The sequence below is a fragment of the Shewanella sp. c952 genome, from assembly GCF_019654975.1.
Classification (GTDB): Bacteria; Pseudomonadota; Gammaproteobacteria; order Enterobacterales; family Shewanellaceae; genus Shewanella.
Window position 1 is genome coordinate 57,672 of sequence record NZ_BPEW01000016.1, and the last position, 43,104, is coordinate 100,775.

Annotated in this window: 34 protein-coding genes and 6 tRNA genes (1 of these 40 cut by a window edge); 18 read left to right on the plus strand and 22 right to left on the minus strand. The window is 42.1% G+C overall.

Annotation, left to right across the window (positions count from 1 at the left end):
• Positions 1-541, plus strand: partial view of a RecX family transcriptional regulator gene (locus K5R16_RS12215; RefSeq protein ID WP_220737843.1) — the 3' portion only. 269 nt of this gene lie to the left of the window's left edge; 541 of the gene's 810 nt are visible here — the last part of the coding sequence; the start codon falls outside the window, past its left edge; its stop codon occupies positions 539-541.
• Between the two features lie 79 nt (positions 542-620).
• Positions 621-1,181: a dihydrofolate reductase family protein gene (locus K5R16_RS12220; RefSeq protein WP_220737844.1), complete on the plus strand. Its 561-nt coding sequence runs from the start codon at positions 621-623 to the stop codon at positions 1,179-1,181.
• Between the two features lie 125 nt (positions 1,182-1,306).
• Here the strand turns inward: K5R16_RS12220 and K5R16_RS12225 are convergent, their stop codons facing one another.
• The 6 genes from K5R16_RS12225 to K5R16_RS12250 are packed head-to-tail and all read right to left on the minus strand — an operon-like array spanning position 1,307 to position 8,207.
• Positions 1,307-2,728 carry a hypothetical protein gene (locus K5R16_RS12225; RefSeq protein WP_220737845.1) on the minus strand — a complete coding sequence of 474 codons (1,422 nt, stop codon included), beginning with the start codon at positions 2,726-2,728 and terminating at the stop codon, positions 1,307-1,309.
• Positions 2,729-2,744: 16 nt separating this feature from the next.
• Positions 2,745-4,481 carry a VWA domain-containing protein gene (locus tag K5R16_RS12230; RefSeq protein WP_220737846.1) on the minus strand — a complete coding sequence of 579 codons (1,737 nt, stop codon included), beginning with the start codon at positions 4,479-4,481 and terminating at the stop codon, positions 2,745-2,747.
• On the minus strand, positions 4,481-5,563 hold the full coding sequence (locus K5R16_RS12235; protein ID WP_259649862.1) for a VWA domain-containing protein: 1,083 nt from the start codon (positions 5,561-5,563) through the stop codon (positions 4,481-4,483). Before K5R16_RS12235 ends, K5R16_RS12230 begins: the two co-directional genes overlap by 1 nt.
• Positions 5,556-6,206 (minus strand): DUF4381 family protein, encoded by a 651-nt coding sequence (locus K5R16_RS12240; RefSeq protein ID WP_220737848.1) that lies wholly within the window; start codon positions 6,204-6,206, stop codon positions 5,556-5,558. Before K5R16_RS12240 ends, K5R16_RS12235 begins: the two co-directional genes overlap by 8 nt.
• Before the next feature lie 3 nt (positions 6,207-6,209).
• Positions 6,210-7,205, minus strand: a complete 996-nt coding sequence (locus K5R16_RS12245) for a DUF58 domain-containing protein (RefSeq protein WP_220737849.1) — start codon at positions 7,203-7,205, stop codon at positions 6,210-6,212.
• Positions 7,206-7,208: 3 nt separating this feature from the next.
• Positions 7,209-8,207, minus strand: coding sequence for a MoxR family ATPase (locus K5R16_RS12250; protein WP_220737879.1), 999 nt, complete (start codon positions 8,205-8,207; stop codon positions 7,209-7,211).
• 281 nt (positions 8,208-8,488) lie between these two features.
• Between K5R16_RS12250 and K5R16_RS12255 the strand changes: the two genes are divergently transcribed.
• Positions 8,489-11,182, plus strand: coding sequence for an acetate--CoA ligase family protein (locus K5R16_RS12255; protein ID WP_220737850.1), 2,694 nt, complete (start codon positions 8,489-8,491; stop codon positions 11,180-11,182).
• A gap of 105 nt (positions 11,183-11,287) precedes the next feature.
• Here K5R16_RS12255 and K5R16_RS12260 read toward each other — a convergent pair whose 3' ends face one another.
• From K5R16_RS12260 to dmeF, 4 genes are all read right to left on the minus strand, one after another.
• Positions 11,288-12,331: a GGDEF domain-containing protein gene (locus K5R16_RS12260; protein WP_220737851.1), complete on the minus strand. Its 1,044-nt coding sequence runs from the start codon at positions 12,329-12,331 to the stop codon at positions 11,288-11,290.
• Positions 12,332-12,436: 105 nt separating this feature from the next.
• Positions 12,437-14,062 carry a phosphoethanolamine transferase gene (locus K5R16_RS12265; protein WP_220737852.1) on the minus strand — a complete coding sequence of 542 codons (1,626 nt, stop codon included), beginning with the start codon at positions 14,060-14,062 and terminating at the stop codon, positions 12,437-12,439.
• Between the two features lie 451 nt (positions 14,063-14,513).
• On the minus strand, positions 14,514-14,933 hold the full coding sequence (locus K5R16_RS12270; RefSeq protein WP_220737853.1) for a MarR family winged helix-turn-helix transcriptional regulator: 420 nt from the start codon (positions 14,931-14,933) through the stop codon (positions 14,514-14,516).
• 29 nt (positions 14,934-14,962) lie between these two features.
• A complete protein-coding gene (gene dmeF, locus K5R16_RS12275; protein WP_259649864.1) occupies positions 14,963-15,919 on the minus strand; it encodes a CDF family Co(II)/Ni(II) efflux transporter DmeF in 957 nt (318 codons plus the stop codon).
• A gap of 514 nt (positions 15,920-16,433) precedes the next feature.
• On the opposite strand from dmeF, the gene eco reads away from it, so the two are divergent.
• A complete protein-coding gene (eco, locus tag K5R16_RS12280; RefSeq protein WP_220737855.1) occupies positions 16,434-17,015 on the plus strand; it encodes a serine protease inhibitor ecotin in 582 nt (193 codons plus the stop codon).
• A 90-nt stretch (positions 17,016-17,105) separates the two neighbouring features.
• Here the strand turns inward: eco and K5R16_RS12285 are convergent, their stop codons facing one another.
• From K5R16_RS12285 to zwf, 4 genes are read right to left on the minus strand one after another with little or no spacing between them, the layout of a single operon-like run.
• Positions 17,106-17,747: a bifunctional 4-hydroxy-2-oxoglutarate aldolase/2-dehydro-3-deoxy-phosphogluconate aldolase gene (locus K5R16_RS12285; RefSeq protein WP_220737856.1), complete on the minus strand. Its 642-nt coding sequence runs from the start codon at positions 17,745-17,747 to the stop codon at positions 17,106-17,108.
• A gap of 21 nt (positions 17,748-17,768) precedes the next feature.
• Positions 17,769-19,595, minus strand: coding sequence for a phosphogluconate dehydratase (edd, locus tag K5R16_RS12290; protein WP_220737857.1), 1,827 nt, complete (start codon positions 19,593-19,595; stop codon positions 17,769-17,771).
• A 9-nt stretch (positions 19,596-19,604) separates the two neighbouring features.
• On the minus strand, positions 19,605-20,309 hold the full coding sequence (pgl, locus tag K5R16_RS12295; protein ID WP_220737858.1) for a 6-phosphogluconolactonase: 705 nt from the start codon (positions 20,307-20,309) through the stop codon (positions 19,605-19,607).
• 9 nt (positions 20,310-20,318) lie between these two features.
• Positions 20,319-21,791: a glucose-6-phosphate dehydrogenase gene (gene zwf / locus K5R16_RS12300; RefSeq protein ID WP_220737859.1), complete on the minus strand. Its 1,473-nt coding sequence runs from the start codon at positions 21,789-21,791 to the stop codon at positions 20,319-20,321.
• Positions 21,792-22,104: 313 nt separating this feature from the next.
• Between zwf and K5R16_RS12305 the strand changes: the two genes are divergently transcribed.
• Together K5R16_RS12305 and pyk are read left to right on the plus strand one after the other, a co-directional pair.
• Positions 22,105-22,959, plus strand: coding sequence for a MurR/RpiR family transcriptional regulator (locus K5R16_RS12305; protein ID WP_020912492.1), 855 nt, complete (start codon positions 22,105-22,107; stop codon positions 22,957-22,959).
• Positions 22,960-23,143: 184 nt separating this feature from the next.
• Complete coding sequence (gene pyk / locus K5R16_RS12310) at positions 23,144-24,583, plus strand: pyruvate kinase (RefSeq protein WP_220737860.1); 1,440 nt, start codon at positions 23,144-23,146, stop codon at positions 24,581-24,583.
• 411 nt (positions 24,584-24,994) lie between these two features.
• Here the strand turns inward: pyk and K5R16_RS12315 are convergent, their stop codons facing one another.
• The gene (locus tag K5R16_RS12315) at positions 24,995-27,277 is read right to left on the minus strand and encodes an acyl-CoA dehydrogenase (protein WP_220737861.1); all 2,283 of its coding nucleotides are present in this window, start codon (positions 27,275-27,277) and stop codon (positions 24,995-24,997) included.
• A 5-nt stretch (positions 27,278-27,282) separates the two neighbouring features.
• Positions 27,283-27,930 (minus strand): TetR/AcrR family transcriptional regulator, encoded by a 648-nt coding sequence (locus K5R16_RS12320; RefSeq protein WP_220737862.1) that lies wholly within the window; start codon positions 27,928-27,930, stop codon positions 27,283-27,285.
• Between the two features lie 185 nt (positions 27,931-28,115).
• Here K5R16_RS12320 and K5R16_RS12325 point away from each other — a divergent pair, with 185 nt between their 5' ends.
• Positions 28,116-29,951, plus strand: coding sequence for a M2 family metallopeptidase (locus tag K5R16_RS12325; RefSeq protein WP_220737863.1), 1,836 nt, complete (start codon positions 28,116-28,118; stop codon positions 29,949-29,951).
• Between the two features lie 132 nt (positions 29,952-30,083).
• Here K5R16_RS12325 and smrA read toward each other — a convergent pair whose 3' ends face one another.
• On the minus strand, positions 30,084-30,677 hold the full coding sequence (gene smrA / locus K5R16_RS12330) for a DNA endonuclease SmrA (RefSeq protein ID WP_220737864.1): 594 nt from the start codon (positions 30,675-30,677) through the stop codon (positions 30,084-30,086).
• Between the two features lie 308 nt (positions 30,678-30,985).
• Between smrA and K5R16_RS12335 the strand changes: the two genes are divergently transcribed.
• Positions 30,986-31,573 carry a nuclear transport factor 2 family protein gene (locus K5R16_RS12335; protein WP_220737865.1) on the plus strand — a complete coding sequence of 196 codons (588 nt, stop codon included), beginning with the start codon at positions 30,986-30,988 and terminating at the stop codon, positions 31,571-31,573.
• Complete coding sequence (locus K5R16_RS12340) at positions 31,557-32,033, plus strand: YchJ family protein (RefSeq protein WP_220737866.1); 477 nt, start codon at positions 31,557-31,559, stop codon at positions 32,031-32,033. The genes K5R16_RS12335 and K5R16_RS12340 overlap by 17 nt, the downstream gene beginning before the upstream one ends.
• 19 nt (positions 32,034-32,052) lie before the next feature.
• Here the strand turns inward: K5R16_RS12340 and K5R16_RS12345 are convergent, their stop codons facing one another.
• The 3 genes from K5R16_RS12345 to K5R16_RS12355 form a co-directional block, all read right to left on the minus strand.
• Positions 32,053-34,224, minus strand: a complete 2,172-nt coding sequence (locus K5R16_RS12345) for a bifunctional diguanylate cyclase/phosphodiesterase (protein ID WP_220737867.1) — start codon at positions 34,222-34,224, stop codon at positions 32,053-32,055.
• A 135-nt stretch (positions 34,225-34,359) separates the two neighbouring features.
• A complete protein-coding gene (locus tag K5R16_RS12350) occupies positions 34,360-34,647 on the minus strand; it encodes a DUF406 family protein (protein WP_220737868.1) in 288 nt (95 codons plus the stop codon).
• Positions 34,648-34,719: 72 nt separating this feature from the next.
• The gene (locus K5R16_RS12355; protein ID WP_220737869.1) at positions 34,720-35,202 is read right to left on the minus strand and encodes a VC2046/SO_2500 family protein; all 483 of its coding nucleotides are present in this window, start codon (positions 35,200-35,202) and stop codon (positions 34,720-34,722) included.
• A gap of 141 nt (positions 35,203-35,343) precedes the next feature.
• Between K5R16_RS12355 and K5R16_RS12360 the strand changes: the two genes are divergently transcribed.
• The 4 genes from K5R16_RS12360 to K5R16_RS12375 all read left to right on the plus strand — a co-directional run bounded on the left by K5R16_RS12360 (position 35,344) and on the right by K5R16_RS12375 (position 37,002).
• A tRNA-Tyr gene (locus K5R16_RS12360) sits at positions 35,344-35,428 on the plus strand.
• A 30-nt stretch (positions 35,429-35,458) separates the two neighbouring features.
• Positions 35,459-35,543, plus strand: a tRNA-Tyr gene (locus tag K5R16_RS12365).
• A gap of 72 nt (positions 35,544-35,615) precedes the next feature.
• Positions 35,616-35,700 (plus strand) — tRNA-Tyr (locus K5R16_RS12370).
• Positions 35,701-35,925: 225 nt separating this feature from the next.
• Positions 35,926-37,002 carry a PLP-dependent cysteine synthase family protein gene (locus K5R16_RS12375; RefSeq protein ID WP_308440818.1) on the plus strand — a complete coding sequence of 359 codons (1,077 nt, stop codon included), beginning with the start codon at positions 35,926-35,928 and terminating at the stop codon, positions 37,000-37,002.
• Between the two features lie 436 nt (positions 37,003-37,438).
• Here the strand turns inward: K5R16_RS12375 and queE are convergent, their stop codons facing one another.
• Positions 37,439-38,107 carry a 7-carboxy-7-deazaguanine synthase QueE gene (queE, locus tag K5R16_RS12380; protein ID WP_220737870.1) on the minus strand — a complete coding sequence of 223 codons (669 nt, stop codon included), beginning with the start codon at positions 38,105-38,107 and terminating at the stop codon, positions 37,439-37,441.
• A gap of 131 nt (positions 38,108-38,238) precedes the next feature.
• On the opposite strand from queE, the gene queC reads away from it, so the two are divergent.
• Both queC and rrtA read left to right on the plus strand, forming a co-directional pair.
• Positions 38,239-38,925, plus strand: coding sequence for a 7-cyano-7-deazaguanine synthase QueC (gene queC, locus K5R16_RS12385; RefSeq protein ID WP_220737871.1), 687 nt, complete (start codon positions 38,239-38,241; stop codon positions 38,923-38,925).
• Positions 38,926-38,930: 5 nt separating this feature from the next.
• A complete protein-coding gene (gene rrtA, locus K5R16_RS12390; RefSeq protein ID WP_220737872.1) occupies positions 38,931-39,509 on the plus strand; it encodes a rhombosortase in 579 nt (192 codons plus the stop codon).
• Between the two features lie 337 nt (positions 39,510-39,846).
• Here the strand turns inward: rrtA and uvrB are convergent, their stop codons facing one another.
• Positions 39,847-41,850: an excinuclease ABC subunit UvrB gene (gene uvrB / locus K5R16_RS12395; protein ID WP_308440819.1), complete on the minus strand. Its 2,004-nt coding sequence runs from the start codon at positions 41,848-41,850 to the stop codon at positions 39,847-39,849.
• Between the two features lie 915 nt (positions 41,851-42,765).
• Here uvrB and K5R16_RS12400 point away from each other — a divergent pair.
• From K5R16_RS12400 to K5R16_RS12410, 3 genes are all read left to right on the plus strand, one after another.
• Positions 42,766-42,841 (plus strand) — tRNA-Asn (locus K5R16_RS12400).
• 46 nt (positions 42,842-42,887) lie between these two features.
• Positions 42,888-42,963 (plus strand) — tRNA-Asn (locus tag K5R16_RS12405).
• A 39-nt stretch (positions 42,964-43,002) separates the two neighbouring features.
• Positions 43,003-43,078: transfer RNA gene (locus K5R16_RS12410), tRNA-Asn, on the plus strand.
• The last annotated feature ends 26 nt before the right edge of the window (positions 43,079-43,104 follow it).

The window sequence follows — 43,104 nt, forward strand, 5'->3', positions numbered from 1 at the left end:
ACGTGGCCTTTCGGCTACTGACGTAGATACAGCAATAGAACAAGTGATTGAAGCCCGTCAAATTGATTCCTATGAAATGGCCACCAGCAGGCTCCTTAGCCGATTTGAACACTTTAACAATACCAACAAAGAAAAAGTCTACAGCCAAATGACAACAAAGGGCTTTAGCCGCGCCGAGATCGACTACGCCCTGTCACAACACCCCCAGCGCGAAACATTACGCAGTAAACTTGCCGTAAAGGCGGACAAAATAAACCTAAACTCAGAAATACTAAAACTGTTTAACAAAGGTAAGGGAGAGACTCTTATTTTACAGGAACTAAAACAGCGATTAATTGATGTCAGTGAGTTTGAAGAAATCGTTTATCAATTAGGACTTTCTGGAGATGTCGACTTCTATAAAAGCTGTAAAACAGAATTAGCCAAAAAACGCTATGATTTATCCGACTATAAAGATAAATCCAAAGCCTACGCTTATTTGTCGCGTAAGGGCTTTAGCAGTGATGAAATAAAAGAAGCCATGCGGATAGAAGACGAATAGCAATACCCATATTGAGCCCGACATAATGCCAAGCGTTGGGCTAGAGTTATTATAAAATGCTGATGTGAGAGATAAAAATATGAAATGTTCTGTTTATATTGCCACCAGCACTGACGGCTACATAGCAAGAAAGGATGGCAGCATTGATTGGCTGCATACAGCTGGCAACTCACAAGCAGATATGGGAAGCCACGCCGATATGGGTTTTGCTGATTACATATCTTCAGTTGATTGCTTAATCATGGGCCGTAAGTGTATGGAAACGATTGCCAGCATGGAGCTGTCTCCTGAACAATGGCCCTATGGAGATACGCGCATCATTGTGCTCAGCAATACTATTAAACAAGCTCCTAGCAACTTACAAGATAAAGTAGAAATGTACTCAGGAGATCTAACAACGTTAGTTGCAATGCTTGAAAGTGAGGGACATCAGCATGCATACATCGATGGTGGCACCACCATCCAAGCATTCTTAAACCTCAAGCTAATCAATGAAATTACCATTACTCGCGCGCCCGTTATCTTAGGTGAAGGAATAGCGCTATTTGGCAAGACGGCTACAGATATCAAGCTAATTCAAGCGAGTGCGATTGCGTTTACCAATGATTTTGTGCAAGTGAATTATCAGGTTAGCTATTAGGTGCTAGTTATTAGTTCCGTTTAGCATTCAGACTGCTCTAGCTAGAAGGAACTGGCTAGCAGAATTTAGCTAATAAAACTTATGCCGCAATATATTTAGGACCCACAAATGAATCGGTATTAGAGTTACTTGACGCTTTTATTTGAAATGAACCGCCAATACATAATATAAAACCTACGAGTTTTCACTGACTGCCCAGACTCTGTATTTGGTTTATTAAAACCCCGCTGCCAACAATCAAACAAGCTTTCTTTAGTCAGTCCATAGTTTATCTTCAGCGATTTATTCTCGTTTAACCCATGGGTTAAATCATCTAATGAACCATTTAATAGCCTCAATCTCGGGTTATATGTCGTGCGTTTATTCTTGTCACTATTGCGCCAATATAGGTATTGCTCAGCACGTGCGTAATGTTTACTAATAAGAGTATGAGCGAATAGAATGACCACAGGAAACAACTGTTTTTTAATGCGTTTACTAGCCAAAACCACTGATTTCACCGTTATTGAAAGTAGTACCAGCAACAGTAAACCATAAAGCCAGTAAGCTTTAACAAAGCTCAATGGTGTGTGAGTGACGTGCCACGATAACCCCTTGGCGGTGAGTACAGTTAACTCTTCATCTTTGGTGTTCCACCAGTAAAAAGACAGTTCTGGTAGATTAACTTGGCCACTTTTCTGTACGATATAAGTTTGCTGATAAACCTTGCTCGCGCTGAAATCACCTCGATTCTGACTATCTTCACTCTCTACAGGGCCTCGATAGCCATAAAGCATTTCTGACTTTGAAAGCGGGAAGTCTGGAAACAGCATGGTGCTGCTATCGGTCGCATTGATGGTTAGCGTTCGAGTGATTGCATCCCCAATATTTAATTCACTGCCATTTTCTGGCGTTACTTTTTGTTCAATTGTCACCTTTGGCGCGGCGATATAATGATTTGTATTAGCTAACCTTTCATCAGAAAGTACGACAGTAAAGTGTTGAGGCTGGATATATAACGTTCCTTTAATGCTAGAGCCTGGTTTATCAGCAACATTCACGGTTACCGCTATTTTAGGAACGGTGATAGCGCCTACTGTTTGCGGATAAAGCGTCAGTTGCCACTCCTGCACTGACCATGTTTTGCCATCAATTCGATCGGTGTAGTTATTGGCTAATTTTTTACGTCGAAGTACTATCGTATCATCAACATCAAAAGCACTAATGTGGCTACCACCTGCAAACCATGTATCGGTAGAGATCTGTATATAAAGATCAACTTGCTGCTGCGGAACCACAACGTTAGTTGGCGCTAGTCGAGTGGCTATTTTTAACTTTCCCGCCAGCTGTAATTCATCAATACTGCTGGGCGTTTTTGCCGTTACAGTCCCATCATTACTTGCGAACGCAAGATTAGAAAAGCCACTGATTAAAAACAGACTTCCTAGAATGACCAGCCATACGAAAGTGATAGCTACGACTTTAAATAACGTTTTAAGTGATGCAAAAATTGGAAATAATCTTTCCAAACTCTCATCGTCTATTTGAGTACGTTTGTAGGCTAACATAAGGTGATTCTCATCATTAGTTTGATGTCGATTGCTGACGTTGATTAAGCTGCGTTCTGAATTTTGTTGCCAAAAACCTACTGGGGGAACCTTCTACCCGCTTCATCCATGCTTGAGTTAGCGCATCATCTGCAAGTAATTGTTCAGCGGTATAGGTTGGTTTAATTAGCAATTGCGCCGAGACTTTCTCATCTGCCCCCTCGCCTGTCTGTGGTTCATCACCTAACTCAGTAGAAGTTTCATCTTCAGTGTTGGCTTGGCTGTCACTTTGACGATTTATATCATCAATGATCTTCTGGATTTTGTTTAAATTAGTTTGCGCAGGCTTAAAAGAGGGATACTGCTCCACAACTTGTTGATATAACTGTCTAGCGGCAATGTACTCTCGTTGTTGCGCCAATGCGTTAGCAGCACCAAATAACGCCTCAGCGCTGTCGACTCGCATAAAATAGATATAAGCAGACTTAAACTCTTCTGCAAAATAAAAAGCGCTGGCTTTTCTATAAGGTTTAGTGAATTTCTGCGCCGCTTTGCTGTATTCACCCTTGTTAAAATACCGCTGCCCTTGCTGATCTGGCGTTAACCAAGCGTCAAACCAAAATTGGCTAACTGCTCGCTTGATTCGCTGCAGTTTTTGCTGTTCAGCCATTGGAGTATCCAGTTCCGCAACTTCAGTGGTATCAACAGAATAACCAGCGGCTACACTCTGTTGAGGCACGGTAAGCATTAACATGCCAACAAAGCACCATTGAATGGTCCAGCCTTTACGAAACCATAGTAGAAAAATAGCTACCAAGATAAACACAAGTGGGTAACTCATGTCTTGCCAAGGCTCTGCGCTATCGCTATTGATAATAACGTTACGTTCAATCAATCTATTGATAGTTTCAACATCGCTATTATCGACAGTTACTTGTTGATAACTCCCACCTAATTGGCTAGCCAACGCATGTAATTCGTCTCCCTGGAACTCAATATCGGCTGCGCGCTGATTATCGCCGCTACCTAATACTATTAGCTGTAAGGGCTGGTCATTGGTAAAGTTTCTCTCTTGTTGTGAAGCCAACTCGGGTAGTTTTTTCGGTTGGGTAAAATAATCAGTAAAAGCTTTCTCGCTACCAGTACCTATACCATCGGTTATCCAGAGCACTGTGGCGGATTGAGTTGCAAAATCGCCCTGCGTGAACAGTTTGTCGATCTCAGCTAATCCGTACTCGGCAAACTTACCTTTTCTGGGCATGATTTTTGGTGTAATAGCCTTTAGCAACGGCAGGAATACTGCGTTGTCTTTGGTCAAAGGCATGGCTATATGCGCACTGCCGGAGTAGACAATTAGTGCGGTGTTGCCGCCGTCTCTAATGGCGAGTAGAACGGAGATTTTTTGCTTAGCACGACTGAGTCGGGAAGGCTGTACATCAGTTTGTAACATCGACTCAGATACATCCAATAAGATGACTAAGGGTGCGTTATCCTCTCCAAAAGGAGAAGCTTGTCGCTGCCATGTCGGTCCAGCAGCTATTACTATCGCGATACAAAAACCAAATCCCCAAAATAGGAGCGGCAAGCGTTGTCGCCAGCTTGCATCCCCAATTTTAAGCGCTTTCTCTAAATGTTTTGGAAGCTGCATTTGTTGCTGCTTAACGGCCGCCTTATTACCTAAGTGCACCACGAATAACCAAGCAAAAGGTATGAGCAGCAGTAACCAGTAAGGCCTTATAAAATGAAACTGCGATAACATTGTGCCTATATCCATCACACTTCCCTCGCGTTTACGGCGCTGTTTTCACGAGGTTTGTTAACGTTGAACCGGCGTAAAACAAATACCATAATGTAAGTAACCAGATAAATGCAGAGTGCTGCAGCGACGGGCAAGTAATGCACACTTTGTTTTGGCCGATAGGTGAAGCTAGCAAACTTTGCAGGTTCCAGTTTATTTATCGTTTGATAGACCTTATTAAGCTCTTGTGTCGAAATGGCGTTAAATGCTTTACCACCAGTGAGTGCAGCGACCCCCTCAATCACTTCCATATCCATTGCTTGCTCACCAATCGTTTGAGGATCGCCAATAGCAATAACATGGACTCTAATGCCTTTTTTTGCTGCTATTTTAGCCGCCTCAAGTGGCGGTACGGAACTGTCTGTGTCGTTGCCATCTGTTAGCAATAACACGACTTTATTTTTTTGTGATGATTTAATTTCATCGCTACTCATCACCTTTATCGCTAAGCCTAGTGCATCACCGATGTGAGTACTTTGACCCGCCATAGCCACACGGCTTTCGTCGAGCAATCTTAACCATGAAGCGAGGTCTGCTGTAAATGGAGCTTGTAAATAGGCCGCGTCACCAAATAAAATAAGTCCGAGTCGGTCTCCTTGTCGCTGCTCAACAAATTCATGCAATACGCGCTTAACTGCATCCAACCTTGAAATGCATTCATCTATAATTTCAGTGCTAGAGGTAATTGCAACTCCCTCAGCTGTTTGTTGTTTAGCGTGCAAGGTGAAATCTTTAGTTTCCATCGAACCAGATAGATCTACCACGACCATGAGATCGCGGCCTATTTGCAGCCGTGTTTGCGGTTCGCCAAGAATCACAGGTTGGGTCATGGCTATAACTAACAGTAGCCATACAATAAACAGCGCACATTGCTGCCAGCGTGACGGCTTTAAGTACTGCTTTGCTAAATTAGGTGCTGACTTCAATAGACCAATAATGGTATTAAAAAATGGCACCTTGATTGCAGTCTGTCTGACGCTAAAAGCGGGTAACAAGTAGTTTATTAACCAAGGCAACGGTAGCACTAATACCCAAAGAGGAGAGTTCAATTCAAGCATCAGCATTCTCCTTTTCGCCAACCAAACAACAAGGCAGCTTTGAGCTATGATGCATTAACCAAATACAACACTGTTGTGTCAGGTTTTTCTCAATAGCAATAGCATCTTTAGCCTCTATTTTAGAAAGTAAACTTAACTGCCATGCGTCACCTAATGGTGAATTAAAACGAGTGTGGTGTTCAGCGGTTATATCTAACAACAGCAGTAATGCATGCCCGTCAAGCGCAGCTAAACTAATGTTATTTGCTTGATTATCTGCAATGCCCTTGAGACTGCTCGTTAGGCTTATGTTTGACGGGGCTACCATCGTTGAAGCGCCATAGGCAATTGAAATGGCTTGTTTTATCTCTTTAAGCACTATGGCTGAAAACTCTGCTAGCGGTCTGTCTTTTGCTGCCATAACTCTTTTGACAGCTTGCTTACGGTAGCGATTTTGTAACCAATGCCTAATCCGTATGTAAGAATTTACTGCTAACAGCAAAATCACTACAGATACCATCAGCCACCAGCCCCAAGTTTGCGGTATAAATGTAACTGCGGCAGGAATTTCAATACCGACAAACTCATTCAATTGCAACATTGGATTGCCAAAGCTAAACTCGCTTTGTTCTGCGGCCCATTGAATATAATGAGTGTTCAACACCAATTAGTTCCCCCTGCCTAATGCTGAGCTAAATTGATTTAATTCATTGCCATCGGTATCAATTTCTATCACAGGTAAAACCTGTGTCCGGCTTGCACGATTAAGCACATGGAGTTTCTGCTTAAATTGGTCACTATAGTGTTTATAAAAATTAGGTGATTGGTGATTTATCTGTTTGGGAACCATCGATAGCTGAGCACGACCATCAGTCGCCACTAAATTGTTGATGTGGTGTAGGTCTCGTTCAAGCTGGTCATGGAGATAAATTAAAACAACGTCATTTTTGCGTTGTAACTGCTTTAATAAAATGAGCGACTCATCGTTAAAGCCTTGCCAGTCGCTTACGATGATGATTGTTGAATTACCACTGTTGAACTTATCAAGCTGTATCAAGGTTCTGTTTAAGGAAATGTGGCTCTCTGTTGCAAAACTTTCAGCGTTAAGCCTATGATTAGCATTAATAAGTGATTGGAATAAAGACAATACATTGGTGTTACTACGACGTGGTTTGGTAAAGTGACTTTGATGATCATCGAACACCAAACCGCCAACTCTGTCACCACTTTGTAAAATAGTCCATGCAGACAACGCAGATAACTGAGCCGCAACAACAGATTTCATCGCATGCTGCGATCCAAAAAACATCGAAGCGCGTTGATCGACAACGATCAATGCTTGGCGCTCTTTTTCTTCGCTATAGGCACGAACATGAGGTTTACCCGTTCGCATTGTGGTGCGCCAATCCATATTCTTTACGTCATCGCCATCTTGATAATGCCTAAGCTCTTCAAAGTTAAGCCCGCGACCACGTACTTTAGAGTAGTGGCGACCTGCTTGGGCACTGGTTCGGAATTGCCCAAGTTGAAAAGATAGTCTTGAAGCTGCAGGCTTTAACGCTACCAGGGTTTGCAATTCACAATAGATACGAGGATCTAACGATTGCGGCTTTAAATCACTTTTCGTAATAGCTTTGTGCATCCGCTTAGTTTGAACATTCACTTCTTACTGTCCAAACGGAACGTATTTAAGTAGGTCATCGACTACCTGTTTAGGTTTAATCCCCGACGCAGCGGCGCTGTAGCTCAACATGAGACGGTGTCCCAATACACTGTGCAGTACAGCTCGCACATCATCAGGGCAAACAAAATCACGTCCATCAAGCCAAGCATGCGCCCTCGCGCAGCGATCGAGCGCAATACTTGCTCTTGGACTCGCACCGACTTCGATCCAATCAGGAAATTGTGCGTTGCCATATATCTCAACATTGCGAGTTGCCATGATGAGATCAACGATGTAGTTTTCCATGACTGGCGAGACATAGATATCAGCAAGCTCTTGCTGTCCAGTAATAATGTCCGCGGGCGAAATAACCAATGCAGTGTCAGTTTGGTTTACATTCACAGTGCAGCTTTCTTCTTGCCTAACTAACTTAATAATGGCTAGTTCAGCAGCCCTATCTGGATAAACAACATTAATCTTTAAAGTAAAGCGGTCCATTTGCGCTTCAGGTAACGGGTAAGTCCCCTCTTGGTCAACAGGGTTCTGCGTTGCTAAAACCATAAATAGATCAGGTAATTTTCGAGTGTAGCCAGCAGCTGTTACTGTTCCTTCAGCCATCGCTTCAAGGAGAGCCGCTTGTACCTTGGCTGGTGCCCTGTTTATCTCATCAGCTAGCACTAAGTTGTTAAAAATTGGGCCGGGTTGAAAGTCTAGCTGTGGTTTGCCGGCTATCTCTCGATAGACTTCAGAGCCAGTGACATCAGACGGTAAAAGATCTGGGGTAAACTGTACACGGCCGAAACTAGCTTGCATTGACTCAGCTAGCGCTTTTATGGAGCGCGTTTTTGCAGTTCCAGGTAATCCTTCTAACAACACATGACCTCGAGTCAGTAGAGCTATTATTAAAGACTTAACGACATGATCCTGACCCACAACACTTTTACACACAGCAGTGTATAAACTGCTTACCGCTTTTTGAGATGAATTCACCCGGACTTCCATAGCAAACAAGGACTATGCCATGATTTTAATGGGTTACATGTATCCTCAACACTGGGAAAAATACTTGAAACTCGTGTTTTAAGAGCTTTGTCTTCACTTCAAACAAACGCGAGAGAAACCAAAATAAAACGTGGAAATAGATAAACCAATGATCAAAAGGCGTCCCATGAATTGATTGAACGCATACTAGCTGACGATTAACCTGATACAAGACTAAACTCTTATGGAAAAATCAAATTGCTCATGTACACTCATAACATACTGACTTAGTGGATAAGTTCATGAGCCAACGTACTCTTCATACACTTTTCAAGCCTAAATCCGTTGCGATAATAGGTGCTTCAAACCAGCCTAAACGCGCCGGTAATGTACTGATAAAAAACCTGTTGTCAGGTGGTTTTTCAGGGCCGATTATGCCGGTAACACCTAAGTATGAAGCGGTAATGGGAGTACTGGCCTATCCCAATATTGAAGCATTACCTCTTAAGCCTGATCTTGCCATTATCTGCACCGCAGCCAATAGAGTGCCCGCGATTATCGAAACACTTGCACAGTTTGGTTGTAAAGTTGCAATTGTCATGGCATCAGGCATGGCCGATGAATTAACAGAGGATGGTGTCAGCTTGCTGCAACAAATGCAGCAATATGCGGATCGTTATGGCATGCGGATCTTAGGGCCCAATAGTCTTGGGATGATATTGCCGAATATTGGATTAAATGCCAGTTTAGCCCACACCAGTGCGCTTCCTGGCAAAATCGCTTTCGTGTCACAGTCAGCTGCTATTTGTACCACAGTACTTGATTGGGCTAATAATAAAGGCATTGGCTTTTCCTCCTTTATATCCCTCGGTGATGCTAACGATGTCGATTTTGATGAGCTACTAGACTATTTAGGCCGAGACTCTAAAACCGATGCCATTTTGCTCTATATTGACTCAGTCAATGAAAAACGCTTGTTTCTATCAGCTGCGCGAGCCGCATCTAGAAATAAACCCATTTTAGTGATTAAGTCTGGTCGCAGCGCTGAAGGCACAAGTGCAGCGAAACTGCATACTGGCGGCGTGGCCGGTAACGATGCCGTTTATGAAGCAGCTTTTAGGCGCGCGGGCATGTTACGAGTAAATGACTTAATTGAGCTATTTGCGGCAGTAGAAACCTTAGCTCACTCAACACCTTTGCAAGGTGAACGCCTAGGGATCATCAGTAATGGCGGAGGCCCTGCTGTATTGGCTCTGGATGAGCTTATCCTTAGCGGTGGCAAACTACCGCCTCTAGCGTCAGACGTCTACCAAAAGCTTAATGCTCTGTTGCCAAAAAGTTGGTCAGGACAAAACCCGGTCGATATTGGTGGCGATTCAGATGCAAGCCGCTATGCAAAGTCACTTGAAATAATGATGGATAGCGATAATTTGGATGCCATCTTAGTATTGCATTCACCATCAGCATTAGGGGAAAGCGTACAAGTGGCCAAAGCGATTGCGGACACCATTGCTAAGCATCGCAATAGAAACAGAGTCAATATATTAACCAATTGGAGCGGCGAAGATTCCGCTTATGAGGCTCGCAGACACTTTTCTAAATCTGGCATTCCAACCTACCGCACCCCCGAAGGAGCAGTAGGCGCATTTATGCACATGGTAGAATATCGACGTAACCAGAAGTTACTGCAAGAGGTGCCACTGTCGATCCCCGATAATATTCCCGCTAACACTGCTTTAGCACGAGAAAAACTACAAATGGCGTTAAGCCATGGAAAGACCATATTAGAAACACACGAGTCTAGCAGTATCTTAGGCGCTTACGGGCTTAATACTATCGATACTTGGTTTGCCAGTACTGCTGAGCAAGCAGTTAACTTAGCTAAAAAAGCAGGTTATCCCATTGCGCTAAAAGTTCAGTCTCCTGATATACACCACAAATCAGATGTGCATGGTGTAATGCTCAACCTCACCTCAGATAGTGAAGTTGAGCATGCAGCAAAAGCCATCATTGACCGGGTAATATCTCTCAATCCTGATGCAAAAATTGAAGGATTGATTGTTCAGAAAATGGCACTGACAGCAGGTGCTCAAGAGATAAGGGTCGCTGTAGCTAATGATCCCGTTTTTGGTCCCGCGATCCTCCTTGGAGAAGGAGGTTCCGAGTGGGATCCAACCCAAGATGCCTCAGTTGCCCTACCACCGCTAAATATGACCTTAGCGCGCTATATGGTGATCCAAGCACTAAAGACCAAAAAGTTAAAAGATCGTCACCTACCCCTTGGTCTTAATATGAATGCACTGTGCGTTTTACTCACACAAATATCGCATTTGATCATCGACTGTCCTGAAATTGCATCACTGGATCTGAATCCAGTTCTATGTGCTGGTGAGTCAATCACCTTGCTTGATGTCAATATTCAACTGCATAAAGAACCGGTTGATAATGCCGCTAGGCTTGCTATATCGCCCTACCCTAAAGAGCTCGAGCAGTTGGCAACGCTGAAAAATGGTAATGAAGTGATGCTTAGACCCATCCTTCCTGAAGATGAGCCGAAACATTTGGCCTTTGATAATTCACTCTCTGATGAGGATAGATACAAGCGCTATTTTGGCGTACGTTCAAAAATGACCCACGAAGAGATGGCGGTTCTAACTCAGATAGATTACGCCAGAGAGATGGCATTTATTGCAACAGCTAAAGGTGATGACGGCGAAGACATAACACTTGGCGCAATCAGAGCCTCAATTGACCCCGATAATACCGAAGCCGAGTTTGCCATGGCTGTACGCAGCAATTTCCAAGGACAAGGATTAGGCAAGTTACTGCTTGAAAAACTAATAAGATATTATAAAGCCAATGACACCCTGGTTCTGACTGGGTTTACCATGTTTGAGAACCGTAATATGGCCAGTTTAGCTAAACATTTAGGCTTCACAGTCACTTTTGATATGGAAGAGCGCTTGATTAAAATGCATATGGACCTTAAGGCATAATTCAAGCTTGGGGCCTAGCGCTTAAGTTTTAGCTCAAAATTTAGGTTGAACGTATTAGTTAAGTGGGCAAATTAGCACCCACTTTCTTAATGCGTAGCCCGAGCTTTAGTTGGATTCTGATTCTACCATCACACAATTACGCCCAGCAGATTTAGCACGATACAGCGCCTCATCAGCACGAATAAAGTAGCTATCTTTGCTATCTTCATATTTCAATGACGCACAGCCAACTGAAACCGTAATGTTGCCCAGAGGCAGTTTCTTCTCTTTGCCTATGGTTAGATTTCGTTTTGCTATCTTTTGCCGTAGGTTATTCGCGACAATTTTAGCTTCATCAATACCTGTATTTGGTAACAAGATGACAAATTCCTCACCGCCGTATCGAGCGACAAAATCATCACCTTTAACACTCTGCTTCAGCGCTTGAGCTACGTATGTTAGCACCTTGTCGCCGATTAAATGTCCATGTACATCATTGAATTTTTTGAAATGATCAATATCAACTACCAGTAAACTACTTTCAAACTCTTTCTGGTTGAAGGTGTCGATATGACTTATCACTTCTTCGTCAAAAGCACGGCGATTGTTAAGTGAAGTCAGCTGATCGGTCATGACTACAGAGCGCAGATCAGACATCTCAGTTTTAAGTGCTGAAACCTCTTGATTAATAGTATTAAGGCTTTTATCCATCGCTATATTAGCATCAATAATACCATCTAACTCGGTGGTAATATCATCGACTAGTTGCTGTAATACTTCAGGGCTAGGATTAGTTTTAAGTGCCTTATCGAACGCCTTTAACGACGATGAAAACTTTACATTTCCTTGACTCATTCCGGCAATTTTAGCAAGCAACTGATTGATCAATAATTGCGTTTCTATCTGCACATTCTCCATCACTTCTGGTGAATGTTGCTGTATATAGGTGGTAAACAGACCTTCACATACCGTCGCAGTAAAACTGACTTCGTTTGCCAGTAACCCGTCTATCGCCCGTTTTAAATCTAAATTAATGCCTAAGTAGTACTCATACCAAACGGAATAGTTATTGGGTGTAACAGGAATGTTCAATTCTGACATCTTGGGAACTGCATGCCTTAGAATTCGCGCTGACAGCTCGGTCTCAGACAAATGTTGAGCCATATCCATAAATTATCTTCCCTAGGACTAAATATCATACTTATCAATACAATAAACAAAAAAGAGGATGTTGCCATCCTCTTTTTCTATTTATTTACTACTTTTGACTGATTACTACTGTCTACAGCTAGAAAAAATGTCTTTGTCCTGCTGATAAACCTCTGTACTGACATTCATTAAGCCTAATAAACTATCAAACAGGTTATCGTGAGAATAACCTCCCTGCTCTGCTTCCTTGGCCAGACAACTCAGATCAAGTTTATTTTGTTTCGCAAAACCTGCTGAGAACCAGCCCAAGAAAGGTACTTTGGTTTGCTCCTCTGGTGCAAAAGCATAAGGCGCACCATGCAAATACATACCACTTTCACCTAATGATTCGCCATGATCGCTGATATAGAGCATTGCGGTATCGAACTCTTCGTTTTTTGCCTCAAGCTTTTTAACTACCTGCGACACAATGTAATCGGTATATAAAATCGTATTGTCATAGGTATTCACCAACTCTTCATCAGTGCAGTTCTGAATATCACTGCGCTGGCAATCTGGTGTAAAAAAGCGATGTTCATCTGGATATCGTAAGTAATAAGTTGGACCATGTGAACCAATAATATGCAGCACAATAAGGCTATCTTTACTGCTTAAATGACTAAGCCTATCATCAAGTGTATTGAGTAGAACCTGATCATAACAATATTGTCCATTACACAAATCAGGGTCACTATCGTGTCCAATGAGTATATTATCAATATTACGACATACGCCTTTACAGCCACTGTCATTATCAAGCCAGTCTAGTGCTATACCGGCATGATTTAGCACATCTATAGCACTGTCCTGTGCCTTTGCTTGCCTAGACTCGTAGTGCTTTCTATCCATTCTTGAGAACATGCAAGGCAGTGACACAGCCGTAGCAGTCCCGCAAGAGTGCGTATCTTTAAACGTTAATAAACCTTGCCCTTTTGTATGCGTATTGGTCGGTTTGCCATAGCCATAGTATTCATAATTCATCTCACGCGCGGTTTCACCCACAACCAGTACCACTAAGTTGGGCTTGTCATTTTGTTTATCTGTGGTGTTTTTTGCATCTAAGCCGAGCTGCTTGTACTCGATAGGTTCTTGCAGGTAGTTGATATTTATGTATTTTGCAGTAGAACCTATAAAATATGTAGGAATGATATGACGTTTTATGATGTCGTTATTACGACCAAACGAAACATAATTTTGGTAGTAAAAAATCGCGATAATGCCAATACCAATAAGCATGGCTGCCATAAGAGCAAGCTTATACAACAGCTCTTTAACCAATGGTTTAAATTCAATATTAACCTTATAGATCAGCAACGCAGGAACAACGCCAGTCACAACAAAGTTAAGCATTGAAGCCCAATTTAAATAAGTCACTGCTTCTGCAGAGTTTGTTTCAAAGGTGTTTTCAATCATGCCGTAATCGAATACTACTCCGTATTGCAAAGCAGCAAAAAACACACTTGAAGACATTAGCGTTAGGACAATAAAAAACGGCTTTGCAAGGTATTTGAATGAGAAAATGCTAAATATAAAACTGAGTGCAAAAATGAGGAAAAGTGGGATAGTAGCGATAAATATAAGGTTTACGTCCGCTTGTTTCTCTACTCCCTGTTTAACGATTTGAAAAAACGGGATATTAAAAATACAGACATAATAAAGCGCAAGTATGACTGTAAACTGATTACTGCTAAGGCTTTTTAAACGAGATAACACAATGAGGCACTCTCTTATTATTGAACTAGAATAACGACGAATTTTGACGATATTAGCCGTGTACTATGCGGATGAAATCTATATCACCTTGCAGCACAACAGTCACTCGGTAAAACAACAACTAAGTAAACATATTAACAGCTGCTCAATATATGTTGAATTATTTTACACATTTCTTTACGTAATACCGCTAATTTGCTGACTAACTAGAAAACCCAGCAAATATCTCAAATGAACATAGTTATAGGCACCAAATCAACCAAAAAGTTCATAGCGTTTCTTGAGGGAGATATTGTTAAAGCAAGTGCTTTATTTAATAACCTATGACTTTGTCTTTGGTCGCATTTGACATAAATTGGAGGAAAATGATGCAAAAATATAATAGTGCTATGGGGACTAATTTAGTTAAACAGTAGCTTTTGACCTTCACTATATGTGCTGTGCTAAGCGGTTAAAACTCTTTATTGATGCGCTTAAAGAAATCTAACATCTGACTGCGCTCTTCGTCGCTAAAATTGACAGTAAGATCTGCGGTGAGCTGCATATGGAGTTCATCATGCTCTTCAAACATCACTTGGCCAGCATCGGTTAATTCAACTAATATCGAGCGACGGTCAGTTTCATGAGCACGGCGCTGCACAAGACCCGCTTTAACCATCTTATCAATTTGAACGGTTAGTGTGCCTGTAGTGACACCTATTTTCTCTGCCAACTCTTTCATTCTCATTGGACCATTCAAGCCTAAAATCTCAACGGTATGTACTTGGGGTAAGCTAAAGCCATTGTCTTTAACAACAGCCATTTCCCAAGACGACAACTTTTCATAAAACTCAATGATGGCGTGATTTAAGTGATCGTCTTGGTTTTTCATCTAATTTAATTTCCTGAGCAATTGAAACGTTATTGTGCCTGACAGACCTTATGCACTTCAACGGTTACATGACTTAAAGCCTTAATTTCCGATAATTTCTGTTTGATATCATCACAGTTTGCACCACTTTCACTAATAACGATTAAGCTTGCAGCATAATGATCAGCACTGACTTTCCAAACGTGCAGGTCAACCAAGCTATCACCGTTTTTTTCAATCAGTTGTTTTATTTCTGTTAGCGGCTTTTGTTTCATGCTGGCGTCGAGCAAAATGGGGGCGGTTTGGTGCATAAGCCCCCAAGCCCAACGAGAAATAATCACTGCACCTACAATCCCCATGACAGGATCTAACCAATTAAGACCCACATATTTTCCTAAAAGTAACGCGCCAATTGCCAGCAGTGATGTCAATGCATCTGCTAACACATGAAAATACGCTGCTTTAAGGTTATGATCTTCATGACCATGTGAATGATTATGTTCGTGACTGTGCCCATGACTGTGTCCATGACCATGGTCGTGACTATGATGATCTTTTAACAGAAATACACTGACAACATTAACAATCAAGCCTATCACAGCAACCATTATAGCTTGGTCAAAATGAATATCTTGAGGGTTAACCAGCCTGATAGCAGATTCCACCAGCATGACTAACGCAACAAGTCCAAGCGCCACAGCGCTGGTAAAACCGCCGAGCACACTCACTTTACCGGTACCATAGGAGAATGTAGGCGAGTTTGCATGCTTGCGCGCATAGCGATATGCAAATAAGGTGATTAGAAAAGCAGCGGCATGAGTCCCCATGTGCCAACCGTCTGCTAGCAGCGCCATAGAGCCGTATATAGTTCCAGCAATAATCTCTGCAAACATAGTGACAACTGTTAATAGCAATACAATGGCAGTATTGCGCTCTCCACTACTATTGTGCGCAGCAAAGTTGTGCTTGTGCGTCCATTGTTGGCGTAATTGTTCAGCGTTTCCCATAATCCCCGATCCTTTATGCAACGTTTGTTGTCTTATCATTTAATGTTCTATAGTCAAATTTCACCCTATCTATGGCGACTAGATCTCTATTCAACTTTTATCTGCAGCACGTTTATGTTGGCATCATTATTATGCTGTTATGCATAATGAACCTTTTACTAGTATGCTGCAGGATTAGCTTGATCACCAACTATCTTTAAAAATAGATAATTTGATAATCAAACTATTATTTCAGCAATATGAGTGTAACGGCAACAAAAATTCGAAAAGATGTGACCTAACGTCAAAAAGAATTGCTACGTTTGTAACCTACTGCTGAAGAAAGTCAGTTTTACTGAGGCAATAAACATTAAACGCCGAATGGAAAAAACACATAGTGCTTTGTTTTATTTGGTTTTTACAAAAAATGGAAATAAACTATAAATAATTAAGTAATATTTAACCCCTTTTGGTTTTAATGCCGTTAGTAGAGGTATCGCAAGTCAGTTTAATCATTTTATATTTTGGAGCCATTATGAATTTGAACCCATTTTCAAACAAGCAAGTACGTAGTTTAAGCCTAGCAACGGGCCTTCTTCTCACCGCAGCGACTTTTTCAGCTAGCGCTACGTCACCAGTAAAACCTGACCAAACGGTACAACCTATGATCAATGCACAGGTCTATTCAGCGACAGATTATGTCCCACAAGAAGCCTCTAAAATGTTTCCAGCTCCAAAAGAGGGGCAGATACAACACATATTGACTCTAAACACATTAGATAATGAAGCTGATTACATGCTTGAAATCCAAATTGGCCAAACCAAAATGGTAGATTGCAATAAGCATGGCCTTGCAGGTGAATTAAAACAATTATCAGTGGAGGGATGGGGCTACAACTATTACCAAGTAGACAGTATTAATGAAGGACCAAGTACAATGATGGCCTGCTTTGATAAAGCGTTAACCGAGCAATTTCTTCCGATTCAAGGAAGTTTAAAAATCGCTTATGATAGTCGTCTACCTAAAGTCATTTATCTGCCTGAAAACAGTCAGGTACGCTATAGAGTTTGGAAAGTAGAAGCTCCATTCGCTTATTCAGGCGCTAAAGCTAAATAATATTTATTTGGAATTAAAAAAAGCTACCCCAAGGTAGCTTTTTTAGTGACTGCCCAGCCATATCTATAATAAGGCTTGCAATAGTAGCTTTTAAAGTGCGCCGATGGCTTCTTTACATAGCGCAGTGATTCTATCCCAGTCACCCTGCTCCATCGCATCCGTTGGTGCAATCCAGCTACCGCCGATACAATCTACGTTTTTAAGCGCTAAATAGTCTTTGTAACTACTTGGGGTGATACCACCTGTTGGGCAAAAACGGATGTCCGCTAGTGGTCCAGAAAATGCCTTAAGTGCATTCACGCCACCAGAAGCTTCTGCTGGGAAGAACTTAAAGTTGGTATATCCAAGTGCCATACCTTCCATGACTTCAGAGATACTCGCTACACCAGGTATTAACGGTGTAGTGCCTGCCATTGCCGCTTTAAGCAGATCTGTGGTTGCACCTGGAGTGATAACAAACTGCGCACCAGCATTCACTGCCTGTGCAAGCTGTGCTTCGTTCAAAATAGTACCTGCACCCACTAATGCTTCCGGCACCTCTTTGGCTATTTTGCTGATGGCTTCAAGAGCGCAATCAGTACGTAAAGTCACCTCTAATACGCTAATACCGCCAGCAACAAGTGCTTTAGCCAATGGCACTGCATGTTCAATCTTATTGATCACCATGACAGGAACAATAGGGCTGCGATTAAAAATATCTTGTGGTTGAATTAACCAGTTATTCTCAAGCATTGCGTTACTCTTCCTTAGTCTTTAATAATTTTCATCTATGGCGCTAGTACTGCGAGCACCGGTTTCAGGACTGCTTAAGCTAGCTCTTAGTGCTCCGAATAGTTCACGTCCCATGCCATAGCTTGTTTTTTGTAAATCAACTTTTTCAGCGGTTCGAGCCTGTAATTCAGCTTCATCAACTAAAAGGCTTAGCTCACCTGTTGTTGCATTAACTCTAACCAAGTCACCATTGTGGATCTTGGCAATCATGCCACCATCCAACGCTTCTGGTGTTAGGTGAATAGCAGCAGGGACTTTGCCCGATGCTCCAGACATTCGACCATCGGTAAGCAGTGCTACTTTGAAACCTCTATCTTGCAGCGTACCTAAGATAGGGGTTAGTTTATGCAGTTCAGGCATACCTATGGCTTTAGGCCCTTGGCCTTTTACAACCACTACGCAGTCTTTATCTAACTCACCAGCTTTAAAGATTGCTTCAAGCTTATTTTGATCATCGATAACAACTGCTGGCGCTTCAACGATACGGTGCTGTTCTTGTACTGCTGAGACTTTTATAACTGCTCGGCCCAAGTTACCTTTTAGTAATTTTAAACCACCGTTAGCTTGGAAAGGACTGTCTAAGCTGGTTAACACTTCTGAGTCTAAACTTGTTTTCTGACCATCAACCCACGTCAATTCTCCATCGCGGATCTGTGGCTCTTGGGTGTAACGTTTCAATCCGAAGCCTGCAACGGTCTCTACGTCTTCATGTAACAGTCCGCCATCGAGCAGTTCTTTAATCAAGAACGCCATGCCACCAGCAGCGTGGAAATGGTTAATGTCAGCATGCCCGTTTGGATAAACACGAGCAAGAAGTGGTACCGCATCAGATAATTCTGAGAAATCATCCCAGTTAATAATGACACCAGCGGCACGTGCTGCAGCAACAATGTGCATGGTCAGGTTAGTTGAACCACCTGTTGCCAACAATGCTACGATTCCGTTAACGATAGATTTTTCAGAAACGATCTGTCCAATTGGCGTGTACTGCGTACCCATTTCGGTCAAGCGACACACCTGCTTAGCAGCTGTTTTGCTTAACACTTCACGTAAAGGATCATCTGGATTGACAAAAGATGAACCTGGCAGCTGTAAACCCATCACTTCAAGCATCAACTGATTGCTATTTGCTGTACCGTAGAAAGTACAGGTACCAGCGCTATGGTATGATTTTGATTCTGCATCTAGCAGCGCTTCTCTATCGACTTCGCCTTGAGCATACTTTTGACGAATTCGCGCTTTCTCTTTATTAGGAATACCAGACTTCATTGGTCCTGCTGGGACAAATAGCATTGGCAGATGACCAAAACTCAATGCACCAATAAGCAGGCCGGGGACGATTTTATCGCAAATACCGAGTAGCAACGCACCGTCGAACATATTGTGAGACAAGCCTACCGCGGTGCCCATCGCAATGACTTCACGGCTTAACAAACTCAGCTCCATACCTGGCTGACCTTGTGTGACACCGTCACACATCGCTGGAACGCCACCAGCAACTTGTGCAACGCTACCAACTTCATTACAAGCCTGTTTAAGCAGATCTGGGTACTCACCGTACGGTTGATGCGCAGATAACATGTCGTTAAAAGAGGTAACGATACCGATGTTCGCTTTGGTTAGCTGCTTAATCGATGATTTATCAGCTGGATTACACGCAGCAAAACCATGGGCTAAGTTACCGCAGCTCAATGCGCTACGATGCACGCCTCTATTTTTTGCATCTTCTAAAGCCGCAAGGTACTTAGCGCGGGAATCTTTGCTTCGTTCAATAATTCTGTCTGTCACAGACTGTACAACGGTGTGCATAATTACTCCTTAGGCGCTCCAGTAAACATCGACGGGTGTTTTGTGCTGATCGAGAACTGCTCTGATCGGCATTTCACTGCTATCGTTATCTGCCAGTGCTTGTCGGTAAACATCAAGTTTCTGCTCACCAACGATATGTAAATAGATTTGACGGCTTGCAAGAATGCCAGCCTTTGAAAGCGATATACGTGCGTGTGGTGCATTACCAGGGGTAACCGCTACACATAAGTCATCGCTTGTTAATGCGTGCTCAAGTTCTTTTGCGTCAGCGCAAGGGAACCAAGAACATGTATGTCCATCATTGCCCATACCAAGGACAACGACATCAAACGGCTTTGGAAAATGTGCCAGTTGCTCCGAGGTCATTATTTGACCTTCATAGGGAGAAGAGTACATATTTTTCAAACCACAAAACTTGGCACTAGCCGCTCGGTTTTGCAGTAGATTGTTTCTGACTAACCGCTCGTTAGAGTCACTGTGATCGTTATCGACCCAGCGCTCATCCGCTAATGTAATGTAAACATCGTTCCAATCTATGGCTTTTTTACTTAGTAATTCAAAAAGCTTTAATGGCGTAGAACCACCAGAGACAACTAGACTCGCTTTCCCCCTAGCATCAACCGCTTCTTGCAATTGATTGGCGATACGCTCTGCAAGTTGCGCTTCAAGCGCAGCTTTATTGTCAAAAGATTTAAAAACACTTTCTTTAATCATCTTGATCCCCTACTCGTCCCAAGAACGACCGTCTTTAGTGATAAGCGCGACTGAAGCAACTGGGCCCCATGTGCCTGCTGGGTAAGACTTTGGTTTCTCGTCTGTTTCTTCCCAAGCTTGGATGATGCCATCGACCCAACTCCATGCTTGTTCAACTTCATCACGACGAACAAATAATGCTTGATTCCCCAACATCGCTTCTAACAACAAACGCTCATATGCATCTGCAATACGCTCGTTTTTAAACGTATCAGAGAAACTTAAATCAAGCTTAGTCGTTTGCAAACGCTGCTTTTCACCTAGGCCAGGAACCTTGTTCAACATCTGAATCTCAACCCCTTCATGAGGCTGTAGACGAATAGTCAGCTTGTTAGGTGGTAAATTACGGTAGTTAGAGCTGTATAGATTGTGTGGTGGGTTCTTAAAATAAACCACAATTTCAGAGCTCTTAAACGGCATACGCTTGCCACTTCTTAAATAGAAGGGAACACCTGCCCAGCGCCAGTTATCGATATCAACGCGAAGCGCAACGAAAGTTTCAGCGTTTGACTGAACATTAGCGCCCTCTTCTTCTAGGTAGCCTGGTACCGGTGCACCTTTTAGAAATCCGCTTGAATATTGGCCTCGAACTGTATTTTCGTAAATATTATCCGAGTTGATTGGACGCAGTGATTTAAGTACTTTCACTTTTTCATCGCGGATATTATCGGCGTCTAAGTTAACGGGAGGATCCATAGCAACTAAGGTCAAAACTTGCAGCAGATGGTTTTGGATCATGTCACGCATCTGGCCAGCTTTATCAAAGTAGCCCCAACGCCCTTCAATACCAACCTCTTCTGCGACGGTTAGCTGCACATGGTCAATGGTACGATTATCCCATTTAGAGGCGAACAAAGAGTTAGCGAAACGCAACGCCAGCAGATTCTGTACCGTCTCTTTACCTAGGTAATGGTCAATACGGTAGACCTGATTTTCATTGAAGTAAGCTGAGACTTGATCGTTAATGATCTTAGAAGTGGCGAGATCTGAACCGATAGGTTTTTCTAATACAACACGAGAATCAGGGAAGATAAGATTTTGTTCATTTAGGCAACGACAGATATCGCCGAATATTGAGGGTGGCGTCGCAAAATAGCTCACCATCACTCTTTTCTCAGGCTCTAGCACATCGTGGAATGCTTTATAGCCTTCAGAAACCGTAAAGTTTGTTCCTACATAATGACAACGATCTAAAAAACGATTTACGGTCTCTTCACATAAATCATCTTTTACAAATGTCTTCAGTGCCGTTGTTACAAGTTCACGATACTCTTCTTGAGTAAAGTCATCTTTGGCAACGCCCAGTACCTTGGTATCTATATTGAGTAGGTTTGCTTTATCAAGCTGATATAGAGACGGTAGTAACTTTCGCTTAGCGAGGTCACCTTTGGTACCAAATAGAACAAAATCACAAGCTTTGGCTTCTGGTGTTGTTATGCCCATAGCTTCAAAATCTCCTTTTGATCCTGTGTCCCACCATTTTTGATGAGATTTCACATGTTTGTTGTAATATAACAACAGAAATTAGTAATTGCATCTAAATTCTATAATAAACTTCAAGTCAGTCTATTAGGCATGTTGACACAATCTCTGATATGCTTTCGTGATAAAATTACTAAATTTTATCATCTTTGTACCTGTTATCTTTATAATTTTATTCAAGCTTAAATGTTTAGCCAGTGTTGTACTTGCTTAGCTTTCTAAAGCACTACAAAAATATAATAAAACTACATTACTATTGAGTGGACGTACGTATATGAATACCCTAGAAAAGGTTCAAAAAAGCCTTACCCATTTTAGTAAATCTGAACGTAAAGTTGCAGAAGTTATTCTGTCTTCACCGCAAACCGCGATTCACTCTAGTATAGCTACACTGGCCAAAATGGCAGATGTCAGCGAGCCAACGGTGAACCGTTTTTGCCGTCGACTAGATACTAAAGGGTTTCCAGACTTTAAGTTACATTTGGCCCAAAGCCTAGCTAATGGTACGCCTTACGTCAGTCGCCATGTTGAAGAAGACGATAGTCCCGATTCATATACCACCAAAATATTCGAATCTTCAATGGCATCGCTCGATACCGCAAGACAAAGCATCGATACCACCGCGATTAATAAGGCTGTTGATGTATTGACTCAAGCAAAGAAAATCTCTTTCTTTGGCCTTGGCGCGTCAGCTTCTGTTGCCCATGACGCACAGAATAAATTTTTCCGCTTTAATGTTCCTGTCATCTCTTTCGACGATGTTCTAATGCAACGTATGAGCTGTATCAACAGTAATGAAGGTGATGTTGTGGTGCTAATCTCCCATACAGGTAGAACTAAGTCACTCATTGATATAGCAAAACTCGCTCGAGAAAATGGTGCAGCTGTAATAGGCATTACCGCACGTAACTCTCCGCTTTCTACGGTATGTACACTGCCTGTAACAATGGAAGTCCCTGAAGACACCGATATGTACCTACCAATGGCATCACGTTTAGCACAGTTGGTTATAATAGATGTGTTAGCGACAGGATTCACACTAAGACGAGGTCCTCGTTTCCGTGAGAATTTGAAGCGAGTTAAAGAAGTATTGAAAGAATCTAGAATAGACAAAGATCCCATTCTGTAAGTGGCTTTCGACATGTTTTAGGACAGTTTAGCAAACGCTCTACTGTCCTTTAGTCTAATAATGTTGCAAGGGTTCACAAAATTAAAAACTTGAGATAGATCATTTTGTTCGTAATTTTACTACATTTAAGGGTATTGTCTGTTAATATAGTGTCAGAATTTTTTAAAACTTAACGGAGTATGTCATGTTCCGCAGAACCAAAATTGTAACAACTTTGGGCCCAGCCACTGACCGTGATGACAACCTACGCCGCATTATTGCTGCCGGCGCTAACGTTGTTCGCTTAAACTTTTCTCACGGTGCACCAGAAGACCACAAAAAACGCGCAGACGATACACGAGCTATTGCAAAAGAGCTTGGTGTTCATGTTGCTGTTCTTGGTGACCTTCAAGGTCCTAAAATTCGTATTTCAACTTTTAAAGATAACAAAAAGGTACAGCTAGCTTTAGGCCAAGCATATACCTTGGATGGCGATCTTGAAAAAGGCGAAGGCGATGAGAATCAAGTGGGTATCGACTATAAAGAGTTACCAAAAGATGTCAGCCTAGGCGACATTTTGATGCTTGATGATGGTCGTGTTCAGTTGCGTGTTGAAAAAGTAGAAGGTAACAAGGTTCACACTATTGTTACTGTTGCTGGTCCTTTGTCTAATAACAAAGGGATCAACAAGCAAGGCGGCGGATTATCTGCTGCTGCATTAACTGAAAAAGACAAGCGTGATATTATTACTGCGGCTGAAATCAAAGTTGATTACCTTGCTGTTTCTTTCCCACGTAGCGGTGCAGATCTTAACTATGCACGTGAATTAGCTCAAGAAGCGGGTAGTAATGCACTCATCGTTTCTAAAGTTGAACGTGCTGAAGCCGTTGTGTCTGACGCAGCGATGGATGATGTGATCATTGCCTCTGATGCCGTCATGGTTGCTCGTGGTGATCTAGGCGTTGAAATTGGTGACCCAGCGCTCGTAGCAGTGCAAAAGAAACTGATTAGCCGCTCTCGTCAGCTAAACAAGCCTGTTATCACGGCGACTCAAATGATGGAGTCTATGATAACAAGTCCAATGCCAACTCGTGCTGAAGTCATGGACGTTGCAAACGCTGTACTTGATGGTACTGACGCTGTCATGCTTTCAGCTGAAACAGCCGCTGGTGACTTCCCTGAAGAAACTGTTAAAGCAATGGCTGAAGTTTGTTTAGGTGCTGAGTCGCACCCAAGTGTGCAGGTATCAAAGCATAGACTTGATCAACAGTTCACAACGATTGAAGAAACTATCGCACTTTCTACAATGTACGCAGCGAACCATCTAGATGGTATTAAAGCGATTATTGCATTAACGGAATCTGGTGCAACACCGCAAATGATGTCTCGCATCAGTTCGGCGCTGCCTATTTTTGCGATGTCTCGTCATGAAGTGACTCTTGCTAAGATGGCGCTTTACCGTGGTGTTCAACCAGTTTATTTTGACTCAACTGCCCATGCTCCAGAAGCAGTTGCACAAAAAGCACTTGAAACATTAGCGGCAGCGGGTTACCTACATAGCGGTGACATGGCGATGATGACTAAAGGTGATGCAATGGAAACTGTTGGTGGTACTAACACTAGCAAGGTTGTTGTTGTAGCTTAATTTACTCGCCAGTTAAATGGCTTATAAATACCTTTTAAAAGCATGTCTGTTGATAACAGACATGCTTTTTTATTTTCAGCCCTTTCGATAAAAGTGCTAATGAAGCTGTTATGCAAAAGAGAGCAAGCTGTCATATCTGACGCTAGACGCCTTTTGCTCATTTACACCGACTAACTCCATATATTCATTACATAGACTCTCTGGTCATTCAAACAAATACATCACCATGTGTTACAACGCTACCTTGCTTCCCTCATTCATATAGCCCTACATCAGCGATTTATACCTTAGTTTCAAGCGTTTTATGTTTTCGTCAGTAGCTAAAATGAAACCCAAAAAAAGCCACTGAAGTTATTCAGCGGCTTTCAAAAAACGGGTTATGCTTATTACATCACAACAGTCTTGATCAAGTTAAAGCGCTTCGAAGTCATCGACATTTATCGCTGCTAACCTTAATTCATTTGCAACGACAAGTTGTTGATGCTCCTCTTTGCTAATTAAGTCAATTTCTAGTGCCGAGTTAAACAAAGCTTGAGGCGCTAATTTTCTAGCTAAACTGCCTTCTTTCTGAGCCTGTTTCATACGGACAAATAGCTCCTTGCATTCATACTTAGCGACAAATGCACGCTCAACATCGGCGATACCGCTAGCATCGTTATCGATATCTGGACATAGGAAAGTCAATCGGTCACGAGCAGGCCCTGGACTACTCATCGAATTAACCACTTCAATAGACTGCTTGTCATCAGCTTGGTTAAAGTGATTTCCTAGCGGAAAGATTAATACCCGCAAAAGACCAGCAACAATCCGATTCGGAAAATTTCGAATCGCTTCATCTAACGCTTTTGCAGCAAGGTGTAATCTTGTTGCCATTACATGCTTAACTGTGGGCAGATCTTCAAATTGACGGCCATTATCTTCAAAAAGCTTTAACGTCGCTGATGCTAGGTAAAGCTGACTCAGGACATCGCCTAATCTAGCGCTCAACATCTCTTTACGCTTCAAATCACCGCCAAGCATTAACATTGACATATCAGACATTATCGCTAACGCTGCAGATAAGCGGGTCATGCTCTTGTAATAACGCTTAGTTTCACCACTCACAGGCGATGAAGCGAAGAGACTCCCCGTTACCGCATGACTAAAAGCGCTAAAGCCATTTCGAGCGGCATAACCAATATGACCTGTTAGCAGTGAATCAAACCGCTCTAGCCCTGCTGCTTTGTCTTCCATTCCCGCAGCTTCCATTTCTGCAAGTACATAGGGATGGCAACGTGTAGCGCCTTGGCCAAAAATCATTAAGCTACGGGTAAGGATATTAGCACCTTCAACCGTGATTGAAATTGGCAGTGCAATATAGGCATTTCCTAAGTAATTTTTCGGGCCGAGTTGAATCCCCTTCCCTGACTGAATATCCATCGCATCATCGATAACATTTCGGCCAAGCTCAGTCATATGATACTTAGCAATTGCTGTCACAATAGAGGGTTTAACATTAAGGTCGATACCGGTAGTTGTTAAACGTCTCGCGGCTTCCAACTGGTAAGTATTACTAATGATCCGAGCAAGTGCTTCTTGCACTCCTTCAAACTGGCCGATCGGCATTCCAAACTGCTGTCTAACGGCGCTATAAGCCGTTGTTGTTTTAGTTGCCATATGGCCTAACGCAGTAGATAGAGCAGGTAATGAAATTCCACGGCCAGCAGATAAACACTCAACCAGCATTCTCCATCCTCGACCCGCGTATTGCGGCCCACCGATAATCCAATCTAGTGGGATAAATACATCTTTCCCTTGAGTGGTACCGTTCATAAAGGCCAAGTGCAATGGATCATGGCGTCGACCAATTTCTACACCGGGATGGTCGGTAGGAATAAGTGCACAGGTAATACCTATTTGCTTCTGCTCACCAAGCAAACCGTCAGGATCGTGCATTTGAAACGCTAGACCCAACACATCAGCAATCGGGGCAAGCGTGATATAACGTTTATTCCAATTAAGCCTTAAACCTAAGGTTTGCTCACCATTAAACTCTTCACGACACACAATACCGGTATCAGGTATTGCCCCAGCATCACTGCCCGCTTCTGGGCCAGTTAGCGCAAAACAAGGGATCGCTTGGCCATCAGCAAGTTTTGGTAACCAAATATCTTTTTGTTCGGTGGTGCCATAATGAGTTAATAGCTCGCCAGGACCTAATGAGTTAGGCACCATCACGGTTACTGCAGCGCTGACACTTCTGCTGGCTATTTTGCTAACAATCGTTGAATTAGCGTAGGCTGAAAATGCACGTCCGCCGTACTTCTTGGGAATAATAAGCGCAAAGAAGCCCTCTTTTTTAAAGTATTCCCACAGTTCAGGCGGTAGATCCTTTCTATTGCTGACAATGTCATAGTCGTCAATCATCGATAACGCTGTTTGAACTTGATTATTGATAAAATCTTGCTCATCCGAAGTTAACGCTGGTTTGCCATAACTATGCAGCATCTGCCAATTCGGCTTGCCTTTAAATAGTTCTCCTTCCCACCAAACGTCACCGGCTTCCATAGCCTCTTTCTCAGTGTCCGATAAAGGTGGTAGAACTTTTTTAAAAAAACTAAATACAGGTCGCGTGATTAACTGCATTCTGATGTTCTTCACCGCAAAAATCACTACTACAGCGATAATTAACAGTATTAATAGCGTAATAAACATAATTTCTAGTTTGCATCCTTATTAACTGGAACTGAAACCCCCGCCGACAAATAAGGGATAACTTTTCGGATAACTGCTTCTATATCATTGTGTTCGCCAAAATCTGCCTCAGCAATTTCGGTTAATGCATCTGCTGACGCCATAGTGAAAACAACGGTACCTAAGGTAAAGTGTAATCGCCAAAACATCTCTGCGGGAGGAATATGTGGTGTACTTTCGCTAACAGCCTTTACAAATAAGCTTAAATACTTGCCATAATGAGTCGTGATGAACCAGCGTAAATGACCTTGGCTCTCTATATAACCGCGTCCCAACAGCTGCAAAAAGGTTGTTGTCCCCTCAGCTCTTAATTTGTTTAACTCAAGTAAGGGATTAACCAGAGTTGAAAAAATATCATCTAGTGATGCATTGGCATCGGCATTACGAACCGCGACAATAGCGTCTGCAGCAGCAGGCATGAAAACATCAAGATAACGGGCTAGCACCGCTCTAATCAGCTCTTTTTTCGAGCCAAAGTGGTAATTGACTGACGCAAGGTTTACTTCAGCTTTACTTGTTATTAATCTGAGAGATGTTTCTGAAAATCCTCTCTCTGCAAATAGCTTTTCTGCTGCATCCAGTATTCTTGTTTTTGTATCGGAGCGATTTGCCATTCCGTTGCCTTTATTAATTCAATTTAAACACTCGTTTAAATTAAACACTCGCTTGCTTTTTGTCAAACAAAAACCCTGTTTACCTTACATATGTGCGCTATTTTCTTCATCTATGCCTCACCACTATCAATCAGCAACAAAATAAGTAAAATAAGCAACACAAAAATAACAAGGGATTTGGACAGATGAACATGACCTTTACCAAGGTTTCTAAGCTATCAGCATTGATAGCCATTTCGCTCGGCGCAACAGCCTGTAATAAAACAGAAGCAACGGATGCACCTGCTGTTGATAAAATAGCGGAAGCTAAACAGTTTATTACTGACGCTGAATCTACAATGGCTGATCTATCTATTGAAATAAATCGCTCAGAGTGGATCTACAGTAACTTTATTACTGAAGACACCGCCGCGCTTTCAGCCAGTGTGTCAGAGAAGTACACTGGTACCTCTGTAAAGCTAGCGACTGAATCAGCTCAATATGCCGATTTAACATTAGATCCGGCAGACAAAAGAAAATTAAATATATTACGCAGCTCAATCGTGCTGCCAGCTCCGTTAGATCCTGCTAAAAATGCTGAACTGGCCAATATAAGTGCACAATTAAATGGGCTTTACGGCAAAGGAAAGTATTGTTTTGAAGATGGACGTTGTTTAACGCAGCCTGAACTTTCTGCAATAATGGGCGAATCTAACAACCCCGAAGAACTGCTTGAGGTCTGGAAAGGCTGGCGTGAAATTTCTAAGCCTATGCGACCGCTATTCGAACGAGAAGTCGAACTGGCCAATGAAGGAGCGCAAGATCTTGGCTATCAGAACTTATCTGAGTTATGGCGCAGTCAATATGATATGAAACCTGACGATTTCTCAAATGAATTGGACCGTCTTTGGGGACAAGTAAAGCCGCTCTATGACTCTCTGCATTGTTACGTGCGCGGCGAGCTTAATGAGCAATATGGTGACACAGTCGCACCAGCAACAGGTGCAATTCCCGCTCATCTCTTAGGTAATATGTGGGCCCAGAGCTGGGGCAACGTATACGACCAAGTCGCTCCGCAAGATGCGGATCCAGGTTACGATGTTACCGAGTTGCTAGCTAAGCATAACTATGATGAAGTCAAAATGGTCAAGCAAGCTGAGAGCTTTTTCACTTCTCTCGGTTTCGAGGCATTACCAGATACTTTCTGGGAACGATCTTTGTTTGTACAACCTAAAGATAGAGACGTAGTTTGTCATGCGTCCGCTTGGGACTTGGATAACGAAGATGATATTCGCATTAAAATGTGTATCCAGAAAACGGCTGAAGATTTTACCGTGATTCATCATGAGCTTGGACACAATTTCTATCAACGCGCCTATAAAGAACAACCATTTATCTTTAAAAATAGTGCCAATGATGGATTCCATGAAGCCATTGGTGACACAGTTGCATTATCAATTACACCAAACTATTTAAAACAGATTGGTCTACTAGACGAAGTGCCTGACGCATCGAAGGATATCGGCTTGCTGCTAAAACAGGCATTAGACAAAGTCGCCTTTTTACCCTTCGGATTAATGATCGATCAGTGGCGTTGGAAAGTATTTAGCGGCGAAATCACCCCTGAGCAATATAACCAAGCTTGGTGGGATCTACGTGAAAAATATCAAGGTGTAAAAGCCCCGATTGCACGTAATGAGTCAGACTTTGATCCAGGTGCAAAATATCATGTGCCAGGCAATGTACCTTACACGCGCTATTTCCTAGCCCATATACTACAGTTTCAATTCCACAAATCCTTATGCGAGATTGCTGGCGATAACGGACCGGTTCACCGTTGTAGTATTTATGGAAATAAAGAAGCTGGCGCCAAGTTAAACACCATGTTAGAAATGGGGCAAAGTAAACCTTGGCCTGAAGCACTTGCTGCGGTTACTGGCACTAAAGAGATGGATGCAAAGGCTGTACTTGATTACTTCGCACCATTGCAAATTTGGTTGGATGAGCAAAATAAAACGGCGAACCGACAATGTGGTTGGTAGAGGCAAGCTAAAGCATTAGCGTTTCAATCGATAAAGGCCATTTAGTTTATCTTAAATGGCCTTTTAATTTGTGCTAAATAGCGATGCAGCGATAAATCTGATGATATGCCACTCTTGGCAAAATGCCTCGCTTTATAAACGTGTACTCGCACCTTTATGGTTAACTTCTTGTGTTTCAATTCGCTTTTGTGCTGATTTAGTTAACATGACATACAGCGCTCCGGTTCCTCCATGGTGCGGTTTTGCGCTATGAAACGCGAGCACTGAGTCAATTTGAGTTAACCAGTTGACGGTAAAGGACTTCATCAAAGCTGCAATAGGTTTACTTCTGGCACCTTTACCATGAATAACTAAAATGCTTCGCTGCCCCAACCCAATAGCTTGCTCAATCGACTGAAACAATACCTCTCTTGCTAACACCAGCTTTAACTGGTGTATATCGACTTCGCTAGCGACTCGATAACCTCCGCTGCTTAACCTGTCAAATACAGCACTTTGTACACCATCTCGTTTAAAACCAATTATTTTGTCAGGTTCAGTCGCTTTGATTTGATTTACATCTAACGTTAGTTTAAGTAAAGATTCATTGGCTTCTAGCTCTTTACGCCTCAGTAACTGTGGATCAGTTGCTTTAATACTGAGGACTGAAGCATTGGTTAGGTTATTTTTCATCGGCGTCACGCCTGACATTTCATTCATAAACATTGTCATATCTTCTTCCAACATCACTAACCCCTACTCAGTCGCTGAACTAATATCAGTCTACTCCAGCGCATCGTATTAACCAATACAACCCTAGCGCAATTGAGTACAAATTCAGCGCATGATGTATCGCATAGGAGTAATCAATACCACCTCATCCCAGCGACGATTTCAAAACCGCGTGAAACAACAACTCGTATAATCTCCTGACGTAAATTTGTTCAGTTAATCGCTTTAACATTAAATCTACACACTTTGTAAAGATCTAATTCTTTTGTTCAATCATGTGGTCGATTATAGTGATGGTAGGAATTACTGTTTTGAAGCCATACATGTTAAAAAAAGCTATAAACCATTTAGTGCTAACTATTTGCCTCTACTTCTCGGCAGCAGGTTTCGCTTTCGCTAATGATAACGAAGCATTGAATGAACTTTATGATCACTTCAACGAAGCATTTAATGAATTAGATGTTAGCCGTCTCCACTCTATATACTCTGAGGATGCGTGCTATATTCCAGAAAGCCAAGGCGAAGAGATCACCGTTGGCCGTGACAATATTGTCGAATTGTACAAAACCTTTTTTGGTAAGATAAAGCATAAAAATGCCAAAATAGAGGTCGACTTTAGAGTCATAGAAAGAAACATTGAAGGTTCAAGCGCAACTGATATTGGCTACTACCTTATTCGCTTTCATCCATCAGTTGATGCTGGAGAGCCTGTAAGCGAATTTGCGGGTAAATTCGTGACGGTGTCCAAAAAGAAAGATGATGGTAAATGGTATTTAACCGTAGATACTAACAATAGAGCTGAAGCTTCTTTTTATTTTAATGCTAAGCCCTCATCAAACCTATATTATGGTCGGCAATTTACTGTCCTAAATAGCTTTGAAAAGCCTAAATTTGATGACCAATCCAAATAATGACCCAGTAACAGAGTGTCCATGTTGCTCAGGAACAAACTACAAAAACTGCTGTGAACCATTACATTTAAAAAAGGCGCTAGCATCTAGCCCTGAACAGTTAATGCGCTCACGCTTCACTGCTTTCTATTTCGGGCTATTTGATTACTTAATTGAAACTCACCATCAGCAATACTTGTGCGGTTTAACTGCGGAGTTACTCAGTGAAGGTCCTCAACCAAACTGGCTTTGTTTAGAAGTCATCGATTCGTCTGTATTAGACCTACAGGGAAAAGTGACTTTTCAAGCTTGGTTTAAAGATAATAGTAAATTGGATGCGATACACGAAGGTTCTGATTTTATAAAAGAAAATGGTCGTTGGTATTACACCGAAGGGGTCCAACATAGCCCCGTATATCCAAAACGAAATGAACCATGTATCTGTGGAAGTAAAAAGAAGTTTAAGCTGTGTTGTTTATAAGGCTTTAGATACTAATTCCTTAATGAACTGCCGTTGCTTCTTCCAGGAATTCACCAAATTCAGAAACTCTTAGCGCTGGACTATATAAGAAACCTTGGGCTTGATGACAAAGATGATCCGCTAAGAAAAGTTCCTGCTCCTTAGTCTCAACACCTTCAGCAGTCAGCGAGATATTGAGTGCTGATGCCATGGCGATAATCGCACTGACAATTTCACGGCTTTCATGACTGACGGTAAGATCTGAAATAAATGAGCGGTCAATTTTAAGCTTACTGATAGGGAACTGCTTTAGATAACGCATTGAGCTATAACCAGTACCAAAATCATCAATGGCAAGCCCTACCCCTAACTCTGCAAGTTCGTTACATAAATTAGTAGCAGAACGAATATCTTCCATTAATTCAGTTTCAGTAATTTCCAATATCAAGCTATGAGGTTTTAAACGATAGCGGCCTATTAACTCCCAAACTTGTTCAAACAACGTGCCGCTAAAAAACTGCCTAGCGGAAACATTAACGTGCATTGAGATATCAATTTGGCGATGCTGCCACAAATTTAACTGTTTACATGCAGCTTCGAGCACCCATGAACCGATATCAGTGATAAGTCCCGTTTGCTCGGCAATATTAATAAACGCCCCAGGGTATAACACGCCTTTTTTAGGGTGATGCCATCGAATGAGTGCTTCAGCGCCGATATAAGCCTGCTTCCTCAAATCTTTTAACGGCTGGTAATAAAGCTCGAATTGACGTCCCTTTATCGCAACCGCTAAGTCACGCTCTACCTGTGCATCATCCTTAAATGCATTCAATAAAGCTGAGTTGAACACTTGTATTGCACTACCCTGTTTATTCTTTGCATACTGCAGGGCAATATCTGCACAGGTTAGTGCTGGGAATAACTGCTCAATAGAGGCAATATCAACTGCTGCTATAGCCGGTTTAGGTTCAATTTGTTCTGTACCGATGCTAACCGGTAGTTCCAAATTATTATATAAACGCTCGATTAGCGGAGTGATGACAGCAACATCACGGGAGTCGCTAATTAAGACTGTAAATTCATCACTACCAATCCGAGCGACCTCATCGATATGGTTAATGTCTGCGAAATGTCTAATCCGCCTAGCAACTTCTATTAGCATTAAATCGCCATTGGCATGGCCATAAGTATCGTTAAAACGTTTAAAGCCACGAAGGTCTATGAGAACAAGATGCCCCTCTTTGGCCCTATCTAACACTCTGCCAAAATGCGTTCGATTATATAAACCGGTTAACCCGCAGCGCCAAGCCAACCGCTCAAGCTCACTTTGATGTTGATGCTGCTCCGTACAGTTATCTGCATTAATTAGAGCAAAGTGATTGCCTCTTTCTGAGATGAAGCGTTTAACAGAGAGCCTCACCCAGTAGTCAGTTCCATCGCGACGAACAAGTTTAATCTCTTCTTCAGAGCTTTCCCCTGCTTTTGCTCTAGTCAGTACGATTTCGGCTTTGTCTGGAAATTGTTTAAAAAACGATAATTCTTGTACTGGGCGTCCAATAATCTGGTCTTTGGGGATTTGGGTTAATACAAAGTGAGCGTTATTAACATACTCTATGGTTGTTGAGGCTAGATTTACCACCATCATTATTTGATCTGACTGCTCCGTGGCAGACAAAAACAATTTCAACCTTTCATCTTTATCGTAAGCGTATTTAGTCGCTAACGTTAACGCGAGTTGATCAGCAACTTGCGATGTTAATTGTATTTCAGCTTCTTGCCAGGGCGACAGGTCGCTATCACGCTCTAAACTTAATATCCCCTCTAAGTGGCCATTTATCCTTATCGCAACCTCTAAGGCTGCAGTAACCTTGTGTTGACGATAGTAAGAATTAAGTTCAACGAGGCGTGGATCTGATATGCAGTTGTCGGACGCTATATGGCGGTTAACCCTAAGTTCTTCAACAAAAGCCTGACAAAGTGATGGCAATGGACGAGAAACGTCTGCAGACACGACTGAAGAGGCTGCGGTGCGGTATACATTTTCAAGGATATTTGATTCTTCATTGAAACCAGAAATAACAACTCGCGATACCACGAGCTGTTCTAAAAGTAATTCAGCAGCCAATCTAGCAGTGGCAGAAAAGTCGCCACATTGCTTAGCCTCTGAGTTAACAATTTGTTCTAACAATTTCTGGTATCTATGTTTCTTCACTCTATATCCTAAAAAACGGTAAACAAATGGTCTACCAAATGGTTTGAAGTCTTAGTGCCAAACCTAATTTTTATTTTTTATAGTGCATTAAGATACACGAGAAGCCGTTACAGCAGCAACAATTACTGCCTTAAATTACAAACTATTCTCTAATTGGAAGATCATTTTTTCTGCACTAAATGAGAATGTTAGCGTTAATGTAAGTTTATCACCGCTAGTTGCAACTACACTACCGACCTCTTCGAAACGATTTTTAGCTTTTTCAGCAACTTCATTTGCCAATGTCGAAGCGTTTTCACCTGTCAGTGTTATCTCTAAAACGGTATCGTGCTCATCAATTACGGCGCCAACATCAACAAAGCTACCACAATCATTACACGTATCATTAACTAAATCTGATTGTGCTTTTTGAATATTTTTCATGTGAACCGATTCTCAAACTTATAATTGTGACTTAATTATATATCAGCTTTATGTATAACAAAGGGATCATTCTCAAGCTTGAGCAATTAATTCACTCATTTGTCGTTGCATGACTAAATGGTCAACAAAGTGAGTGTGTTTTACGCGATGTTCAGTGACAATGTTCTGGTATCGATTGCGAGTGTGAATGTCACAGTTAGCCATGACCTCCTCCATGTCTAATTGATCATTCCCACGGATCACAAGTGCCTCTTCGTCCACTGCATTATTTAATCTAAAAGCTGTCACACCACCATTTTGGAATGCAGAGCTGTTATTCGTCACCGGAGAATCTGTAGCGAGTCGTTTTATCAATGGCTGTCTTTCTCCTAGTTCAAATTTGGCGCGCAGATCTTCTTGTTTGAACTCCGGAGTGTGGAATTGCGCCATATCACGAGCATCGGCAGACATCAGTGATAGCAATAAAGCAAATTCACCACGCCGATTCGACTCAACAGCGCTGTTGAGACGCGAGCCTAATTGTAATTCGTTAACTAAAGGGCTAACTGCTTGCATAATGCGCTATTTGCATAAAAAAAAACCGATAAAACAACCTGTTGATAGTTAATCGACCACTTAGCAGATTACTTTAGTAATTATTTTAAATTTAAGCTTTACATGAGAAAAAATTCTGACTACTATTGCCGCCGCAATTGAGGAGGGGTTCCCGAGTGGCCAAAGGGATCAGATTGTAAATCTGACGGCTCAGCCTTCGAAGGTTCGAATCCTTCTCCCTCCACCATTTGCGCACAATTTGTAGAAAGAGATATGTGGAGGGGTTCCCGAGTGGCCAAAGGGATCAGATTGTAAATCTGACGGCTCAGCCTTCGAAGGTTCGAATCCTTCTCCCTCCACCACTTCTATCAACAAATTGAAATGTAATAAACACAGTAGGTCAATATTGTGTGCAGTAAAAAGTAAGAAAATGTGGAGGGGTTCCCGAGTGGCCAAAGGGACCAGATTGTAAATCTGATGGCTCAGCCTTCGAAGGTTCGAATCCTTCTCCCTCCACCACTTCTTAACTCTCTTTCTATATCTCTTCGACGCAAATTTTTGCTCAACATCTTTCTCCGTTAATTTAAAAATACTCAATAGCGTTCATTTGTAACTTCAAAGTTAATCAAGTTACGAGCTATTGTTACGGTTCTAAATTTCTGATTATTATCTGTTATTGTCTCTACCATTGTGCCCTTAATTTCACTATGATTTAGCTTTCTGATCAACATCAAAGGCCTTATTGTGACTAGTTCTTGGGTAAATCAAGCCATCGAAAAAATCGATGCAGACTTTCAACGAAGTGCAGACACTCATCTAATAAAACTTGATACTCCCAATTTGAGTGGCATTGATATTTACCTTAAAGATGAAAGTACCCACCCTACTGGTAGTTTGAAACATAGACTCGCTCGTTCACTTTTTCTTTACGCTCTATGTAATGGCTGGATCAAAGAGAACACCACAGTTATCGAATCATCTTCAGGCAGCACCGCTGTATCAGAAGCCTACTTTGCCCGCCTACTTGGACTGCCTTTTATTGCCGTCATGCCAAGCAGTACCGCAAAGAAAAAAATACAGCAAATAGAGTTCTACGGTGGCCAATGCCACTTTGTCGATCATTCAAGTAAGATCTACGCTGAATCAGAGCGTTTAGCCAAAGAGTTAGACGGCCATTATATGGATCAGTTTACTTACGCTGAACGTGCTACCGATTGGCGTGGTAACAATAACATTGCCAACTCCATTTTTAATCAAATGGAAAGAGAACAGCACTCTATCCCATCATGGATTGTTATGAGCCCTGGCACCGGTGGCACATCAGCGACAATTGGACGCTATATTCGCTATCAACGACTAGCGACTAAGCTGTGCGTTGTTGACCCTGAAAATTCAGTGTTTTTTGATTACTTTAATACAGGTAACGCTGATATCACCTGTACTAATGGCAGTAAAATTGAAGGGATCGGTCGCCCAAGAGTTGAACCCTCTTTTATACCCGGCGTTGTCGATGAGATGCGAAAAATTCCAGATCCTGCATCTTTGGCTACCATAAACTGGCTAGAAAAAATTATCGGACGTAAAACTGGCCCATCGACAGGAACAAACCTTTACGGCGCCCTACAGCTCGCATCAGAGATGGCTGAGAGAGGAGAGACTGGATCAATTGTGACCTTGATTTGTGACTCTGGTGATCGTTACCTTGATACCTATTACGATACACAGTGGATTGAAGACAACATTGGCGACTTAACACCTTACAACAACGCGCTAGATTACTTTAGTGATACCAGTGTGCTTAATTGTCCGGCAGCTAAATAATACCCATTGCTTTAAGTACTTGACCCGTTCAGTGCGGCTTAGGTAAAAATTTGGCAAAACCTTGTATGCTTCGTTATACGATTTGGATATACGACTAAATGGTCTATTTTGTTCCATACAAAACAAAACATACCGGCCCTCCTTGGCGGTCAGATTTAGGAGGTACGAGACCAAGGATGGTCTAAGGTAGAATACTGCAGGAGCAATTATCGAGAGCGCAGCAGGATGGCAAAGCCGAGAATAACGATTAGCTCAAATCCCACTATTTGCCTACAGCGTTTTGAATTCCCGCTGAATGGTCAAACTTTTAATGCCATTGGTAATAAGTCATACGTATAAAAAAGCCCTTGCTGAGTGTTACTCACAAGGGCTGTATTTTGTAGCATTCGCAACGGATTAATACCGTTAACCAAAAGCCTTAATACAAATTTTGTTATTAATCTATATCTAGATACTTATGCGTTTGAATTGATAGACGCCAATTTCTCTCGATACAAGTCTTCATCGCAAGTTCAGTCGCTCTTGGCTTTTGGCTAATAGGTTGTAAACAGACCGTCTTATCAGCTAAATCAATATCGGCTAAGAGAGCATCTAGTTCATCAATATGATTGCTTGTGGCAATAGGGTGCTTAATTTCATTTGCACGCTCAAGCGCTTGTGCGAGTACCTTATAACCACCTTTCATATTGATCTTGGGCGAGACGGTAACCCAAGTATCACTGTCGCATGCCACCTCAAAGGTGCCACTCGTTTCTATCTGTGTCTGATAGCCGTTTTGATGTAAGTAGCGGGTTAACTCAGACAGGTCGTACATGCAAGGCTCACCGCCAGTGATCACTATATGCTTAGCCGTAAATCCCTTGCTTTTGAAAGCACCAACCAATTGCTCACAGGTTAACTCAGACCAACGCCCTATCGTTCCGTCAACTTGGATCACTAACTCAGGTGCGACTCGATTTTCCTCGATAACGTCCCAGGTGTGTTTAGTATCACACCAAGCGCAGCCAACAGGACAACCTTGAAGCCTAACAAAAATGGCCGGTACTCCGGTAAAATAGCCTTCACCTTGTATGGTCTCAAACACTTCATTGACTGGATAATTCATCATATTTTCCTCGAGTTCAGCAGGGGCGCATTTATAGAGGATTTTTAACCGTGTAGCAAGTAGTTTAAATGCAGACCTCGCTGCGTTAAACTATCGCATCGCATCTCTTTATAAATTGAAGTTCTATTATTATGTCAAAAGCAATTGTCGTATTTTCTGGCGGCCAAGATTCCACGACCTGTCTAATTCAAGCACTCACCCAATATGATGAAGTTCATTGTGTGACTTTCGATTATGGCCAAAGGCATAGGCAAGAAATTGAGATAGCCAAAGAATTATCTTCAAAATTGGGCGCTAGCAGTCATCAGGTGCTAGATGTTGGGATCTTAAATGATCTAACGGTTTCAGCCCTCACCCGCGATATCCCTATCGAAGAGAATAAAGACGGTAACTCAATCCCTAATACATTTGTTCCAGGCCGAAACATTCTGTTTCTCACTCTTGCAGGGATCTATGCTTATCAAATCAATGCCGATGTTATCATTACGGGAGTATGCGAAACAGATTTCTCTGGCTATCCTGATTGTCGCAATGAGTTCATTAAATCAATGCAAACGGCACTGATGCAAGGGATGGATAAGCAGCTCACCATCAGCACACCATTAATGTGGCTCGATAAAGCAGAAACATGGGCGCTTGCAGATAAATACAACAGCCTTGAGTTAGTTCGCCATCAGACTCTTACCTGCTATAACGGATTAAAAGGCGATGGTTGTGGTACATGTCCGGCCTGTATATTACGACAACGTGGGCTCGATGAATATTTAGCTAACTCAACAGTGATCCAAGCGCAGCTAGCCGCTAAATGCACAAAATGACGCCCATGCTCAAAAGCCCCTACTTTGTCGTCACATTAGTAAGCTTGCTTTGCATCGCTCTATTCTTTTTAGGTTTAGATGATGCTTTGGCTTATAGAAGAGACAACATTTTAGAGGGCCAATGGTGGCGGTTATTAAGTGGAAATTTCCTGCATACCAACATTTGGCACTTAGGCATGAACTTGGCTGGTTTGTGGGTAATAGTGTTATTGTTTGAACCACATTACAGCGCCAAAACGCTCACTGTTATGGTTTTAACCTTAGGTTTAATGCAAGGGCTAGCATTACTCATATTCTTTCCAAATACCCTAGGTTACGTTGGCCTAAGTGGACTATTACATGGACTTTTTGTTTATGGAGCCGTGCTAGATATAAGCAAAGGACTCAAAACAGGTTACTTATTAACGCTGGGAGTTATTTTAAAAGTGCTCTATGAGCAAACCTTTGGCGCCAGCCAGGAAGTAACATCACTCATTGGTGCTCGTGTTGCCACTGAGGCGCATTTGATTGGCGTAGTCAGTGGTTTTATCTGCTTAGCGTGTCTTTATGGCTTTAATCAAGTGAAAAGTATTAGGGGTTGTTGATCTTTCACGGTTGTTTTTGCCGCAGTTTATTGGCTATTTTAACAAGGCGGAGGCTATGCCGTTTAGTTATTCTCCACAAATAGTCTACAACACAGTAAAAATAGCCAAGAAACGCTGCCCTTTGGGTTCGATTCAATGCTTCTATTCTTTTATGAGTAGAATGTGTTATGAGCTTTTCACTTAGCCAGTAAAGCTTTATCGCTCAAGCCTTGTACTAGAAGCATTATTCCTTACGGTAAAGAACCGAACAAAAACTAAGCTCGAAAGATCAACAGCCCCTAGATAAAAATAGGAGACCTCAGTCTCCTATTCGATTAAATTCCCAATTGAGCTTCTGTTACGCCTTTATAAATTGTTCACGTAATCTGCCAACTCTATCTCTGATCGCTGCAGCCTCTTCAAACTCTAGATTCTTAGCATGTTCATGCATCTGCTTTTCAAGCTTATCAATCTCATGACTGATATCCGCAGGTTTGGCATGATAATCAGCGTCACTCTCTGCGACTTGGCCCAACTTGCTCGACACTTTACTACTATCACCCACATCCATAACATCAGTAATACGCTTGATGACACCCTTAGGTGTAATGCCATTATCAAGATTGTACTGATGCTGCATCTCCCGACGACGATTTGTTTCCGTAATCGCTTTATCCATAGACTTAGTGATACGGTCGCCATACAGAATAACTTTACCGTTAACATTACGCGCAGCGCGGCCAATTGTTTGAATAAGAGAGCGCTCAGAACGTAAGAAGCCCTCTTTATCTGCATCAAGGATACAGACTAAAGAGACCTCTGGCATGTCTAACCCCTCACGCAGTAAGTTAATGCCAATAAGCACATCAAATACACCTAGTCGAAGGTCGCGAATGATCTCAACACGCTCAACAGTATCGATATCAGAATGCAAATATCTTACTTTAACGCCATGTTCATCCAAATACTCAGACAGGTCTTCCGACATTCTTTTAGTTAATGTCGTGACAAGCACCCGTTCGTTAACTGCAACACGCTTACCAATTTCAGAGAGCAAATCATCTACCTGAATGCCTACAGGCCTAACTTCGATCTCAGGATCGAGAAGTCCAGTAGGCCTTACAACCTGCTCTGCAATCTCCCCTTCAGACTTGTTAATCTCGTAATCACTTGGCGTTGCAGAAACAAAAATGCTTTGTGGCATTAGCGCTTCAAACTCTTCAAATTTTAACGGGCGATTGTCGAGTGCCGAAGGTAAACGAAACCCATACTCAACCAAATTCATCTTTCGTGAACGATCACCCTTATACATAGCGCCAATTTGAGGCACCGTGACGTGGGATTCATCGATAATCAACAGGCCATCTTCAGGCAGATAATCGAGTAATGTTGGCGGCCCATCACCCGAAGCACGCCCAGAGAGATAGCGAGAGTAGTTCTCGATACCTGAACAGTAGCCAAGTTCCGTCATCATTTCGACGTCATATTGTACCCGCTCAGTAATGCGCTGCTCTTCTATGAGTTTATTAAGGTCTAATAACTGCTTCTTACGCTCACGAAGCTCCTCTTTTATATGTTCAGTCGCCGCCAATATCGATTCTCGCGGTGTCACATAATGACTCTTAGGATAAACAGTAATTCGCGCGATACGCTTCATGATGTGACCAGTTAGCGGATCGAATAAGCTTAAACGCTCAATTTCATCATCAAAAAGTTCTACTCTAATCGCATGTTTGTCAGAATCAGCTGGAAACACATCAATCACTTCACCGCGAACACGATACGTACCACGCTGCAGTTCGATATCATTGCGCGTGTATTGCAGCTCACTGAGTCGTTTGAGCATATCGCGCTGATCCATTATTGCGCCTTCTCTAAGATGCAATAACATTTTCATATAGGACTTGGGATCGCCCAAGCCATAAATCGCCGATACTGATGCAATCAACACCACGTCTTTGCGTTCTAATAATGCTTTAGTGGCAGACAAGCGCATCTGCTCAATATGTGCATTAACAGAAGCGTCCTTTTCAATAAACGTCCCAGTTGAAGGCACATAGGCTTCAGGTTGGTAATAATCGTAGTAAGAAACGAAATACTCTACGGCGTTGTGAGGAAAAAACTCTTTCATCTCACCATAAAGCTGTGCCGCCAGTGTTTTATTAGGTGCCATTATTATTGTGGGACGCGACATTTTTTCTATTACATTAGCAATAGTAAAGGTTTTGCCAGAGCCAGTTACCCCTAACAAGGTTTGGCTTGCCAAACCAGACTCTAAACCATCAACGAGTTGATTAATGGCTGTCGGCTGGTCGCCAGCAGGTTTATACTGGGATTCCAATTGAAATACAGATTCAGACACTAAGTTAAGCTTCCTCATTTTTCTTGGGCGTATTTTACCCTATTTGAACATTCAGATGGGGCTAAGCGCTAAAATTATGTTGAGTCTCACTATCTAATCCATATTAAAACATTACAAATAACCAAGAAATATGCCACAAACCTCTCTCCTTAGGGCAAACCGAAGCATCCAGCTACTTTCTAATTTGTAATGGCAATAGACAATAAGTTTTATCCGACATGGCAAAATGGCTTGTTCAACAGATATCCCTATAGCGAATTAATATGACGGTTTCTGTTTCTTCAGGTGAAAGTTTGTGACAGGCCAACAATCAGTAACTTAGGCCTCCTCCTTGCCCTGAACTTGCCTAAACATGGTGCTTTAATTCACAATCCAGCTACATTAGCTGGTTACAAATTAGCAACAATTTGATGAGAGGCTGAAATTAACTGTTGATTTTTGCATCAATATGTTTTTAAACAATAAAAATAAATCTTGGCAAAATTGTGCATTTTAACCTCAAGCCCCTATACATAGGCGTTTGCAACAGATTTTTTCACTTAACCCACAGGCTTATCCACAGATTTAGTGGATAACTCACCTAAGCCTTGCTATAGCGGGACTTTTAACCAACCCTGCTACTTTAGTATTACAGGCAAAGATTTTGTAATTTTATTACATTTGAAACTATTGTACCGTCCACAACTTGCGCCCTTTCACTCGACATTGCTTAAAACTAATCGAAAACTACGATTAACTCATATACTTGCATTCTAACTGCTCACTTAATGTAAAATATGGTGCATTCGTCACCATGATGCGCATTTGATGAACACTTAACCCGATAAATCCACTTTTTTTCCATTGTCGAGTTGACTCAGTTGTAAGAGCGATTTAATATGCGCTCCGTCTTCAACGAGACGTAACTTATTCGATTCCCCTGTAGTTCAGTTGGTAGAACGGCGGACTGTTAATCCGTATGTCACTGGTTCGAGTCCAGTCTGGGGAGCCAAAGTTTAAGTTAATCAGATATTTATCTGTAATTATAAAAGAGCAATTCCCCTGTAGTTCAGTTGGTAGAACGGCGGACTGTTAATCCGTATGTCACTGGTTCGAGTCCAGTCTGGGGAGCCACTTTTATATAGACAGCTAAATATTGATAAAAAATGCAATTCCCCTGTAGTTCAGTTGGTAGAACGGCGGACTGTTAATCCGTATGTCACTGGTTCGAGTCCAGTCTGGGGAGCCAATTTTTTATCAACGTTTAATAAATAA

Excerpts from the sequence above, each read along its gene's own strand:
- smrA (WP_220737864.1), bottom strand. The coding sequence starts at position 30,677 with ATGTTGGAAGAAGATATGACAATGTTTATGAATGAAATGTCAGGCGTG.
- K5R16_RS12250 (WP_220737879.1), bottom strand. The coding sequence starts at position 8,207 with ATGGAAGTCCGGGTGAATTCATCTCAAAAAGCGGTAAGCAGTTTATAC.
- zwf (WP_220737859.1), bottom strand. The coding sequence starts at position 21,791 with ATGGGCATAACAACACCAGAAGCCAAAGCTTGTGATTTTGTTCTATTT.
- K5R16_RS12270 (WP_220737853.1), bottom strand. The coding sequence starts at position 14,933 with ATGAAAAACCAAGACGATCACTTAAATCACGCCATCATTGAGTTTTAT.
- K5R16_RS12235 (WP_259649862.1), bottom strand. The coding sequence starts at position 5,563 with ATGCTTGAATTGAACTCTCCTCTTTGGGTATTAGTGCTACCGTTGCCT.
- pgl (WP_220737858.1), bottom strand. The coding sequence starts at position 20,309 with ATGATTAAAGAAAGTGTTTTTAAATCTTTTGACAATAAAGCTGCGCTT.
- K5R16_RS12230 (WP_220737846.1), bottom strand. The coding sequence starts at position 4,481 with ATGGATATAGGCACAATGTTATCGCAGTTTCATTTTATAAGGCCTTAC.
- K5R16_RS12305 (WP_020912492.1), top strand. The coding sequence starts at position 22,105 with ATGAATACCCTAGAAAAGGTTCAAAAAAGCCTTACCCATTTTAGTAAA.
- queC (WP_220737871.1), top strand. The coding sequence starts at position 38,239 with ATGTCAAAAGCAATTGTCGTATTTTCTGGCGGCCAAGATTCCACGACC.
- K5R16_RS12340 (WP_220737866.1), top strand. The coding sequence starts at position 31,557 with ATGACCAATCCAAATAATGACCCAGTAACAGAGTGTCCATGTTGCTCA.
- K5R16_RS12220 (WP_220737844.1), top strand. The coding sequence starts at position 621 with ATGAAATGTTCTGTTTATATTGCCACCAGCACTGACGGCTACATAGCA.
- K5R16_RS12285 (WP_220737856.1), bottom strand. The coding sequence starts at position 17,747 with ATGCTTGAGAATAACTGGTTAATTCAACCACAAGATATTTTTAATCGC.
- K5R16_RS12255 (WP_220737850.1), top strand. The coding sequence starts at position 8,489 with ATGAGCCAACGTACTCTTCATACACTTTTCAAGCCTAAATCCGTTGCG.
- rrtA (WP_220737872.1), top strand. The coding sequence starts at position 38,931 with ATGCTCAAAAGCCCCTACTTTGTCGTCACATTAGTAAGCTTGCTTTGC.
- K5R16_RS12225 (WP_220737845.1), bottom strand. The coding sequence starts at position 2,728 with ATGTTAGCCTACAAACGTACTCAAATAGACGATGAGAGTTTGGAAAGA.
- K5R16_RS12320 (WP_220737862.1), bottom strand. The coding sequence starts at position 27,930 with ATGGCAAATCGCTCCGATACAAAAACAAGAATACTGGATGCAGCAGAA.
- K5R16_RS12260 (WP_220737851.1), bottom strand. The coding sequence starts at position 12,331 with ATGGATATGGCTCAACATTTGTCTGAGACCGAGCTGTCAGCGCGAATT.
- dmeF (WP_259649864.1), bottom strand. The coding sequence starts at position 15,919 with ATGGGAAACGCTGAACAATTACGCCAACAATGGACGCACAAGCACAAC.
- eco (WP_220737855.1), top strand. The coding sequence starts at position 16,434 with ATGAATTTGAACCCATTTTCAAACAAGCAAGTACGTAGTTTAAGCCTA.
- edd (WP_220737857.1), bottom strand. The coding sequence starts at position 19,595 with ATGCACACCGTTGTACAGTCTGTGACAGACAGAATTATTGAACGAAGC.
- pyk (WP_220737860.1), top strand. The coding sequence starts at position 23,144 with ATGTTCCGCAGAACCAAAATTGTAACAACTTTGGGCCCAGCCACTGAC.
- K5R16_RS12315 (WP_220737861.1), bottom strand. The coding sequence starts at position 27,277 with ATGTTTATTACGCTATTAATACTGTTAATTATCGCTGTAGTAGTGATT.
- K5R16_RS12350 (WP_220737868.1), bottom strand. The coding sequence starts at position 34,647 with ATGAAAAATATTCAAAAAGCACAATCAGATTTAGTTAATGATACGTGT.
- K5R16_RS12325 (WP_220737863.1), top strand. The coding sequence starts at position 28,116 with ATGAACATGACCTTTACCAAGGTTTCTAAGCTATCAGCATTGATAGCC.
- K5R16_RS12335 (WP_220737865.1), top strand. The coding sequence starts at position 30,986 with ATGTTAAAAAAAGCTATAAACCATTTAGTGCTAACTATTTGCCTCTAC.
- queE (WP_220737870.1), bottom strand. The coding sequence starts at position 38,107 with ATGAATTATCCAGTCAATGAAGTGTTTGAGACCATACAAGGTGAAGGC.
- K5R16_RS12355 (WP_220737869.1), bottom strand. The coding sequence starts at position 35,202 with ATGCAAGCAGTTAGCCCTTTAGTTAACGAATTACAATTAGGCTCGCGT.